Below are 57,186 nucleotides of genomic sequence, written 5' to 3'. Positions count from 1 at the left end.
GCCACGTTCTATGTGACCGGCATTGTCTGATACCCGATTGAAGGAGTAATAAAATGAATTTGCACGGTAAAACGGCGCTGGTCACCGGCTCCACCAGCGGGATCGGTTTAGGGATCGCCAAAGTGCTGGCTCAGGCGGGCGCGCAGGTGATCCTCAATGGCTTCGGCGACAGCAGCCACGCCCGCGCTGAAGTCGCCGCGCTGGGCAAGATCCCCGGCTATCACGACGCCGACCTGCGCGACGTCGGGCAGATCGAGGCGATGATGCACTATGCCGAAAGCACCTTCGGTAGCGTCGATATCGTGATCAATAACGCCGGCATCCAGCACGTCGCCCCGGTGGAGCAGTTCCCGGTGGACAAATGGAACGACATCATCGCGATCAATCTCTCCAGCGTCTTCCACACCACCCGCCTGGCGCTGCCGGGCATGCGCCAGCGCAACTGGGGGCGCATCATCAACATAGCCTCAGTGCATGGCCTGGTGGCGTCGAAAGAGAAATCGGCCTACGTCGCCGCCAAGCACGCGGTGGTCGGCCTGACCAAAACCGTGGCCCTGGAAACCGCGCGCAGCGGCATCACCTGCAACGCCATCTGCCCGGGCTGGGTGCTAACCCCGCTGGTGCAACAGCAGATCGATAAGCGCATCGCCGAGGGGGTCGACCCGGAGCAGGCCAGCGCCCAGCTGCTGGCGGAAAAACAGCCCTCCGGGGAGTTTGTCACCCCGCACCAGCTGGGCGAAATGGCGCTGTTTCTGTGCAGCGACGCCGCTGCCCAGGTGCGCGGCGCCGCATGGAATATGGATGGCGGCTGGGTGGCGCAGTAAGCCGCTGGCGCCGCGAAGATCAGAACATCGCCAGAAAGCGTTTCACTGTGCGTGAGCGCTCGAAGCGCCGCCAGGCGATGGCGATATCGGTCTTCAGCGGCGCCCCGCTGAGCGGGTGATAGCTGACGTTCGGCTGCTGAATGCAGGTCATCGACTGCGGGACCAGCGCGAAGCCGAACCCGGCATTGACCATGCTTAGCGACGACGAAATCTGCGACGACTGCCAGGCACGCTCCATGTCGATCCCGGCGCGCAGGCAGCTGTTGTACACCAGCTCATACAGCCCGGGGGCCACCTCCCGCGGGAAGAGGATCGGCGCCACGTCGCACAGCTGCTCCAGGGCCAGGGTCGGCTGCGTCGCCAGCGGGTTATCGCGCGGCAGCGCGATGACCATCGGCTCCTCATCAATAATCCGCAGATTAAAGGCTTTACTGCTCTCGCACGGCAGACGGACGAAGGCGATATCCAGCTCGGCCTCGCTCAGGGCGGTCATCAGATTGGCCATATTGTCTTCCATCTGGTGCAGGGTCACCCCGGGGTGGTCGAGCTGAAAGCGGTGCAGCAACGTGAAGATTTGCGGATGGAAAGCATCAGAACTGGTAATGCCTAGCGACAGGCTGCCGTTCATCCCGCGCGCAATGCCCTTGGCCTTCTCCAGCGCCGCATCGCTCATGGCGAGGATCTGGCGGGCATCCTCATAGAACGACTCTCCCGCTTCCGTCAGCTCCACCCCGCGGGTTAAACGCCGAAACAGCGGGGTCCCCACCTCGCGCTCAAGTCGCTGAATTTGCTGACTTAACGGAGGTTGTGAAATACCCAGTTCCTTGGCGGCCTGGGTGAAGTGCCGCGTCCTGGCGACGGCGACAAAATAACGAAGATAACGAAGTTCCATATCGAAAACGTCTCAAACCAGCATGGTTTCTATATTGGAACTGTGAGCTGAATCGGGTCAACATTTATTTAACCTTTCTTATATTTGTTGAACGAGGAAGTGGTATATGAATCACTCTGCTGAATGCACCTGCGAAGAGAGTCTGTGCGAAACCCTACGGGCGTTTTCCGCGCAGCATCCCGAAAGCGTGCTCTATCAGACATCGCTCATGAGCGCCCTGCTGAGCGGGGTTTACGAAGGCAGCACCACCATCGCGGACCTGCTGAAACATGGCGATTTCGGCCTCGGCACCTTTAATGAGCTGGACGGGGAGCTGATCGCCTTCAGCAGCCAGGTCTATCAGCTGCGCGCCGACGGCAGCGCGCGCAAAGCCCAGCCGGAGCAGAAAACGCCGTTCGCGGTGATGACCTGGTTCCAGCCGCAGTACCGGAAAACTTTCGACCATCCGGTGAGCCGCCAGCAACTGCACGACGTTATTGACCAGCAAATTCCCTCTGACAACCTGTTCTGCGCCCTGCGCATCGACGGCCATTTCCGCCATGCCCATACCCGCACCGTGCCGCGCCAGACGCCACCGTACCGGGCGATGACCGACGTCCTCGACGATCAGCCGGTGTTCCGCTTTAACCAGCGCGAAGGGGTGCTGGTCGGCTTCCGTACCCCGCAGCATATGCAGGGGATCAATGTCGCCGGGTATCACGAGCACTTTATTACCGATGACCGCAAAGGCGGCGGTCACCTGCTGGATTACCAGCTCGATCACGGGGTGCTGACCTTCGGCGAAATTCACAAGCTGATGATCGACCTGCCCGCCGACAGCGCGTTCCTGCAGGCCAATCTGCATCCCGATAATCTCGATGCCGCCATCCGTTCCGTAGAAAGTTAAGGGGTTCACATGGACAAACAGTATCCGGTACGCCAGTGGGCGCACGGCGCCGATCTCGTCGTCAGCCAGCTGGAAGCGCAAGGCGTACGTCAGATCTTCGGTATCCCCGGCGCCAAAATCGACAAGGTGTTCGACTCACTGCTGGATTCCTCGATTCGCATTATTCCGGTACGCCACGAAGCCAACGCCGCGTTTATGGCCGCCGCGGTCGGACGCATTACCGGCAAAGCGGGCGTGGCGCTGGTCACCTCCGGTCCGGGTTGTTCCAACCTGATCACCGGCATGGCCACCGCGAACAGCGAAGGCGACCCGGTGGTGGCCCTGGGCGGCGCGGTGAAACGCGCCGATAAGGCGAAGCAGGTCCATCAGAGTATGGATACGGTGGCGATGTTCAGCCCGGTCACCAAATACGCCGTCGAGGTGACGGCGCCGGATGCGCTGGCGGAAGTGGTCTCCAACGCCTTCCGTGCCGCCGAGCAGGGCCGCCCGGGCAGCGCGTTCGTCAGCCTGCCGCAGGATGTGGTCGATGGCCCGGTCAGCGGTAAAGTACTGCCGGCCAGCCGGGCTCCGCAGATGGGCGCCGCGCCGGATGACGCCATCGACAAGGTGGCGAAGCTTATCGCTCAGGCGAAGAACCCGATCTTCCTGCTCGGCCTGATGGCCAGCCAGCCGGAAAACAGCGCGGCGCTGCGCCGTTTGCTGGAGGCTAGCCATATTCCGGTCACCAGCACCTATCAGGCCGCCGGGGCGGTGAATCAGGATAACTTCTCTCGCTTCGCCGGTCGGGTCGGGCTGTTTAACAACCAGGCCGGGGACCGTCTGCTGCAGCTCGCCGACCTGGTGATCTGCATCGGCTACAGCCCGGTGGAATATGAACCGGCGATGTGGAACAGCGGCAACGCGACGCTGGTGCATATCGACGTGCTGCCCGCTTATGAAGAGCGCAACTACACCCCGGATGTCGAGCTGGTGGGCGATATCGCCGGCACCCTCAACAAGCTGGCGCAAAATATCGATCACCGGCTGGTGCTCTCCCCGCAGGCGGCGGAGATCCTCCGCGACCGCCAGCACCAGCGCGAGCTGCTGGACCGCCGCGGCGCGCAGCTGAATCAGTTTGCCCTGCATCCGCTGCGCATCGTTCGCGCCATGCAGGATATCGTCAACAGCGACGTCACGCTGACCGTGGACATGGGCAGCTTCCATATCTGGATCGCCCGCTACCTGTACAGCTTCCGCGCCCGCCAGGTGATGATCTCCAACGGCCAGCAGACCATGGGCGTCGCCCTGCCCTGGGCCATCGGCGCCTGGCTGGTCAATCCTGAGCGCAAAGTGGTCTCCGTCTCTGGCGACGGCGGCTTCCTGCAGTCGAGCATGGAGCTGGAGACCGCCGTCCGCCTGAAAGCCAACGTGCTGCATCTCATCTGGGTCGATAACGGCTACAACATGGTGGCTATTCAGGAAGAGAAAAAATATCAGCGCCTGTCCGGCGTCGAGTTCGGGCCGATGGATTTTAAAGCCTATGCCGAATCCTTCGGCGCCAAAGGGTTCGCCGTGGAAAGCGCCGAGGCGCTGGAACCGACGCTGCGCGCGGCGATGGACGTCGACGGCCCGGCGGTGGTGGCCATCCCGGTGGATTATCGCGATAACCCGCTGCTGATGGGTCAGCTGCATCTGAGTCAGATTCTGTAAGTCATCACAATAAGGAAAGGAAAATGAAAAAAGTCGCACTTGTTACCGGCGCCGGCCAGGGGATTGGTAAAGCTATCGCCCTTCGTCTGGTGAAGGATGGATTTGCCGTGGCCATTGCCGATTATAACGACGCCACCGCCAAAGCGGTCGCCTCGGAAATCAACCAGGCCGGCGGACACGCCGTGGCGGTGAAAGTGGATGTTTCTGACCGCGACCAGGTATTTGCCGCCGTTGAACAGGCACGCAAAACGCTGGGCGGCTTCGACGTCATCGTCAATAACGCCGGTGTGGCGCCGTCCACGCCGATCGAGTCCATTACCCCGGAGATTGTCGACAAAGTCTACAACATCAACGTCAAAGGGGTGATCTGGGGCATTCAGGCGGCGGTCGAGGCCTTTAAGAAAGAGGGGCACGGCGGGAAAATCATCAACGCCTGTTCCCAGGCCGGCCACGTCGGCAACCCGGAGCTGGCGGTGTATAGCTCCAGTAAATTCGCGGTACGCGGCTTAACCCAGACCGCCGCTCGCGACCTCGCGCCGCTGGGCATCACGGTCAACGGCTACTGCCCGGGGATTGTCAAAACGCCAATGTGGGCCGAAATTGACCGCCAGGTGTCCGAAGCCGCCGGTAAACCGCTGGGCTACGGTACCGCCGAGTTCGCCAAACGCATCACTCTCGGTCGTCTGTCCGAGCCGGAAGATGTCGCCGCCTGCGTCTCCTATCTTGCCAGCCCGGATTCTGATTACATGACCGGTCAGTCGTTGCTGATCGACGGCGGGATGGTATTTAACTAATAAAAAATAAGCTCTGACATGGCTTGCCCCTGCTTTCGCGCAGGGGCTTTTTTTTGGTTTGAGTGTAAGTGTAAGCATCCCGGGGAAACGAAGCATCAATACTTGAGGGCTTCTGGCACGACGTGGGCTATGGCAGGCTGAGATTGCTTTTCCAGCTCACGCACCCGAGGGATCACTTCCCTTCCGAAGAACTCGACTTCCTCCTGGAAATGCAGGAATGCCAGCAGCAGCAGATTGACGCCTGACTGTTTGAGCGCAATGATGCGCTCTGCAATCTGCTGCGGCGTGCCAATCAGGTTGGTTTTAAAGCCGTCGTTGTATTGCACCAAATCTTCAAAGCTGGATTTGGCCCAGTTGCCCTCGCCCTCCGGCGATGCGCTGCCGGCGTTTTTCACTTCGTGCTGGAACCCTTTCACCGCGTCCGGATTGGCGTTATCAATAATTTCCCGCAGCACCGCCTGCGCCTCTTTTTCGCTTTCACGCGCAATAACGAAGCCGTTAACCCCGATCTTCACCTGATGCTGGTTTTGTGCCGCCTTACGCTGGATGTCATCCACCTGTGCTTTGATGCCTTCAGGCGTGTTGCCGTTGGTGAAATACCAGTCGGAAACGCGCGCGGCCATGTCCCGCGCGGCACGCGAACTACCACCCTGGAAAATTTCCGGCAGCGGCGCCAGCGGCTTGGGCTTGAGGGAATAATCACGAAAGCGATAGAAATCGCCGGCAAAGGTAAAGCTGTCTTCGCGCCAGATGCCCTGCAGGCAACGGATAAATTCTTCTGAACGCAGGTAACGCTCTTCATGGTCCAGCCAGGGTTCGCCGATAGCTTTAAACTCACCACGGAACCAGCCGCTGACGATATTGACCGCGATGCGCGGGCCGTACAGATGACTGATAGTGGCGATTTGTTTTGCCGCCAGAGTGGGGTTCCAGGGGCCGGGAAGCAAGGCGGCGATCACTTTCAGATTTTCAGTTGATGCGAGTAGCGCCTGCGAAAAAGAGACCGACTCATGTTGGTTGTCAGCACCATAGCCGGCCGTAAAACGGATCTGCGTAAGCGCATAGTCAAAACCGGCACGTTCAGCAATTTGCGCCAGCTTACGGTTGTAGTCGATATCCCAACTGGTACGCTGCGGGATATTACTGATCACTAACCCGCCCGACACGTTCGGCACCCAATAGGCGAACTGCAGCGGATGATTACCTGGCTCTGAAATGGACATAGGGCACTCCCGTCATTGATGAATTTATCTGTCCGCCTTACAACACGTTGCAGGCGAGTTGCTGTAGCCGCGAATTACCATCTTTCTATATAACGTTTTTTGATTTTAAAAAATAAAAAGACAGCATTTGGTTATAAAGGTGTTTGCAGAATGCATGCCAAAACAGGAGGCGGAATAATTTCTTTAAAATCAGACGATTATAAAAAGGAAAGGAACTTATCTGCTGCATTTGCAACATGCCTGGTTACGCACATGTTGCAAATGCAACTTATACAACTTGCCGGAAGATAAATTTATCCTGACATTAATTTGGATAACAGCAGGTCTGATTACGGATGCTGTCGTTTCTGTCAAGCATGAAATAAGCAACTACGACGGCAGTTTCATTAACCCCGCAGTGGTTTCGTCGGCTGAGACCAGCTAAAGTCGAAAGGTCAAAAATACAGCCTTAACGTACAATATTTTTTGATATCCAAACTGCCCCCTTAACGGTACGTCTGTCTTCGACGGACTTCAGAACGGCAATGATCTGGTGTTCGATGAATCGGGCTTTACGCATGGTGATCTCCTCAGAGGACATAATCAGTATGTCGGAAGATCTCTAAACGTGAATGGTTCGTTTTACCGGGAAACCCTGCCAGTCATATAACATAAGTAATTAACAAGAAAAAATCAGATATCCTTGCCAGGTGGGCAGGACCGGCCAATGATTTCAGCCAGGAAATCCATCACCACGACAGCAGAGTGATCGCGCTTAATTTCAGGGTAGGCAACCAGCCAAATGTTCCTCACGGGCGAAGGCAGATTTTCCGGCAGCCTTACCAGTTCGCTGTCATTATCACCCATAAAGCAGGGTAAAGTAACGATGCCCAATCCTTTCCGGGCTGCCTGTTGCTGCGCCATCAGATCGCTTGCCCGAAAGATAACTCGTCGCCCGTTCAGCAGTGATTCCAGCCATTGCTGCTGCGTGACATGTGCAAGCGTGCTGTCATAAGCAATAAATACCCAATCTTCTTGCGGAATTTCTTGCCAGAACTGAGAAGCATAAAGACCAAAGCGCATGGTACCTATACGCCTTGTCATCAGGTCTGGATCGTCAGGCCTTTCCAGGCGAACCGCAATGTCAGCCTCACTTTTATTCAGAAGAACATGGTGCGAAACGCCGGATAATGACAACGTGATACCCGGATGTTTCCGGGTGAATCCTGCTATAGCAGGCGCAATGAGGTGTGCTGCAACGGCAGGTGACGCGCTGATATTTATAGGCACGGCCGGTTCGGCACACAATGACCTCGCCTGGATTCGAATACGGTCTGCAATACGGTACATTTCGTCAGCGCCGGAGGCGATAATCCGCCCATGCCCGGTAAGCGTGGTACGGCGTGGCAAACGCTCTGTGAGCCTCAGGCCCAGAGAACTTTCAAGGGCCGCAATCCGGCGGCCCACAGTGGCATGGTCTACGCCAAGTTCCCTGGCTGCGGCCGACAGGGAACCACACCGGGCAAGGGCGAAAAAAAAATGTAAATCCTGCCAGTCCATATCTCACCTCGTGTGCATTTTTACACATGTATGGTGCTTTTATACCTGTATTCTTCCTGTAATAAACTCATTTATAGTTTTCTCACTTTATAAGTGAGGAAAAAATAATGTCGTTAGCAATGATTATTAGCCAGCCGGGTGGACCTGAGGTTCTTAAAGCGGTGGAAAGAGAGCTAGTCAGTCCCGGTCCCGATGAAGTCAGTATCAGACACGAAATAATCGGCGTGAATTTTGTTGACATCTATTTTCGCTCAGGGCTCTACCCTCAGCCCTATCCCCAGGCGGTTCCTGGTTTTGAAGGGGCCGGAGTCGTCACAGCAACGGGCAGTAACGTCAGGTCCTTTGCAGCAGGAGACCGCGTTGCCTATACGGGAAATCCGATGGGCGCTTATGCTGAATGTCGCAATATACCTGCCAGCCGCCTTATCAGGATCCCGGATGGTGTGGACACTCGTACAGCCGGTAGTACGATGCTTCGGGGCCTTACCGCGCATATGTTACTCAACAAAGTAAGGGAAGTCAGGGCTGGCGACTGGATACTGGTTCATTCTGCTGCCGGAGGGCTGGGGCAGATAGTGACCCGCTGGGCAACGATGAAAGGTGCCAGGGTTATCGGTACAACGGGTTCACCGGAAAAAGTAGCAACGGCCCGCCTTGCTGGTGCGAGTGAAGTTTTGCTCCATACCGACGCTGCATGGCCGGACAAAGTCCGCGACATCACCGAAGGGTATGGCGTACATCTGGCCATCGACGGTATAGGAGGAACAATGCTCTCCAGAACGCTCGGCGTGGTCCGCCCTTTTGGCACTGTCGCCAGTCTTGGACAGCCTGCCGGCCCCATACCTCCCGTGCGGGTGGAAGAACTGGGATTTGCCCGATCTATAGCACTAATGCGACCAAGTTCACTCGCCTATTCAGATGATGCTGCGCTATACAGGAAAGGGGCTTCTGACCTTATGTCAGCGCTGTCGGCAGGACTTGAAAATCACATTGGCGCTGAATTTATCCTTACCGACGCAGCAGAAGCACACCGGGTTCTGGAGGCGGGTCATACAACAGGAAGCGTCATTCTCACGGTTCAGGCTTAAGACTCGGACGTGAATGAAACAAGAGACGCAGGCATCTTTAAAGAAATGCCGTATCAGTGACGTGACGACCAGGCTGGATTTATATCCCTTAAGGACAATCGTTCCCCGCTTGTCGTCTCCTTCAGGTACTGCCAGGGAGATATGCAAGAAATTAGATAAAAGGGGTGAGTCTGCTAAATTACTAACGTTCATACAATGTCCGCTCCCGGCACTTAGGCATTGCTTAATGCACGACGTAAACGATCGCCATGTTAAACGGCTATTTCTGACAAAGCGCGGCCCCTCTGAAGCGCCGTGAGGTCCGCTCTGAACGAAGAGCGGATCTTTAGTGCAAAAGAACAGCAAGGCCCGCCTTTGTGATTAATACTGCCTTATCTACAACTGCTGAGTTACCCAGCTACCATTTTCAGCGAAAAATACCGTCGCATCGGCTCCATTTACCAGGGATATTTGAGGAGGTATGTGGCCAATATCAACATCATAGAGTACGGGCACGGCAATATTCTCTAAAGCGGCTTTAAGGGCATCCAGATAATTATGTTTAGTCGGGTCGCTTACGTCGGGTGCAGCACTTCTGCCGATAAGAACACCATTTAAGTTATCAAACCAACCCTGTAATCGTAAGCTAAATAATGCGCGTGTTAATTCACAGGGAGCCATCTCCACATTTTCAAAATAGAGGATTATTCCTTGAGGGCTATTGCTCGCCTTGAACAAGGGCACATTCCCGAATGGTGTACCTGCTAACCTGGATATTATTTCGAGGCAGCCGCCGATCAGTTTCCCGCTAAATGTCAGAGAAGATGTAACACCATCAAGGCGTTTCCACTGTGTTTTTTGGGTCAGATTGAAACCTCCGTCTGACGCTGTTCCCCATTGATTTTCATCCGCTTGAAATGCTGTTGAAGAGTACTGTTTGATTACAGTTCCCCGATTCGATTCCAGAATTTCCCATACGGCCTGAGTGGTGGCATCTAACTTTTGAGCGCCAAGATCCATGAGGTTCGGCCCATGCAAAGTAGCCCAGCCCGATATCGTCGTCAGTGGGAAATGAAGTGTACTAAGATCTGAAAAGCCCACAAACCATTTTGGTTTAGACCGGGACAACAGATCAAAATCAATCAAATCAAGTAATTCCATCGCCAGATCACCGCCCCAAGGTGGCATAACAGCTTTTATATCTGGGTCAGTAAGATAAGACATTAATTCTTCAACGCGAGAAAATTTAGTGGCGCTTTTATTTTTGTGCTGCGAGCGTAAGCAGCGCCCTTCGCGGACCTGGTAACCTCTTTCCTTTAGGTTTTTTATGGCGAGTTCCAGTCTGGGATGCAGATGTTCAGGTACGCCAGAAGATGGAGCGGTTACACCAATAACATCTCCTGGAACCAGCCTGGGTGGAAAGAGGACACTCATGGATAAATCCTTTTCAGAACATATAGAATTCCATAATCCATAATTAAAGCCAGGATGTAAAATTAACAGGCGAACACTCCGCTTGTTTTTTCTATGAGCCTTTAAAAGGTCTGCTCATGGCACCCAAGGGACTTTACCGGCGTAGATGATGCGTCAGGCAACTAATCCTCAAAAGTGCTTACTGCTTATTCGCGGGACCGCCGGCTGATTTGGGTTGGATCATGACGACTACTCTTTTAGCTATTCCCGGTTTCCCCTTTTCAAAGCGCCATTTACTCATCATTTTCTCGATGATTTTATGTTCAAACTCCGGAGTCGTTGTCGATTCCAGTATCTTAACATTCTGAACTCTGCCATCTGAATCAACATCATACTGAATCCGCAGAGCATTCGGCAGGAGGTTTCCGTTCTTATCATGAGTGGTAATTGCTGCATTTGCAGAGGAAATGCTGCCTGAAGGTGTGCTGGCGCTGGCCGGTATACCGGCGCAGAGTGCCAGGAACAATGGCAGAATCAGGGTGAATAGTCTGATAGCTTGCATAAATCGTCCGAATTCCAAAATTAACCATGAATCTTCACGTTACCAACGGCGCGAGTGACAGGCTACCAGATGAAATGATCAGTGAATACCGCGTCTTCAGCGGCAATCCCTTTGACCTCCTTACCAGGCGCTTCGTACCACACCCATTCCCGGGGTCGTTTCGCTATCAGGACTAGTGGGAGCTGAGCGAGTGTATCAATGATTCCTTTGCCAGCTGTCAGCTACGCTGTCCGGCTCGTCAGGGAACATGACCGAGCTAACCCCCTTAAGTGATGAGAGACGACCATGGAGTTCGTCCGTAAAGGTAAAATGCGTCGTGCCCGGATTATCAGAGATACACACTGATACAGACAGGTGCCGGGTAACGGCCTCGAAGCGTGAGAAGACTTCGTCGTCACGGAGTGACTGGTAGCTGACCGCCGGGAGTAACAGGACATTCGCGCCAGCTGCCTGGGCATCATCAGCCAGATGTAGAATGGCGTCGATACGGACCGATCCCACACAGACCATAACCGGGATGTCCCCGGCATGCTGTTTTGCCAGAGTGGCTACGCGCTTGCGCTGCTCCCGGGTCAGATAGGCGTAGCGTGCGGTTGACCCCAGGATGCCCATAGAATCAACCCGAGCATCTGTACGGCGGGAAAGCATATGGCTGAACCCCTTTTCATCCACGCCGCTGGCGGCTATTGGGGTTAATGGAAACGCCGATAACCGCTAAACATACCTGTTTCTCCTGAAGGATATTACTGCTGTTGTTCTTCGATGAGAGCAACGTCAAACCACAGGCCGGGCATCATTTTTTCCAGGCCGTCGGTCAGCATCTTCCCGGCTTCGTGCAGTTTTTCCAGCGGCATCTGCGGCAGGCTTTCCAGAATGAACCACATTTGCTGAGCGTCCACGCCCAGACGGGTTCTGATCCCCTGTCGCCAGTTCCAGCGGCGGCAGGTCACGCCGGTGTCATCACACCAGATAACCTCTCCTTGTGAAGGATATTCAACGGCCGTTTCACCCTCTTTGACGGTATCAAAAGGCTCTGTTCCGTTTGCCACAGCCAGACGTGGTGAACCCTGATAGGCAGAGATATTCTCCCCACCAACCGGTACGGCGTAGCGGAGACTCACGGCGTTATAAAGATCAACGATGGGATCGAGCGCGGGCATCGTTCCGTCACGTAATACGCGCTTACGTAACGCATCAGCTGAGCAAGGGGTGCGTTTAGGTTTAGCACCAAACTTTTGAAAAACGTCGGCCCAGGCTGCCAGATGAGATCCCGCCCATTCCGGTTCGCCGGCCAGAACGGCTTCACAGGCTTCCCGCAGCGCGATTTCTCCAGCGTCGGGATGAAGCACTGGCGCAGCTTTTACGCAGATACTGAGTGCCCGAAAACCTGGGGCAATACGATAAATTTCAGGGGCAATTGACGGAGAGACGGTTAACACGTGATAATCCTTTAATGACTAATTTATTCTATGATAATGACCGATGACCAAAAAAGTCAATTTAATGACCGATGCAAATGCTATCGTCAACACGGTGAATGAAGCCGTATCTCAGCGAATTAAACAGTATCGTAAGCAAAAGAAAATCTCCCTCGATGAACTCTCCCGTCGAGCCGGCGTCAGCAAGGGAGCGCTGGTTGAGATAGAAGGATGCCGGGCCAATCCCAGCATTGCTCTGTTATGCCGCCTGGCTACCGCGATGGGGGTTTCGGTGGCTGATTTTGTGGATGTCAGTTCCAAACCGACTGTGCATCTCATTGCTGAAGATGAGATCCCAGAATTGTGGGAAGGTGAAAAAGGCGGGAGAGCAAGACTGCTCGCAGGGTCGGGTGGGCCTGATATGACCGAGCTCTGGATGTGGGAAATGCAGCCGGGGGAAAAGTTTGCTTCACCGGGCCATACGGAAGGAACGCTTGAACTGTTTTATGTTCAGTCGGGCACGCTCACATTGGGGGTAAAGGACCATTTGTATCGGGTAAAAACCGGCTGTTCGGCAACGGCCAGAACGGACGTTCCTCATTTCTACGAAAACCAGGGGGAGAGCCCGCTGGTATTTATCATGACAGTACATGAGAAAGCATCCTGAGTGGTTGCCCGGTATGCCTGTAGGGCTTGTCTCATCAAAGCAAGTTTGCAAGGAGTCGTTTAGTGGATAATCAGCATCTGCGTTTTACCCAAGGCCAGTTTACTGTCACAACCGATCCCGCCTTTTTTCAGCTGGAAGCCATTCACGATTACCTCTCGCAATCGTCCTGGGCGCCTGGCATTGATGCTGAAACGGTCAGAATATCAATCCAGAACAGCCTTTGTTTTGCGCTTCTGGATGGAACAAGACAAATCGGCTTCGCCCGTCTGGTCACCGACTATGCCACTTTTGGTTATTTGTGCGACGTCTACGTGCTGAACGAGTATCAGAAAAGTGGTCTTGGTCGTTGGCTGATTGAATGCTGTCACGCCCATCCCGTGATGTCACGCCTGCGACGGATAATGCTGGTAACCTCTAGCGCGCCCTGGCTCTACCAGAAGCTGGGGTATAACCCATTGAACCAACCAGATTTTGTCTGGCAAATCAATCGACCCGATATTTATCGTCAACCCGGGCAAAAGTAAGACTATTTTTTGAGAGTAATGATAAATGTTAATCCGTAGGGCCCGTCCCTCTGATGCAGAAGAGCTTGCCATTTTAGCCGAACGCACCTTTAGAAAAACGTTTGAGGCGGGTAATACTCAGAAGGATATGGAGCTTCACTGCCAGGCAAGTTATTCAACAGATACTCAGTTGCAAGAAATCCTCAGAGAAGACTGGATTACATTAGTCTGCGAATACGAAAGCAAACTGATAGGGTATGCCCAACTGAGGTGGGAAGCATTTCCTCCCTGTGTAAATAGCATTCACGCCGGGGAAATCCTGTGTCTGTATATCGATGAACCTTATCATGGCAAAGGTTTTGCACAAGCGCTGATACACAAGTGCTTTGCTGAATTTGCGGCACAGGGATCGGATATTGTCTGGTTAGGTGTCTGGGAACATAACCCAAGGGCAATCTCTTTTTACCGTAAGCTTGGGTTTACCGAGGTGGGTGAACATATCTTCCAGGTTGGGACAGATCCCCAGAGAGATATCATTATGAAACGCTCAACGGGTGTTAGCTGAACAAACATTACGACGTCCGCTCTGGCACACAGCAGGCGTGATCGACACCAGGAGACGTAACGCGCTAGCGGCTAAGCGTAGCGCCGACTCGGAAAATCCCGGATGGCGGCGCGTGGCGCCTTATCCGGGCTACGCGGTTGTGCCACTCTTGTGCCGTTATTTTGCCGGGTGGCGGCTGCGCCTGACCCGGCCTACAAAAACAGGGCCGCCCGTACTCTTCTGGTGGCATGCCCCTGGCCCGCGCCTGCGCAGCGCCGCCGGGCTGTTACTGCGCCTGCTGCTGCGCTTGCGCCAGCTGGCGGACGATCGCCTCGCGCCGCGCATCCCCTTCCGGCAGCCGGGCCAGTAACGCCTGCAGGGCTGCCACGGCTTCGGGGTAATCTTCATTACGCACCGCGCTCAGGGCCAGCATCTCCAGCACCGGCAGGCTGTTCGGCTGCCGCTGATGCAGGTCACGCAGCAGCAACTCGCCCATCCGAACCTGACCGCTATCTCCCGCCCGCACCAGCGCGCTGGCGTAATCGAAAACCGCCGCCGGGTCATCCGCCGCCAGATCATGCGCCCGGCCAAAGGCGCCGATCGCCGTCTCGCCATCGTTCAACAACAGGCCAAGACGCCCAAGCAGCTGCCAGCCGGCGAGGTCGTTCGGGGTATCCTGCAGATGGCTGCGCAGCCCGAGCCGCAGCTCCGCCAGCTCATCCATACGCAGCGGTGCCGCCGTCGGGTCCTTAACCTGCTGCAACAACGCAGGATAATGCCGTTCAGCCTGCTGCCAGAGCAGCACCTGGCCAATATCGCTGGTTTTCAGATACAGGCCCAGACTCAGGACCACCAGCAGCAGCGCGCCCGGAAGCAGCGCCCAGCGGCTTAGTGGCCGTTCGTCAGGCTTTGCCTGGGGCGGAATATCCGTCAGCAGCGTGCGCTGCAGCTCGACGACCAGCGCCGGGTTGTCCTCGCCACGCTCCTGCGCCAGCTCCTGCAGACGCGACTGGTACAGAGCGCGGTTGAGGGTATCGCGGTCCACCGCCCCTTTGCCCGGCCACGGGTAATAAAGCAGCCCCAGCGCGCCAGCCAGCAGCAGCGCGACGATAACCACCAACAGGCTCATCGTTCTTTTCCTTCTTTCAATAATGCCGCCAGACGCTGGCGCTCTTCGGCGCTGAGCGCCGCGTCAGGAATGTCGCGACGACGCGCGCGGGCGATAATCACCCCCGCGCCCGCCAGCACGAACAGCCCCGGCCCCAGCCACAGCAGCACCGTGCCCGCGGTCAGGGGCGGCTCGTAGCTGACAAAATGACCGTAGCGGGCCACCATATAGTCAACGATCTGCCCTTTCGTTTTCCCCTGCTGCATCAGCTCGTACACCTTCTGCCGCATATCAGCGGCAATCATCGCGTTTGAGTCGGCGATGCTGTTGTTCTGGCATTTCGGGCAGCGCAGCTGGGAGGTGATCTCGCGGAAGGCCTGCTCCTGGGCCTCATCCTTAAACTGCCAGGTGTCGATGGCGGCCCACGCCTGGCCGGTCAGCATCAGCGCCAGCAGGATGACCATTGCACATCTCATCAGCCCGCCCTCCGGTTGTATTGATCCCACAGCGGCTGGAGCTCCTCGCGCCACACCCGTTCGTTCAGGTCGCCGGCGTGCCGCCAGCGGATGATGCCCTGACCGTCGATGAGAAACGTCTCCGGCGCGCCATAGACCCCGAGATCCAGGCCAAGCATGCCGTTGCCATCGTACAGGCTCAGCATGTACGGGTTCCCCAGGCGCTGCAGCCAGCTCATCGCCTTCTGCCGATCGTCTTTGTAGTTCATCCCCACCACCCGCACGCCCTGCTGCGCCAGGCCGTTGAGAAACTGATGCTCGGCGCGACAGGTTGGACACCAGGTGGCCCAGACGTTAAGCAGCAGCGGCTTGCCGTCAATCAGCGTGCGCCGGTCCAGCGTCTGGCCGGGGGTATTCAGCGCTTCAAGGCGAAATTCCGGCAGCGGTTTGCCAATCAGCGCCGACTCGAGGGTCGTCGGGTCATCGCCATCGGCGTTGCGCATCAGTTGCCAGAACAGCGCAGCGGCCAGTGCCAGAAACAGCACCAGCGGGATAAACAGTAGCTTCCGGTTCATGAGGCCTCCTGCAGCTTCTTACGCATCCGGTAGCGCGGGTCGAGCATGCAGCACAGACCGCCGAGGGCCATCAGTACCCCGCCGTACCAGATCCAGCGAACGAACGGTTTATAGTACAGACGCACCGCCCAGCTGCCGTCGCTCAACTCTTCCCCCAGCGCGGCGTACAGATCGCGGGTCAGCCCGCCGCTGATCGCCGCCTCGGTCATCATCATCCGGCTGGCGGTGTAAAAGCGCTTCTCGGCATACAGCGTCGCTTCCGGGCGGCCGTTGCGGGTCACGGCAATAATGCCTTCGCCGCCGGTCCAGTTGGGGCCGACGATATTGCGCACGCCATTAAACACAAAGTGATAGCGGTGGATATCGATACTGTCGCCGGGGCGCATCCGTACATCGCGTTCCACGCTGTAGTTCTGGCTGAAGGTGATGCCGATAACGGTCACCGCCACGCCGACGTGACCGAGCACCATCCCCCACTGGCTGCGGGTCAGGGTGCGCAGGCCGCGCCAGAAGCCGTGGCGATGGGTGGCCCGTTCGTGAACCTCCATCAGGGCGAAGATCAGCACCCACAGGGCCATCATCAGGCCGATGACCGCCATGGCGGTGATACGGTCCTGCAGCAGCCACGGCAGCGCCAGAGAAAGTGACAACGTCACCACCAGGGCAATAATCAGGCGTTTAATCTGCCTGGCGACGTCATCGCGCCGCCAGCGGATCAGCGGTCCCAGCCCCAGCAGCAGCGCAAAAGGCGCCATCAGGGCGGTGAACATGGTATTGAAGAACGGCTCGCCAATGGAGATGCTGCCGAGGCCCAGCTCTTTATGCACCAGCGGCAGCAGCGTTCCGAGGAGCACCACCAGCATCGCGGCCATCAGCAAGATATTGTTGCCAAGCAGGAACGACTCGCGCGACCACAGCGTATGTTCCACCCGCGCCCGCACCCGGCCGCCCTTCAGGGCGTACAGCAGCAGCGATCCGCCGATGGCGACAATCAGCAGTACCAGAATAAACAGCCCGCGCGACGGATCCGAGGCGAAGGCATGCACTGAGACCAGCACCCCGGAGCGCACCAGGAAGGTGCCCAGAAGACACAGGGAGAAGGCGGCGATGGCCAGCAGCACCGTCCAGGCGCGGAAGCTGCCGCGCTTCTCGGTTACCGCCAGGGAGTGCAGCAGCGCGGTTCCCACCAGCCACGGCATAAACGAGGCGTTTTCCACCGGATCCCAGAACCACCAGCCGCCCCAGCCCAGTTCGTAGTAGGCCCACGCCGAGCCCAGCACGATGCCGAGGGTGAGGAACATCCATGCCGCCTGGGTCCAGGGACGCGACCAGCGCGCCCAGGCAGTATCCAGCCGCCCCGCCAGCAGCGAGGCGATGGCGAAGGCGAAAGCCACCGAGAAGCCGACGTAACCCATATAGAGGATCGGCGGATGGAAAATCATGCCGATATCCTGCAGCAGCGGATTGAGGTCGCGGCCATCAATGGGGTACTGCGGCAGGCCGCGGCTGAACGGGTTGGAGGTAAAGAGGATAAACAGCAGGAACCCAAAGGCGATCATCCCCATCACCGCCAGCACCCGGGCGACGGCGTCGAGCGGCATTCGGCGGCTGAAGATGGCGACGGCGAAGGTCCAGACGCTGAGCAGCAGGACCCACAGCAGCAGCGAGCCCTCGTGCGCCCCCCAGGTCGCCGCCACCCGATACCACACCGGCAGCGCGCTGTTGGAGTTTTCCGCCACGTAGCGGACGGTAAAGTCATTGACCACAAAGGCGTGCACCAGCAGCAGGAAGGCGACGCCGATACAGGCGAACAGCCCGCAGGCCAGCGGCCGGGCCAGGGCCATCAGCCGCCGATCCTGCCGCGCCGCGCCCCACAGGGGATAGATGCTCAGGAGCAGCGCCAACCCCGCCGCCAGACACAGTAAAAAGTTGCCCAGCTCCGGCATCATGGCTGCGCCCTCGTTTTCTCCGGCGTCATGGCGTTTTTCACCTCCGGCGGCGTGTAATTTTCATCATGTTTGGCCAGCACCTGCTGGGCGGTAATATGCCGCTCGCCGTCCAGTACGCCCTGGGCCACCACGCCCTGACCCTCACGGAACAGGTCCGGCAGAATGCCCTTATAGCTGACGTCCACGACCCCGCGGGCGTCATACAGCTTAAAGCGCACGTCGAGGGTTTGCGGGTCGCGCTGCAGGGAGCCCGGCTGAACGTAGCCCCCCACCCGCAGCCGCTGCCCGGTATGGGGCAGCGCCCGGGTTTCCGTTTTGCCGTAGATAATTTCCCCCGGGGTGTAGAACAGATCGATATTGCTGCTAAGGGCGTACAGCGTCAGGCTGACGGTCAGCCCGAGGCCGGCGAGCACCGCCAGCACGATATACAGCCGGGTTTTACGACGCGCTTGCATCAGCGGCCTCCTTGTCGTGTTCGCGGGCGGCAGCGATCCGCCGCTCGCGCGCCTGCTGGCGTCGTACCTCATGGAACAGCGCCCGCCGCGCCCACAGGGTATGCACCGTCAGCAGGCCAAAGGCGGCGACCGCCACGGCCACCGCCAGCCAGACGTACACGGCATAGCCGCCCATATTCAGGAAGGCGGCGAAAGACGAAAAGGCGGGGCTCATCGGGCAGCTCCTTTATTCACCAGCGCCACCACCCACGGTCGACGGCGCTCCAGCTGCAGGATCAGGTTACGCAGGCGCATCAGGGTCAGCGTGACCGACAGCATGAGGAAGGCAAAGATGCAGATCCGCAGCGGCAGACGCATGCTTGGGTCGATGGTTTGCTGCAGGTTGGTCGAGCCCTGGTGCAGGGTGTTCCACCAGTAGACCGAGTAATGAATGATGGGCAGATTGACCACCCCGACCAGGACGAGGATCCCGGCCGCGCGCCCGGCCAGCCGCCGGTCGTCAAAGGCGTGCCACAGGGCGATGACTCCGGCGTAAAGAAACAGCAGCACCAGCTCTGAGGTCAGGCGGGCGTCCCAGATCCACCAGGTTCCCCACATCGGCTTACCCCATGCCGCGCCGCTGACCAGTGCCACCAGGGTGCAGACCGCCCCCACCGGCGCCAGGGCGGCGATCGCCAGGTCGGCCATTTTGATCTGCCAGACCACCCCGACGAAGGCCGCGACGGCCATCGCCAGGTACAGCCCCATCGACCACATCGCCGCCGGGACGTGAAGGTACATGATCCGATAGCTTTCCCCCTGCTGATAGTCCGCGGGGGCGAAGCCAAAGCCCCACCCCAGGCCGATGACCAGCAACAGCGCGCTCAACGCCGCCAGCCAGGGGATCCAGCATCCGCACAGACGGTACAGCCGCTCGGGGATCGCCAGTTGATGTAACGCTTTCCACATAGACGCTTACTCACACGGTTATGATGGCCGCGCCCGCAGGCGCAGCGAATTATTGCACGGTCAGCCGCAGCGCGGCGGCGGTGGCGAACGGGCACAGGGTGGCGCTGGCGGTTAAGAACGCCGCCAGCATCGCCAGATAGCCGCTGACCGGGAGCCCGGCCGCTGCCGCCTGGCAGGCCGCGGTGGCGAAAATCAGCAGCGGCACCGCCAGCGGCAGCACCAGCAGGCTCAGCAGGACGCCGCCGCGCTTCAGGCCGACCGTCAGGCCAACCCCCACCGCGCCGAGAAAACTGAGCGTCGGGGTGCCGAGCAGCAAGGTCAGCGCCAGCACGCCGGCATCGTGCAGACTCATCCCCAGCAGCAGCGCCGCCAGCGGCGAGACGATCAGCAGCGGCAGGCCGCTCATCATCCAGTGGGCAACCACCTTCACCAGCACAACCGCCACCAGCGGCGTCGGCAGGAGCATCAGTTGCTCCAGGGAACCGTCCTGCCAGTCGTCGCGAAACAACCGATCCATCACCAGCAGCGCCGCCAGCAGCGCGGCGACCCACACCACGCCCGGCGCAATCTGCGCCAGCAGCTGTGGCGCGGCGCCGACGCCGAACGGAAACAGGGTGATGACGATCAGAAAGAACCAGAGCGGATTGAGGATCTCCGCCCCGCTGCGCCACGCCAGGCGCAGTTCCCGGGCCAACAGCGCTCGCATCATTGCCCGCCTCCCGCGTCGCCGCCGAGGCGCAGGGTGCGCAACGGACAGCGCAGCGGCCGCAGCGGCTGATGAGTCGTGAGGATCGCACTTCCCCCCTGCCGGGCGTGCTGCTCCAGGCGGCGGGTCAGGGTTTCCATCGCCGTGGCGTCGAGCGCGGTGAACGGCTCATCGAGGATCCACAGCGGCGCGTCGGTTAACCACAGGCGGGTCAGCGCCACCCGCCGCTGCTGCCCGGCGGAGAGCTGGCTCAAGGGGAGGTCTTCATAGCCCGCCAGGCCGACGGCGGCGAGGGCGCTTTCCCGCTGCTGAAGGCGGCTGGATGGAAAGAAGAAACGCAGGTTTTCATCGGCGGTCAGCGCCGCGTTGACGCCGGGTTTATGGCCCAGCCACAGCAACTGACGATGAAATGACTCCCGGACCTTCGCCAGCGGCTGCCCCTGCCAGCTCACCACCCCGCTTTCCGGGCGCGCCAGGCCGCAAAGGATCCGCAGCAGCGAGGTTTTCCCCGCGCCGTTATCACCGGCGACCTGCAGCAGCTCGCCGGCAGCGAGGGACAGCGTCAGCGCCGCAAATAGCGGTCGATCGTCAACGATGCAGGTCAGTCGCTCTGCATGCAGCATGAAGGCAAACTCCTTGATTCAGACAGTATTTTACGTCGTGGCTAAGTATGGGTTGCGCCGCGCGGGCGACGCAACCCTGACGATTACTGTCCGGCCCCCGGCAGCTTCGAGATATCGGCGTTGCCTAACGCCTTCTCATCTTGCGCTGCGGTCTCCTTACGCACCTTCGCCACATCGCTGGCGCTGACCGCCGGCGCATTGTTGCCCCAACTGGTGCGGATGAAGTTGACCACATCCGCCACCTGCTGGTCGTCCAGACGCCAGCCGAACGACGGCATGGTCAGGTTGGAGACCGCATCTTTCACCGCCGGCGTGGTGCTCCCGGTCAGAACGATATGGATAAGCGAAGTGGCATCTTCGGTCTGTACCACCGGGTTGCCCTTCAGCGACGGGAAGGCGCGTTTATAGCCCGCGCCGTCGGTGCGGTGGCAGGCGGCGCAGTTATCAACGTACAGCGCGGCGCCGATTTTACTGTCGTTACCCTTCCACAGATCTTTCGCCACGCTGTCTTCCACCGGGGCTGGGGTCTGTTTGCCGCCGCGCGGCGGGAGCGACTTCAGATAGCGGGCGATGGCGGTGATGTCGTCATCAGAAAGATACTGCAGACTGTGCTCCACCACATCGCTCATGCCGCCGAAGACCACCGATTTATCGTTGCGTCCGGTTTTCAGGAACTCGGCCAGCTCAGCCTCGCTCCAGGTCCCCAGACCGTCGCGGTTTTCGCCGCGCAGGCTGGAGGCGACCCAGCCGTCAATCGGCGCATTGCTGCCCGCCAGGTAATCATCGCCTTCGCTTTCGCTGAGCGCTTTTTCCTGCATCGTCAGACTGCGCGGGGTATGGCAGGCACCGCAGTGGCCCAGGCCTTCCACCAGATAGCGGCCGCGCTCCAGCACCGGGTCAACCTGCGGGTTGGCGACAAAGTCGCTCGGCGTCGGGGCGAAGATGCCGCGCCAGAACGCCAGCGGCCAGCGCATCGACAGCGGCCACGGGATGTCGGTGTCCTTGTTGGCGGCATTCACCGGTTCCACGCCATGCATAAAGTAGGCGTACATGGCGCGCATGTCCGCTTCACTGATCCGCGCGAACGAGGGATACGGCATCGCCGGATAGAGCGTGGAACCGTCTTTCCGCACGCCCTTGCGCACCGCGTCGTCGAACTCTTCGAAGGTGTACCCGCCGATGCCGTGTTCTTTATCCGGCGTGATATTGGTGGAGTAGATGGTGCCGATCGGCGTCTCCATCGGCAAACCGCCGGCGAAAGGTTTCCCCGCTTTGCCGTTGGTGTGGCAGGCGACACAGTCCCCCGCCCGCGCCAGATACTCCCCCTGCTTAATCAGATTGCTGTCCGCAGGCGCCTCTTCGGCAAAAGCCGCGCAGCTCAATGCCCCAAGCACCAGGGCCGATAACCATTGCATTTTCATCATCTGCCTTCCTTTATGCCTGCACCAGGGGTCCCGGATTTTTCAGATACTGCTCGCGGATCGCCTTCGCTGACCAGTAGGCCAGCGCGGCCACCGTGCCGGTTGGGTTGTAGCCCAGCCCCTGCGGGAACGCGGAGGCGCCGATGACGAAGACGTTATGCACGTCCCAGCTTTGCAGATAACGGTTCACGGCGCTGGTTTTCGGATCTTCCCCCATTACCGCCCCGCCGTTCATATGGGTGGTCTGGTAGGTGGTGGTATCAAAGTGGCTGTTGGCGTTTTTCGGGCTGCCGAGGATATATTTCGGCTTCATCGCTTTGGCGATCGGCGCCATCTTATCGAACATAAACTGCGCCATCTTGATGTCGTTTTCCTGCCAGTCGAAGGTCATGCGCAGCAGCGGCTGGCCGAAGACGTTTTTGTAGTTCGGATCAAGATCGAGGTAGTTCTGCCGATAGGACTGGTGCGCGCCGTGGGCATCCATCGACAGGTGATGGGTGTAGGTATCGGCAACCGCCGCTTTCCACTTGCTGCCCCACGCCGGGGTGCCCGGCGGTACCGGGAAACCGGAGATGGGCTTGGTCCCGGCCTGGTTGACCCAGAATGGCGAACCGCCCACAAAGCCCGCCGCGCCGTGGTCGAAGTTGTCGGCGTTGAAGTCGTCGACCCCGACGCCGTTGCCGCCCGCGCCGATAAACGGGTTGGTATAGGTGTCTTTGTCGAAAATGGCCTTGATGGTGGTCATGTTCTGGTAGGCGAAGTTACGCCCCACCACCCCTTCGCCGGTCTCCGGATTGTACGGTTTGCCGATCCCGGAGAGCAGCATCAGGTGCACGTTGTGGAACTGGAAGGCGCCGATAATCACCAGGTCCGCCGGCTGTTCCATTTCGCGCCCCTGGCCGTCGACGTAGGTCACGCCGGTGGCGCGGGATTTGTCGTCGGTCAGGTTGACCTTCAGCACGTTGGCGTTGGTCCGCAGCTCAAAGCGTTTTTCCTGGCGCAGCGCCGGCAGGATGTTCACGTTCGGCGAGGCTTTGGAGTACATGTAGCAGGCGTAGCCGCTGCAGAAACCGCAGAAGTTGCACGGGCCCATCTGCGCGCCGTAGGGGTTGGTATAGGAGTCGGAAGTGTTGGCCGACGGCAGGTTATAGGGGTGATACCCCACTTCCAGCGCCGCTTTTTCAAACAGCTGCGCCGACCAGGTGTTTTTCTGCGCCGGCAGCGGGAAGTCGTCTGAGCGGTCCGGGGCGAAGGCGTTGCCGCCGCGGCCTTTGCCGACCACCTTGCCTTTGATCGACCAGGCGGTCCCGGAGGTGCCGAACACTTTTTCCGCTTTATCGAAGAACGGTTCCAGCTCGTCGTAGGTGACACCGAAATCCTGGATGATCATATCCTGGGGAATGAAGTTTTTGCCGTAGCGTTCTTCATAGTGGCTGCGCATCCGCAGTTCGATGGGATCGACGCGGAAATGGACGCCGGACCAGTGCAGCCCTGCACCGCCCACGCCGGTACCCGGCAGGAAGGCCGCCAGCTGGCGATACGGCACCGCCTGCTGGCTGGTGTTATGCCGGATGGTGACAGTGCTTTTCGACAGATCCTGGAACAGCTTGCGGCGGATGTTGTAGGTCAGCTCATCAATCACCTGCGGATAGGCGCCATCCGGCCAGGTGTCGCGCATCGGGCCGCGCTCCAGCGCGACGACGTTGAGCCCGGCTTCGGTCAGCTCTTTGGCCATGATTGCCCCAACCCAGCCGAAGCCGACGATCGCGACATCGGTTTTTTTCAATACGGTGGCCATAATTACGCCCTCTCCCCATTAATTGATACCGGCGGGAAGGGGTAGCGTTCGCCCCGTTCAACCCAGTCCATAAAGTCGGCGCGCGCGCCGGGAAAATTAATCAGCGTCCAGCCGACCATGCCTTTATTGCCGCCATGGATCGGGTCGCTGAAGAACCCTTCGCGGGTGTTCTGTAGCAGATAGGTGAAGAACAGCGAGGCCGGCAGCTGTTTGAACTCGGCTTTGCCGGATTCCCACAGGCCGAGCGCCTCGTCCTGCTGCTCGCTGCTCAGTTCAGCGAAGGTTTTATGATATTTGTCCTGGCACCACGCCTCGGCATCAGCGATCCCGAGGTTATAGATCTGTTTAGGCACCAGCGGCAGCTGATAACCCATCTCTTTCGGCACGTCGGGGTTAAAGGGCCCCTGCATATACCAGATGGAGCCGGTGGCGTAGGGGGTATTGAGCTGGCGGTCGATAAACTCCGGGACGCCGGCCTCTTTGGCGCCGGGACCGAGTTCATCCGCCGGGATTAAGCGAGCGACGGCGGCGTTGATAAACGCCCACTCACGATCGTTGAAGAACTGCGGCTTCCAGTCGCTGGCCGCCGCCGTGTTCCCGGAAGCAGGCTCAGACGCGGGGGCCGCCTGCGCGGTCGCGCTGGTGGCCACGCCAATGGCCCCTGCTCCCGCGCCGCCGATCACCACCGTCGGGATCAGCGCCATCGATTTCACCAGGAAATCACGCCTGGAATTGTTGGTTTTCTCGCTCGACATCATCACATTCCTGTCATTGAAAATTACTGTTTTTGTCGCAGACAAACCCAGTGAATGTCGTGCTGGAACCGATACCATTGCGCTTTCAAACCGCTTAGCGTCTGGCCCGGCCCGGCAAGTCGGATAAAACATCGCCAGAGGCGATATCATTTATAGGGTTATCGTTTGGATAGTAGACGATTCTCAACGAAACGCGGGAAATCGGAGAGAAATTCACCGGAATGTCATCGTGAGAAGGGTGCTGCCATAACCTTGAGGCGGTAAACCAGCGGCATTCACACCGCGCTGAGCTTACCCATGCGCCATAAAAGAGTGACTTGTATCACAAATGTTATTTTTTGTTTATGGTACATGGCAGATTAAACGTCTGTAAATACTCGTATTAGGAATAATTAAACATTTTGAGCTGTTAAAAAAGTTAATAACCGTTGTTAACTATTTTGCATCTATTTCCCGGCTAACGCGTTCAGCTGGCGATCCCCATCCACAGGAGAAGAGAAGATATGTTCGATCATGTGAAATTCGGCGCTAGCGACTATGCCGCCAGCAAAACGTTCTTTTTACAGGCCCTGGCCCCGCTTGGCGTAACGCTGGTTGGCGAAGGCGAGCCGACCTACGGCGCAGAGCTGGCCGGCAGCGGCGATGTTTCTCTATGCCTCTATCAAAGTGCGGAAAAACCAGCGCCGCTGCACATTGCCTTTCGCGCCGACAGCCGCGAGCAGGTCGATGCCTTCTGGCAGGCGGCGCTGGCCGCCGGAGGAAAGGACAACGGCGCGCCGGGGGTACGGCCAAACTACCACGCCAGTTACTACGCCGCCTTTGTGATTGCGCCAGACGGGCACAATATTGAAGCCGTGTGCCATCTGGCGGGGTAAGCCGAGCGGAAAAAAATTCCCACGTCCGTGGGAAACGCTGAAGGTATGGATGTCTCGGATTCAGCTGACCGACTCAATGAGGGCGGACAACAGTCCGGTGAAGTGGGTATGTGACTCAATGACATAATCCGAGGAGACTTTATCGCGGATTTCGAAACGGTCATCTGTGAAGCTGTAGACAATCACGGACATGCCCTCTTCACCAATCACTACTTTGTCATTGAGGTTCGGATCGACATAGATTTCGTTAATACGCGTATCAAAGTTTCGAACAAAGATATTCGACCATGCAGGTTCACCGTTCTCTGCCTGCACCAGGCTGTACAATGTCATGCCATTGTACTCACCCCCATCCATAATATTGAACATATCCGCGTAGTCCGGCCGACTAATCAACAGTCGTTGAATATCCTCATAGACCCTTCTTTTCTTGTCCTCCCATTCAGCAGGCGCGACTTTGTGCATTAAATCTGCCATGACGTCTGAGTCTACAGGGTCGGCTACGGGATAATTACCTTCAACCATCAGAGACTTCAGGTTAACAATCGTGAAATAGCGCTTTAGCTGGGCGGGGAATAAAACTGGCATTGCGATTGTTTTTCCTTTCTCGTCGCAAAACTCGACCAGATAGCCAGTTGTTGGCGCATTAAAAACCATAACAATCGTACCAAGCGTTCCTTTTACCAGCCCTTCATTCGGTAAATCCTCACCTAAAACCACAACGTCTAATTCGGCTCTTTTCATGTTTATTTCCCTATTTAACGTAAATAGTTGTCAGGCGAGGAACGAGCGCATCTGTTTCATACATCCAGCCTGTACGGATGACCGCCGTTTCACCATTGACGCCTAAAATTGGCATATCTACAGCCATTGTTTGACCGTAGTTGTTTGTCTGCAATATCTTTGCTGGGGCCGATAATACGCCCTTCTGAATTCGTGCTGCTAAGACATCCGCATTCGTTGGGTTGTACCCCAGGGCAGACTCAAACACCCGAGCCTTATGACCGCCTGTAGGATGTGTTGAATCTAAAGCGTACGTCGCGAGTTTTTTCGGATCGATAACGGCGTGTTCAGCATTCACTAACGTACCGTTCTCAGAGATGAAGCCCTTTACATACGGGCTTTCAAAGGCTGGTATTTTACTGAGACTCGATAACTCATCTAACTCACTTAAAGGATTCAATCTACCCATTGTTAATCCTGCCGCGAAAGAGGCTCCAGCAACGAGTAATCCTTTATTGTCCATAATCTGGTCGTAACCTGCAGGCGCATCACCACCTAGTTGCAACGCTGTTTCATGGAATCCTTCAATGTTGCCATTATATACACCGCCAGCGGCTAGCAGTCGGCCAATGGTCTTGCTGTTTAGTGTCTTTGACGCTGGTGCGATTCTTGAGCCATTATAATTGTGTTGTATACGCTGAGTGGGAGCTGGCCTCCTTCCTTGGCGATCGGCAATCGTGTGCCTGTAGGCGTTCATAATTTCGTCCTTAAACCACGCATGGTATAACGAAGTAGTAGGGGTAAAAATTAAATCGCCATTGTCGTCGATGTAAAATGGATTTCTGTCACTGCTCCAACACCTGGAGATATCCACACCAACAAGCCAGCCAATTTGTAGCCTGTGCTCTACCTCATCGTAGATAGGATCTGCATAGCTACGTTGCCTTCGTTCATATGGCCTTTTATGTGGAGATGAATTGTATATTTCCTTCGGTAGGCCAAAAGCGAGGCTGTGACCATTCGCCTCACAGGAGAGGTCGTAATGTATACACGCTTCTCTTAGCGAACCTGCTGGTGTCAAAATATATTGAAAGTCTTCAGGATTTAATTGGCGTATTAAATCATGTGGCTGGTAAAGTCGAAACATATGAATTCCCTATCCTTCATTTTATAATAATCATTCGCCATTATTGTTTTAAACAGTTCCCTTCTCTATCGCAATAAAATATTCCTACCTCTCCCAAACGACAGTTTCATTAGCTAAAAATTATTTTAGTTGCGCTGGCTATAAAATATTTATTCTAATACGAGTATTCCGCTTAGTGCTAAACCCCACATGCGTGGGGAAGACAGATAGCGGCCGCTCTGATACGAGGTAATCATGGAAACACCCCACATGCGCGGGGAAGACGCTGACGGCCAACAACTACGCAGGTGAGCCCCGGAAACACCCCCACATGCGTGGGGAAGACCGCGTCCGCTACTATCGAGAGCAGAGCATCCAGGAAACACCCCCACATGCGTGGGGAAGACCCTGTGGATGAGGTATAGCCGCCCGTATCGATGGAAACACCCCCACATGCGTGGGGAAGACAGGTCAGGAAAGACGCGGCACTGGCCGTAAATGGAAACACCCCCACATGCGTGGGGAAGACCCGCACGCGCCAGCCGTTTACGCAATGACGCTAGAAACACCCCCACGTGCGTGGGGAAGACGGAATGCACAGGGCCATAGATCGCTTCAACCTGGAAACACCCCCACGTGCGTGGGGAAGACACCAACATATTGTGAAAGAGCGAGAATTTAACCACTATATCCACGTATTACGACAGTTTTAGGGTTTCAATAATCAGCTGTAACCCACTAATATCAATAATCGGCTTCCTGACCTCACCCTTGTAGCGAATTTCATAGCCAGGCGGTTGAGGAATACTGCGAAACAGCATCAGGCCTGATTCCACAGGCGTGTACTGAATCAAATAATCAACAACGGTTTGCGCGACCGAATCTTTGACGCCTGAGACGAAAACATTTGGCCGGGGTTCGACAAACCACAGCTTCATTCGTCCACGGACCGCTGGCGGCAGATCATTTGCCAGTACGACGAGCACCTTTTCCTCCCATCAGCTCATTAATATCGGCCGCAATCAGGTTGAGCAAATCCAGGGCTATCACTCGCTTTCTGAATGCCTCAGAGACTTTGTGTTTATCGTAGCGGCCCGCCATTTCCCTCGAGAGTGAAAATGCCAAATCAATACAGAGCCGTTCTTTGTAAAGGTCGGCCAGATCATAGACAAACGGTAAAGGGCTACCTGAATGGATAAAGCCGATATGCGGCGAGTAGCCCATCGCATGCACAACCGAGCATAAAATGCCATACAGGGCGGCGTTGGTGGATGTCAGTACCTGGTTTGTCAGGTCACTCAGTTCAAACTTGCCTGGTGTAAACTGACGCCCTTTCCAGCCGACGCCATACTCCTGCGCTTTTTGCTGATACAATGCGCGAACCCGACTCCCCTCCATGCCCATCATGCTGTTTAAACTTTTACCCTCCAGATCGGCATCCGGAAAGCGTTTAGCAAACATCCCTCGGGCAACCTTGAGGGCAGACGACGCATCGCAGGCCAGCGCCATCTGAGCTTTAAGATTGCGGGTATCTGCAGTAGGCAAAAAACCGGCGGCATAAAACAGCAGACTATCCTCGCCCACCCAGCACACCGCGCAGTTAGCCGCGGTTGCGGTTTTGATCGCCTCATGAGTCACAGTTGTCCCGGGGCCAAGCAGCAGCGTGTTGATGGTCGCCACCGGGAGAGGCACCACGTTGCCATCCGCATCAACCCATTTAACACTGCTGTCATCGATCTCCAGCCGCCCGCGCTCAAGGTAGAGAAAAGGATACTTATCTTTTACCTGAGGCAGGAGTTCGCGGGTAACTTTGACAAACAGCCTCTCCCCCTGGGCCATTAGCCTAACTCCAGCACAGTCACCTGGCGATCCCGGTAACGCTTATGTCGACCAAACTGCAGCGGGACATCATTTAGCGTGATGACATCGCCATCCCCTTCCCCTTCAATGACCGTATAGCTCAATGCTCGCTGCTTGCTATCGGCTAACTTCTGTGCCTGCTGCCAGGCCGATTCTGCGCTGTCAAAGATACCCTGGTAGATAAGCTCAGTAGGTACACAGCTCTTGCGCCCCAGATACAAATCCCATACCGGATTTTGCAAAGCCTCCGGCAATAACTCAGCCTGCTTACTGCCAAGCGTCATCACCACGGCGAAAACGGCATCCTGGAGGTAGTAGCGGTAGGTCATTTTAGTTCCACCACCTACGGCTTTCTTTCCATCGGTTGTTTTAGGGATCAGCAGGCTTTGCCACGGATCGCTGTCGTCGTAACCGCTGCCCACCATCTGGAAGTCGCACAATGTCGGCTCGCGCAGGAGCGGCTGGCCCTGCTTGTCGGTTCGGGCGTAGGCGCGAACCTCCATCGGCAGGTTATTCATCTCCGCCAGCCACTCGACCTCTGGCCCCGCGGCGCCTCGTGCACAGCAAATCAGCCCCAGAATGCCCGAGCGGGTCGGGAAATTCAGCGTATCGCGTACTCCGAACTTTGAATCGAATCCCCAGGACTGCAGCGGCCCTTCAAGCCACAGCAGCATATAGTGCGTAGTTTGGCTCATCTTCACCGTCCATTACAGATGTGACTGCAAGTCAGCGATCAGGCGGTCAATGCTGTAGTCAAGATCCTCGCCCCACTCGTAATCGCCTTGTTTGCCGAACAAGGAGCCAGAGAGTTTTTCTTTTGTATGCAACCAGTCTTTGAGCGCCGATTTACTGGGGGATAAGAAGCCTTCCCCCTGACTCTTAACGGGCTGCTCGAATGAAGCCTGCAGACCCTGACCTTTACGCAGTAACACGCGAGCATATTCCCACGGGCAGGCTCCGGACTGCGTTGTCTGTCGGGCTGAGGGGACGGCGACATAGAGTGCCTTAACAAAAGCAGCGACGGCGGTTTTTATATCGGCGTCCTCACCCAACGTCTGCGCCAGTTGCCCGAGATCCAGGCTGACATAGCGATAGTAGGTCGCCGAATTAAACTCCAGGCTGCCCATATGTGCCGAACCGCTTTCATCCTCCGTTTTACAGTCATCCACGGCGGTAAAAAACTCGACCTCATTACTCACTTTATGGGTGGAAATGGCATGCGCGAACGATGCCGCCGCCTCAACGTTCATATCCGCCGCTTTGGCCACCATACGGCCGAAAAGCGCAATATCCAGGGCATCCAGGGTATTGTTAACCACCTTTTTGGCGACTTTGACCAGTTCTTTGTCTTTCAGGCTCTCGGCGTCAAAATCTTTTTCCTGCGCATAAGCGGCAAATGCGGCAGCCTCAGCCTCGCTGAGAAACAACAGGGTATCGTCGGAGAAAAAAGCGGCCATCGCCTCACCGCAGTGAGTGGCCTGTTCTTCGCTCGCCCCTACTGTGCGACAGGCATTGGCCAGCAATGAAGCAATTTTTTTACTACGCACCCCGAGACGAATACCAAAATCTGGCAGCGCCAGACGAACCTGGCGCTTCCAGCACTGCGATGACACTCTGGCGCGCGACACACCACCGACGATAGCGGACTTGGGAGCCCCCACGTCATCGCGGTTAAGGCAGGTCACCGGGAAAGACTGCAAAATATGAAACTCAATACGGGTGTTTCTGAACGGGGTAGTCATAAGATTATCCTTAATAAATTGTTTAACCATCAGGAAAAAAGCGCATCAACAACGGGCACAATCTGCAGCAGGCCGCAGCCAAAGGCTCGCCCTTTGCCAATGCCATGATGAAAACTATGCTGGAACTTCTGTCGGTCGGTGACGGTGAGCAGCCCCTGCACCGTCGCCTTGCCAAGCGTTACCTGGCGGCCGGCTTTATCTTTAAATTGCAGCACTTCCACCGCGTCAACCTGCAGGCTCCGCGCATCCACTTCAAAGCCCCAGCGGCTGGCGGCGCGCTGAATGAACCACTGCGCAATATCAGCCCGACCTTTCACCGCGACGCGTTTACCCGTTTGCTTATCTTTCCGTACCGGATTCACCTGTACCTGAAAGCGATAACGCGAGTGGGAGAGAAAGGCAGCCGGAATCGATTTACTGATAACCTCACCATACAGCCCATCGACCTTTACAGCCGGAGGCCTGTCAGAGACGATCAATACTTTGCGGCCATGAAAATCCCCGCCCTGGTCGGCATAGGCAATCCCGCTCGACATATGACTGCACTTCTCCTGGTCTGTGCGCGCATCAGCAAACAGGCTGTACACCACCCGGTGCAGGGAGTAGGCATCGCTGATTTTCAGGGCTTTCACCGCGGCGCGATCAAGATGTAAAGCACTCGCAAAGAGTTCAGTCATGTGGATTCCTCACCTCATTCCCGGCTGTCTCATCGGCACGACGATAGAATTCTTGCGCCCAGCGGGCGCGGATCCGTTCGCGACTGCTGCCAGAGAACCACTGCAGTTCATTGAGTAGCCCGGCGAAATCCGGTGTCACACTACGGCTGGCCATTAATGCCAACAGCGGGCGCAAAATACGGCACGCTTCGCTCGTCGATGTACAGGCCAACAACCGCCGCAGGCGAGCTTTCGCCTGTTCAGACTGATTGCCATCAGGATAACAACCCGCAATGGCGGCCCCCAGAGTGGTTGTACCATTGCTGGCCGGTTTCGCCTTGGCCAGCGCGGCGCCAATGACGCAGTACGGCAGGCGTTGCCACTCTTTTTCCAGGTCAATGCCAAACCCCGCCAGGATTTCCCAGCTCTGATACTCGGTCGCCGGGTTATCCGCTCGTTTAAGGCGGGCGGCAAAGCCATTGTCTTTCGCGATACGCTCAATCACGTAAGCGACAAATCGTTTGGCTGGCGATTCGTTAGCCGCGCTTTCGGCGGTAACGTCTGCAGGAAACTGATCCATGAAGATCCTCCTTAATCGAGGGTGAGGTATTTGGAGAAATTAGGCCGGGCCTGCGCCCAGGCGTCTAATTGACGTGCACTGTCGGCGGGACAAAGCTGATCAAAAACCTGCCCGGCGTACCTGGCAAAAATTTTTCGTAGTTGATGACGTGCGGAATGGTCTTCCCCGAAATTCAAGCAAACATTAATTAAGGTCTGAGCCTGACGTTCACAAAGTTGCCAGAATAGCGCCGTCGCTTTTTCGGCCTGCTTTGCCACAAAGGGTTGAGCCTTTCCTGTCGCTGATTTATCAATATCTGATAGCTGACGGAAATAACGCACAACGGCGCCCCAAAGCTGTTTTTGCACAGCCTCAAGCTGCGTCATTTCATATTTTAAATATTCTAAAAATGAGTGATTGATTAAATCTGATGACAACCATATTTCTGACTGCACATAATCATCGGTGCCTGAAGCGTACTGTTCCCCCGCATTGCTACTCACCCGTAAGCCGCCCGACCATAGCGCAAACTGTTCCGTATTACGGGATATCCGCTGCAGAGGAAGACTAAGCTGGCGGGTTTCAAATACCCGGGGGCAATCCTGCTCAATGAACTGCAATAGCGATGTCAGCTCGCGCCAGGGGCGTTTACCCGGATTAACCCATAACGCCTTCGGTTTCTTTCCTGAAAAATCGACGGACACCGAGGGATCGATTTTGCCTTCCAGATAGCCGGCATGGCTTATTCCATCGCTATAGTGAATGCCGTTCTCAGCTAACAGACAAAATTTACCCATCGGGATCAGGCGGCCCAGCAACGACGCTTTCAACGAGCGTGCAATGTCATCATCTTCCCCTGTCGGCATTCGCTCCCATGGGGCGGTCCCCAGCGTGGGATACATCACCAGCTGCGTAATATCCTCAGCGGTAAACAAATTGAGCCAAACGCTCTGTACGATGGAATCGCCCAGCCAGAACGAATGTAACAATCCCATATGCCCGACAGAAACCCCGGCCTTTCCACTGCCCGGCTTTCCCTTGTCGTTTTGTTTACCCCGATAGCCCGGCGTTAATACCACAGAGTTATCGGTTTTCTTGCCTCCGAGCCCAAAGCCCATTTGCATAACAATAGCTAGCGCTTTGTCTGCATCAGTTAATTGCTGCTGTTGCTGACTTTCGGTCAAAACGGTGGTATTGCCGGTACTCACCTCCGGTGATAATACGCCCAATGACTTACATTCCGCGGCCTGAATAGCGGGCATCTGTAAGAACGGCTTTTCGCCATACAGATAAAAACGGTCATGCCATTTAGCAAGGTACTGCAGGCAGCAATGGGCCATTCCCTGCCAGCCCATCTGCTGCCAGTCGCTATCATCTGTCGGCGTCGCTGCTGCCTGGGCGATGGCGAGTAGCAATTTAGTGAGCGCGATTTTTTCTACCGGATTCCCCCCTAAAGCGCGTAATTCCGGCTGGCTGAAAATATCGGTTAAACTGACCAACCCCACATCCACGACCGCAATCCAGGGTTCATCAATCAAATTGAAGCGGTTCTCCATAGTTTATTCCTTTTTGGAAATGGCCCGGAAGCCAAGATATTCACTATATTCGAGAGTGTATTTATCGCCTGCGGGCCGGCCATCCAGTGTCTTCAACTCATCCGCTGGGCTGACAATCGCAACCCGCAGTAACGCCTCGTCATCTTCGGGGCGACCAAGATAGAACACCTCCTGCAGGCGTAATTTTTCCAGCTCACTTTTAGCTATTGTGGGCGGACAAAAAGCCGGGCTAACTCGCACCAGCTGCTGATTAAGCACCACCGCCAGCTGTCGCCACTGCGCCCGGCTTAAACGATGGCGCCCATGCGGAAGGGTTAATTCAGCACCATCTAGCAGGCGCATATACGTGATGCTGTCTTGCGTACGCAGACCACGCAGCAGCAACAGGTCATGGGTGTCACGATCGCTATAGCGAGTCTCCGCTTTATGCTCAGGCAGCGTTTTCCCGCCGGTAGATAACGTGAGCTTCGCCAGCGACTGCAGGGCCTCTTCACCTGAACGAAAGCGGCTGCCATTCTTCAGCTCATGCAATAGGCTGGCCCATGTCCCCTCTTCAGCGCGCTCGGTATAGGTTTGATCGATCAGGGGGCGAATATCCCCAGGCAATGAGAGGGACGGGATCGCTTGCCAGACCTCCAGACTGCGGCATAACACATAGGGCGAATAGACCATCGCGCTCATGCCGAATGCAGAACCCGGGTTGGCTAAAGCACTCTCCAGCGAGGGGGACAATAGCCAGCATTCCGCCTTCGCGCTGGCATGGCGGGGGGTATCGGTATGCCGCCACAGCCGACCAAGACGTTGCAGCAACATATCGGTTGGCGCAAAACGGCTGACGAGGAAATCAGCATCTATATCGAGGGATTGTTCCAGAACCTGGGTCCCGACTAAAATGCGTCCGCACTGTTTACGTTGGGGCCAACCCGCCCGGCCGTAAAGCGCGACCCAGCGTTGCTCATGCCGGTTGCGTTGCTGGGGCGTAAATCGGGAATGTAAGAGTCCTGTTTCACATCCCGCCTCGACTGCCCGGCTGGCCAAGTCCAGATACGTTTGTTGCGCTTCGGCAACGGTGTTCTCAATCCATAACACCTGCTGCCCGAGCTCTGCGCGCCGCAGCGCCTCTTCCCGCGCGGACTCATCTTTACGACAAGAATGGAGGATGACGCTGGTATTCTCGGTGACGGGAACGCCAATCTCGACCAGACCGCGCTCCCGTTCCGCTGATGGCGCCGCGGTAATCAGCGGGTATGCCTCACTGGTTGTGCTTTGCTGCAGTAATGCGTCGCGACGCGTCTGACTCAGCGTGGCGCTAAGAATAATCACTGTACAGTCGATTTGACGGAGGAATTCGACTAACGCATTGAGAATCGTGCCAGTGTATAAATCGTAAGTATGAACTTCATCAAGGATCACAACCTTGCCTGCGAGCCCATACGCTCTGACAAAACCATGCTGAACATTCATCACCGCCATCAACGCCTGATCGATGGTACCGACGGCAAACGGCGCTAATAAGCCGCGTTTACGGTGGTTAAACCACGCACCACCAGGGCTTCCTTCCTCCCCCATCTCGGTATCCATCAACCAGGCGCCGGAATGCAAAAGTAAGGCATGTCGCGGGGTTTCAGTACTGACAATCTGTTGCAAAAACGCATTAAAGCGATCGTATATTTTGTTCGAGGTTAGCTGGGTGGGTAGCGCAAAATAAATGCCGGTTGCTTTTTCCTGGACCAACATTTGATAAGCCGCATAGAGCGCGGCTTCGGTTTTACCCATTCCCATTTGCGCTTCGAGAATATAGAGACCAGGCCCCACAACCTGGTCAATAAAGTGCGATTGCGCTTCGCGTGGTTTCTTCGACGGATCGTCAGGAAAAAAGACGTCAGCAAAGGATAGTCCCTGACGGATAACGGGTTTAATAAAGCCGGCGTTATTAAGGGCTGCTGTTATGACAGGCTGCCACGCTTGCTCAGGATTTTCAAAAAACTCACCGGAGCCAATCCAGTCAGCTACCGAGGTCAACCCGGCGACCACGCGAGCCTGAGCGGCTGAATCAAATGTCGGCCAATCTGCGGAGAATTCCGCTTTCAGCTTATCCACGAGTTTTTTACGCTCATCAAACCAGAGCGGCCCGCCGAATACTTCAGCGTCGCCACGCCTGCCGTTGAGCCCTGGATTAAAACCATGATGCTGACCGAGGATCTCAGGAACATAGCGCGGAGCATGTAAACTTTCCGCTGTCGCCTGACTGACGCCTGCATGTCCTCCCCAGAGTGTTTCGAGTCCGGGGTTCACCGCCGATAACCCAGCAAGACGGTGATCATTAACGTCACATGCTGCAAAAATTTTGGCGGCAAAAGTTGGGCTGACCTTTCCGATATCGTGACCGGCAGCCGCCATTTCACTTCCCGCTGGAAAGAGTCGACTTCGCATCGACTCGGGATACAGCGCTATAAGCGCCCGAGCAATCTCCCCGACAATCTGACAATGGCTCAATACCGAGCGTCCCTGCACCACGCGACCATCACTCAACATCCGGGTTTTCGCTGGGCAGTTCTCAAAACTTATCGCCGCTATGGCATGTTGATTTTGTAGCGAAACCCTGGTCAAGCGCCTCATGGAATTTTTCCTTAAAAAACATGTGCCCTTTATTAATACTAAAAACCGGGAAATTTATAAATAACTTTTTATAAAATCAAAAATATCCACAACACACTGAATTAAAGATAAAAGCCAAAAATAATAATATAAAAAGTTATAAATAATTAATATGAAGAACAATATCTCCAGACGAGTAAGAAACTCGAACGATTTAGATGTCCCTAAAGAAAGTATAGAACAAACATAGTTCACGAATATTTATAAGTAAAATCATATAAAAAATATATGAGACTGTGCTGGCCAAACGAAATTTCGAAGACATTAATCTACATTAAGGATAACTATGTCACGGCATTGATGCTTTTACGTCAGGAATCCCCTTCCATCTGAGAAATGCGCACAGACGTGACTTGTCGTCACTTGAAAGGCGAAAACACCTCCACGCATGTGGGGAAGACAGGATAGAGCCAAATCCGCTCACACGTGATGAAGAAACACCCCCACACATGTGGGGAAGACCCGGCATCCGTCAGCTCGACGGCCAGCTGCAGGGAAACACCCCCACGCATGTGGGGAAGACGGTATCTCCGTTGCCGCTGCAGCCTATTCGCTGGAAACACCCCCACACATGTGGGGAAGACCCAGGGTAAAAGCTGCCTGCTTTTCTACGCTTCAGAAACACCCCCACACATGTGGGGAAGACAGAAATGGAGATCGCCTTACTGGCGGCGTTTGAGAAACACCCCCACGCATGTGGGGAAGGCAAATGTACGATGGGCAACTAACCTCATCGAGCGGAAACACCCCCACGCATATGGGGAAGACTCGCCAAGCTTCGCTGTGTTAGCTTTAGCCGGAGAAACACCCCCACGCATGTGGGGAAGACGGTGTTATCACACCATTGATGGTGACCACGACGGAAACACCCCCACGCATGTGGGGAAGACTTTATCATCCGCCAGGGCTAATAATTGTTGCCAGAAACACCCCCACGCATGTGGGGAAGACACCCCGAATCTGGATGAAATGAGCGTCCATGAAGAAACACCCCCACGCATGTGGGGAAGACGCTTTGAAGACCTGGCGAAAGACTTGGGCTTAGGAAACACCCCCACGCATGTGGGGAAGACGCAAGCGCCCGTATAACCCTGTCGCCGCTCTCGGAAACACCCCCACGCATGTGGGGAAGACGCATTCCCGGCATCAATTGCCGTAGGTGATCTGGAAACACCCCCACGCATGTGGGGAAGACACCAGCATATTGTGTTTAGCGGCGTATTAAAACACCAGATTTACGATAATTGCACTCCGCAGGGTTTCCGCATCAGCATCAACATTTATCAAACGAAAAAGTATGTCCCCATATCACCACCGTCGACTTGCTGCTGACCAGGACCGATATACCCTACTGGCCTGCCCGCCCCGCAGCCAGGCGCAAAACGCTTTTGTCGTACCCAGAACGTAGCGCGACGTACTGATGCTTGCCTTCCGTGGCTTCGCGTAGTTACTTCTGCGGAAAAATCCACACATCCTCCGCCGGGAGCGTCAGATGGCAGTGTTCGGCATCGCGCAGCGCCGTTCCGTAGGCGCGCAGCGGAAAGTCGTCGCCTTCGGTACGGAACAGGTACTCCCAGCGGTCGCCGAGGTACATGCTGGTCAGCAGTGGGAGCTGGAGGCTATTATCCTGCGCTGCGCCGTCGAGACGCAGGCGCTCGACGCGGATCACCGCCGTCGCCGGCTGGCCGACGCTGACCCCCTCGCCCGCTCGACCCCACAGCGTCCAGCTGGCGCCTTCAACCCTCGCACGACCGTTTTCCAGCGCCGTCACCTTACCGTGCAGACGGTTATTGCTGCCCATAAACTCGGCGGCGAACAGCGTCGCCGGGCTGCCGTACATCTCCTGCGGTGTCCCCTGCTGCTCAATGACGCCATTGTTCAGCAGCAGAATACGATCGGAGATGGCCATTGCTTCATTCTGATCGTGGGTGACCATCAGCGCCGACAGGCCCAGCTTGATGATCAGCTCGCGCAGAAACACCCGCGCCTCTTCGCGCAGTTTGGCGTCAAGGTTGGAGAGCGGTTCATCCAGCAGGATCACCGGCGGGTTGTAGACCAGCGCCCGGCCGATGGCCACCCGCTGCTGCTGGCCACCGGAGAGCTGGTGCGGATGGCGGTTGCCGAGGTGCCCCAGCCCCAGCTGATCCAGTACGCGCTGCACCCGCTCTTTTATCTCCCCGGCGGCGACTTTACGCAGCTTCAGCGGATAGGCCACGTTGTCGAACACCGTTTTGTGCGGCCACAGGGCATAGGACTGGAAGACCAGACCCAGGTTACGCTCTTCGGCCGGGATCTCGCTGCGCGGCGTGCCGTCGTACACCGTACGGTTGCCGATGGCGATCCGTCCGCTCGTCGGTTTTTCCAGCCCGGCCACCGCCCGCAGCAGCGTGGTTTTGCCGCTTCCCGACGGCCCCAGCAGCGACACCACCTCTCCCCGGCCAAGCGTCATGGACACCCCCTTCAGCACCGGGTTGTCGCCATAGGTGAGATGCAGATTTTCTACCGATAACTCAATCATGTAATTTCACTCCAAAGCGCAGGGCGATACCAAGGCCAATCACCACCAGCAGAATATTGATAAAGGAGAGCGCCGCGACGATATCGATGGCCCCCGCCGCCCACAGCGACACCAGCATCGAGCCGATGGTTTCGGTACCCGGCGACAGCAGATAGACGCCAGTGGAATACTCACGCTCAAAGATAAGGAACATCAGCAGCCAGGAGCCAATCAGCCCATAGCGCGACAGCGGGACGGTGACGTGGCGGGTGATCTGCCCCCGCGAGGCGCCGGTGCTGCGCGCCGCCTCCTCCAGCTCCGGGCCCACCTGCAGCAGCGTCGAAGAGATGAGCCGCAGGCCGTAGGCCATCCATACCACGGTGTAGGCCAGCCAGACGCTGAAGATGGTGTTGCGCAGCGCGCGCAACTGCACGATAAGGTGCTCCCGCAGCCAGTCGGCCACCGGCAGCGCCGAGAGCCAGCCGTGCTTCAGCGACTGATCGAGCCACATCGGCACAAACAGGAACACCCACAGAAAGGCCAGACCGGCCAGCAGCCCCGGGACCGCGCGCGGGACCAGCACGCTGTAGTCAAGAAAGCGGGTGACGTTGTCCGCTTTGCGGTGCATGGCGATACCGACAAACAGATAGCAGATCACCGCCAGCGCGCCGCCGACGATGCCGATAGCCATCGAGTTGACGATCGCCCGCAGCAGGTTGGGCTGCTGCCAGATATTGTGGAACGTCGCCAGCGACAGCTCATCCCAAAGCGACACCCCGACGCCCCAGTTGGAGATAAAGGCGCGCAGCGCCACGCCGAGCAGCGGCACGCCGATGGTCACCGTCAGCCAGGCCACCACCACCGCCCCGGCCACCCAGCGCCATTTGCCCAGCGGCAGCGCCCGCGCCTGCGACGCCTTGCCCTTCATGGTGACAAAGCGGTTGGCAGTGCGCATCAGTCGCCGCTGGAGCATTACCAGCGGGATGGTGATGCAGATCAGCACCACCGCCACCGCCGCCATCAGATGGTAGGAGGGGGTGCCGAGCTTGTTGGTCAGCTTATAGAGATAGGTCGCCAGCACCATGTTGCCTTCGGGGTCGCCCAGCACCAGCATCAGACCGAAAACCTCCAGACCGAGGAAGAAGAGCAGCACGCAGGCGTAAAGAATAGATGGCCGCACCATCGGCAGACTCACCGAGGTCATCACCTGCAGCGGCGTGGCGCCGACGGTGCGCGCCGCCTCTTCCACGTCGGAACCGACGCTGCGCAGCGCCGAAGAGATATAGAGATAGGCGTGCGGAACGTGGGTTAAGCCGGCGATGACCACAATGCTGAACATCGAGTAGATATTCCACGGCACAAAGCCGATCAGCTGCTGCGCCCACTGGGAAAAGAAGCCTACCGGCCCGGCGGCCACCACGTAGCCAAAGCCCAGCACCATCGGCGAGACGAAGATCGGCACCAGGATCAGCGGCTCAATGATCCGCCGGCCGGGTAAATCGGTGCGCACCATCAGAAAGGCCAAAATACCGCCCAGCGGAATGGCAATAATCACCAGGCCAAAGGCCAGAATAAAACCTGACCTTAATGCCAGATAAAAATCCGGGTCGGTAAAAATAAAGGCGAACGCTTCCAGGCTCCAGGATTTGGAGCGGGAAAAGAATGGCGCGGAGAGAAAACTCTGCACCACAATAAATAACAGCGGGACATAAATCACCAGCGCAGTGATGCACACCACCACGCCGCGCGGCAGCCCCTGCCACTTTCTGCGTAATACATTCATGGTTCATCCCTTTGGTCAGGAGAAAAAACCCGCCGGGTGTGAATAAGGGGCATCGGCGATGCCCCGAAGGAGGATTATTTCGCGGCGGCGCTGCGCCATTGTTTAATAAACTGCAGACGTTTTTGCGGCTGTAAATAATCGAGCAGCGTTTCGTTGACCGGGATCGGTTTTAACGCTTTGCCCAACAGCGCGGTCATACCATCGATATCATTTTTACCTTCAATATCGCGACGAATAGAGGGAATATCCGCCTGGCTGGCGAGGATCTGCTGGCCTTTTTCCGACAAGACATAGTCGAGCCACAATTTTGCCGCATTGGGATGTTCGCTCTCCTGGCTAATAAACGAGACGCGGGAGAGCACCAGCACGTAATCTTTCGGATAGGCAATGCCTAAAGAGGGATCGTTTTTCGCCCGCGCTTCGGCATAGGAGCCAAGGATGTTATAGCCGATCAGGTTTTCGCCAGAGGAGACGCGCTCCATCATCGTGCCGGTGGAAGACTGCACCGTCAGGCCGCCTTTAGCGATATTCGCCAGGTCGGTAAAATAGTTCGCGTCGGCCTGGCTGTCCTGCACCGCCAGCATAAAGCCGAGGCCCGATTTTTCGATGTCGTAGGTGGTGACTTTGCCTTTAAATTTATCGGCCTGGCTGGCGATCAGTTTTGCCAGCGCGGTATGCGAATCCGGAACCTCATTCTGCGGGATCAGCCGTTTGTTATAAATAAACACCACCGGCTCGTAGGTGGTGCCATAGGCTTTCTGCTGCCAGACCGCCCAGTCGGGTAATTGCTTCACCTCCGGCGAGGCATATTGTTCCGCGTATTCGGTAGCTAATTTCAGCGCGGTATCCATCGACGAGCTCCACACCACGTCCCCGCTGCCGCCCCCGGCGGCCTGCTCGCTGATATAACGGTTATACAGCTCGGTGCTGTTCATGTCGTTATATTCGACTTTTACGCCCGGATATTGCGCTTCAAATCCTTTAATTAACGGCCCGGCCGCTTTGGTATCGGTGGTGGAATAAATAACCACCTTGCCCTCTTTTACGGCGGCATCCACCGTTTTTTGATAATCCGCGGGATAGCCCGCAGGCACCTCCGCCCAGGCGGCACAGGCGAAAACGGCCGTCAGTGAAACCACTAAACCACTTATTTTCTTATACATGATACCAACCTTTAATCATCAATTAATAAACACAAATTTAACATATAGTGGTATCAGCTCCCCTTGCAACGCCGGGGCTGGCTTTTTTCTGGCTTTTGTGACACTGGCAGAATTTAAAAATGTGGTGTTTATGGCGTTAATTAAAACGCGATCCCGGCCCCGTTTTTTATCGCCTGTCGCCTGACGCAGACACAGACGCAGTGACATTCCGCCGGGAGATGCCGCCCTTGACCTTCTGTGCCTGGCGGCGCAGCATAAAACGGCAAACATAACAAAATAACAACAGACTACAGGAGAGAATCAGTGCCTACAGGACACCGCTTTCTGGCGACGGATCTGCATCAGTTTGTCGTCTCACTGTTTACCCATCTCGGCAGTACCTCAGGGGAAGCCACCCTCGTCGCAGACCATCTGATCGCCGCCAATCTTGCCGGGCATGACTCCCACGGCGTCGGGATGATCCCAAGTTACGTGAAATCCCACGCCGGTGGTTTTCTGCAGCTCAACCGCCACGCCACGGTGACCAAAGACGCCGGCGCCGTGGTCACCCTCGACGGCAACGCCGGCTTCGGCCAGGTGGTCGCCCACGAAGCGATGCAGTTAGGCATTGAAAAGGCGAAGCAGCATGGTATGGCGGCAATCGCCCTGCGCAATGCGCATCACGTCGGGCGCATCGGCTACTGGGCCGAGCAGTGCGCCGCCGCCGGGCTGATCTCCATCCACTTCGTCAGCGTGATTGGCGACCCGATGGTCGCCCCGTTCCGCGGGAAGGACAGCCGCTTCGGCACTAACCCGCTGTGCGTGGTGTTTCCCCGCGCGGGCCATCCGCCGCTGCTGCTGGACTACGCCACCAGCGCCATCGCCTTTGGTAAAACCCGCGTCGCCTGGCATAAAGGCGAAGCCGTGGCCCCCGGCTGCCTGATCGACGCCGCGGGCCGACCCACCACCGACCCGGCGGTGATGCAGACCTCGCCGCTGGGCGCCCTGCTCACCTTCGCCCAGCACAAAGGCTATGCCCTGGCGACGCTGTGCGAAGTGCTCGGCGGCGCGCTCTCCGGGGGGCAAACCACCCATCAGGAGAGCCTGCAGACCAGCGTCGACGCCATCTTTAACTGCATGACCACGGTGATCCTGCGCCCGGACGCGTTCGATGCCCCGGACAGCCAGGCGCAGACGGAGGCCTTTATCGCATGGTGCAAGCAGTCGCCGCACGATGCCGATGCCCCGGTGCTGGCGCCCGGCGAATGGGAGGCCGCCAACCGCGAAGCGCGGCTGGCGCAGGGGATCCCGCTGGATGCCGGCAGCTGGCAGGCTATCTGCGCCGCCGCGCGCGACGTCGGCCTGAGCGAATCGCACTTCGACCGGTGCCGCCCTCTCGCCTAGCCACGTTTACCCCCGCAGAGCGTCTGACGTCGGCGCTCTGCGTCATCGTCATTAGTGACGAGGTCACGTTCCCGTCATCGCACCATTTTAATTTTCACATGTAAATCAATAAATTAAATTCTGGCACAAGACCTGCATAGCGCAGCAGGCCTGCGTCTGCATCACGACCAGGCGTTACCGCGATCGTTGCCCGTCGGGCCCGGCGCGACAGCGATCCTCTGTTCACTGTTAACAGGTCTGTTACTGATGAAAAAAATCACGAGCGTGTGCCCCTACTGCGGGGCGGGTTGCAAACTTAAACTGGTTGTCGACAACAATAAAATCATTCGCGCGGAAGCCGCCGACGGCGTCACCAACCAGAACCAGCTGTGCCTGAAAGGCTACTACGGCTGGGATTTTCTTAACGACACGCAGCTCCTGACGCCCCGTCTCAAACAACCGATGATCCGCTACCAGAAAGGCGGCGCCTTCACGCCGGTCAGCTGGCAGGAGGCGATTCGCTATACCGCCAGCAAGCTCAGGGAGATCAAAGAGAAGCATGGCCCGCGCGCCATCATGACCACCGGCTCCTCGCGCGGCACCGGCAACGAAACCAACTATGTGATGCAAAAGTTCGCCCGTGCGGTGCTGAACACCAATAACGTCGACTGCTGCGCCCGCGTCTGCCACGGCCCCTCTGTCGCCGGGCTGCAGCAGGCGCTGGGCAACGGGGCGATGAGCAACTCGATCAGCGACATCGAAAACTCGAAATGCCTGCTGGTCTTTGGCTACAACTGCGCCGACTCCCATCCGATCGTCGCCCGCCGGGTGATCAAAGCCCGGGAAAATGGCGCCAAAATTATCGTCTGCGATCCGCGGCGCATTGAAACCGCGCGCATTGCCGACCGTCATCTGCAGCTCAACAACGGCAGCAACATGGCGCTGGTGAATGCCTTCGGCTATGTACTGCTGGAGGAGGAGCTGTACAACAAAGCCTATGTCGAACGCTATACCGAAGGGCTGGATGCTTACCGTGAAGCGGTGAAGGATTATGCCCCGGAAGCGGTGGAAGCGATTGTCGGGGTCAGCGCGCAGGCGATCCGTGAGGCGATGCGCATCTTCGCCGCCGCCCCTTCCGCCACTATTATGTGGGGCATGGGCGTCACCCAGTTTGGCCAGGCGGTGGACGTGGTGCGCGGTCTGGCAAGCCTGGCGCTGCTCACCGGCAACCTGGGGCGGGCGAACGTCGGCGTGGGCCCGGTCCGCGGGCAAAACAACGTGCAGGGCGCCTGCGATATGGGCGTGCTGCCGAACCTGTTCCCCGGCTATCAGGAGGTCACCGACCCCGCCGTGCGGGCCAAATTCGCCGCCGCCTGGGGTGTCGACCCGGCGCTGATGGATGACCAGGTCGGCACCCGCATCACCGAGGTGCCGCATAAAGCGCTGACTGGCGAGATCAAAGCCTACTACATCATGGGTGAAGATCCGCTGCAGACCGAAGCCGACCTCGGCCTGGTGCGCAAAGGCATCGAGGCGCTGGACTTTGTGGTGGTGCAGGACATCTTCATGACCAAAACGGCGGAAATTGCCGATGTCCTGCTGCCGGCCACCTCCTGGGGCGAGCACGGCGGCGTATTCACCTGCGCCGACCGTGGGTTCCAGCGGTTTGAACAGGCGATCCCTCCGGCGGGGAATGTGAAGCGCGACTGGGAGATCATTAGCCTGCTGGCCAGCGAAATGGGTTATCCGATGCACTATGAGAACAACCAGCAGATCTGGGACGAGATGCGCGAACTCTGCCCGCTGTTCTACGGCGTGACCTGGGAGAAAATGGGCGATATGGGCCATGTCCAGTGGCCGTGCCCGACCCTCGACCACCCCGGCACGCCGTGGCTGTATAAAGACAACCGCTTCGATACCCCATCGGGTAAAGGGCAACTGTTCGCCACCGCCTGGCGCGCGCCGGCGGAGCGCCCGGATGACGAGTGGCCGCTGGTGCTCTGCACCGTGCGGGAAGTCGGGCATTACTCCTGCCGCTCAATGACCGGCAACTGTGCCGCGCTGCAGTCGCTGGCCGACGAGCCGGGACGGGTGCAGATGAATCCGTTGGATGCGCAACGACTGGGGATCGCTGACAAACAGCTGGTGTGGGTCAGCTCCCGACGCGGGAAGGTGATCACCCGCGCCGACCTCAGCGATCGCATCAATCCGGGGGCGGTCTATATGACCTATCAGTGGTGGGTGGGCGCCTGCAATGAGCTGACCCAGGATAACCTCGATCCGATCTCCAAAACACCGGAAACCAAATACTGTGCGGTGAAAGTGGAAGCGATAGCCGACCAGCAATGGGCGGAGCGCTACGCCTGGACAGCCTACAGCGACATGAAGGCGCGACTGAAAGCCGCCGCCGACGTCTGACCTCAGGGAGCGCGCCGCGCTCCCTCTGCCGCTGCCGGTGGTTACGCCGCCGGCAGCTGTTTCTCCACCAGCGCCACCCACATGGCCACCCCGGGACTAATCAGCGCATCATTAAAGTCATAGCTGGCGTTATGCAGCGGCTTCGACGGGGTTTCGCCGTCGGTGCCTATCCAGAAATAGGCTCCCGGACAGGCCTCCAGCATGCAGGCAAAATCTTCGGAGGCCATCGACGGCGCCTGGTTCCAGCGCACCGCTTCCGCGCCGAGGGTGGCGACGGCCACCTCGCGCACCTGCTGCGCCTGCAGCGCATGGTTTTTGGTCACCGGATAGCCCGGGAACCAGCTAATCTCACCCTGCACATCGGACACCTGCGGCTGGGTCGCCACATAGCTTTCGATTAGCTCGCGCACGCGGGCGCGAACGCGATTGCTCAGACAGCGGAAGGTACCGCGCAGCACCACGGTGTCCGGCAGGACGTTGATCGCCTCGCCGCCGTTTATCTGGGTGATACTGACCACCGCGGAATCCTGCGGCGACAGGCGGCGGGAAGGAATGGTCTGCAGCGCCATAATCAGCTGCGCCGCCGCGACGATCGGATCGGCCCCGCTCTCCGGCATCGCCGCATGACAGCTCTTTCCGCGCAGGGTGATCTCGAAGGCGTCCAGCGAGGCCATCATCGCGCCATCGCTGAGCGCCACTTCGCCAAGGGGGATCCCCGGCCAGTTATGCAGCGCGTAGATGGCGTCCATCGGGAAGCGCTCGAACAACCCCTCTTCCACCATTTTGCGCGCGCCGCCGAGGTTCTCTTCCGCCGGCTGGAAGACAAAGTGGACGGTGCCGCTGAACTGGCGGGTCTGCGCCAGATGGGCGGCCGCCGCCAGCAGCATCGCGGTGTGTCCATCGTGGCCGCAGGCGTGCATCACCCCGGGACGGCGCGAGCGATAGCTGACGCTCCCCAGCTCGGTGATCGGCAGGGCGTCCATATCGGCGCGCAGGCCGATGACCGGCCCGGGACCGTTTTCCAGCGTCGCCACGACGCCGGTGCCGGCCAGCCCGCGGTGTACCTGCAGCCCAAACGAGGCCAGCAGCTCCGCAACGCGGCGCGAGGTCTCCTGCTCCTGATATCCGAGCTCAGGCGCGGCGTGAAATTCACGTCGCCAGCCAACGGCTTCGGCGATCAGTGACGGCGATACGGCCATGTATTACTCCTTTCCTGCATAGCGTAATGCTGAATAATCGGTCATGCGTCGCGTTTTTTCCCCGTCGCTCACTGGCGTCGGGTCGCTGCCGCTCCCTCCGTTATATCCTGTCGTTAACACGCTGACAACGTCACGAAATGCGGCGGCGGCGCGGCGTACAGCCCTGTCGCCGCCCGGCGGTCCTTTTTTGGTAGTGATTTCAACGGTGACAACGGCCAGGCGATTAATTATTATGCAACTCAGGACGGCAATTTGCCGAAGGATCCACTACTGACCTCTCCTTCATCGGAAATAAAATGTTTAACCCAGACCAGAATCGTCTTGCCCCCACGCTGGCGATGATCATGGCCGCGTCGCTCGTGGGATTTATCACCGGCTATACGGTGCCGTTAATCAGTCTTGAGCTGGCGCAGCAGCAGATCGCGCCGCTGTACGTCGGCCTGCTGGCCGCCCTGCCGCCCGCCGGCATGATGATCTCCTCTTTCCTCTCTCCTGCGCTGTGCCGGCGCGTTGAAATGGGCGTGCTGCTGAGCGGCAGTCTGATCCTGCTGGCGCTGGCGACCATCGCCTCATGCATGACCACCGATATGACGCTGCTTTTGCTGCCGCGCCTGCTGACCGGCCTGGCCTCCGGGGTCATTATCGTGCTGGGCGAAAGCTGGATCACCGGCGGCGCGGCGGGCAGCCAGCGCGCCACCCTCACCGGCATCTACGCCTCGGCCTTTACCGGCTGCCAGCTGGCCGGGCCGTTACTGATCTCCGTCGGCCCCGCCTGGCAGGCCTCGGCGCTGATGGCGATCGTCGCGGTCACCGCCGTCTGCCTGCTGATGCTGCGCCATCTGCCCACTGGCACCCGCGAAAGCCTTGGGGAGCGCGCCAGCTGGCGCAGCCTCGGCGCTTTCCTGCCGGTACTTGCCTCCGGGGTCTTCTGCTTCGCCTTCTTTGACGCCAGCATCCTTGCCCTGCTGCCGCTGTACGGCATGGACAAAGGGCTGAATGAAGGGATGGCGGTGCTGCTGGTCACCGTGGTGCTCACCGGGGATGCGATGTTCCAGACCCCGCTCGGCTGGCTGGCTGACCGGGTCGGCATTCGCCGCGTGCATCTGTCCTGCGCGGTAGTCTTCAGCCTGTCGCTGCTGGCCCTGCCGCTGATGCTCGGCTCGCGCATTCAGCTGATGGCCATTTGCCTGCTGCTGGGCGCCGCCGCGGGCGCGCTTTATACCCTGTCGCTGGTGCGGGCGGGGAAAACCTTCAATGGGCAGAAGCTGATTATGATTAACGCCCTGTTCGGCTTTTTCTGGTCCGCCGGTAGCGTCGCCGGGCCGGTAGTCAGCGGCATGCTGATCGGCATCACCGGTTACGATGGCCTGATCGTCACCCTGGTGGCCAGCGGCGTGCTGTTCCTGTTGATTCAGTGTCTGTGCAAAAATGAGAAAACCCTACTTGCCAGTGAGCAGGAAGAGGAGATGGATGAGGCGACGGAGTCCGCACGGTAGTTTTGAGGGTGGGTGCGATGGAACGATGGTGTCAATCGAACATGCTGTAGAGCTGCATGCCCTCACCCTGCGCCAGGGAGAAGGTGCTCTGGTCACCGACCGCAGTATGCCGACGGGGTTGCCAGAGTCTGCGAAAGAGAGCGGAATTCGCCGTGAATACGGTAACAAGCTTGTCAGTAAAAAGATCCCCAACGAGCCTTTGAGTACAGCCGTTTTTGATACCCTCACTTACCTCTTAGACAAGAGGTAAGATTTTTCTGACCTTCTCAACGTCGTCCACGTATGGAGTAGTCAACGGTACCTTGCAAATTATGTCAGGTCGGTCACTTCCTGCTTTACCGTCGCAACTCTAGCATGGTATATCAATCGTTTACTGCTGTTGGGGCGGTGTGCAGAGCCACTGCACACTAAAATACCTCATGCATCGATAACAATATCACTCGCCGGTACAGACTGGCAGGCAAGGCACAGGCCGTCGTCGGAAACTGTTTGTTCGGTGAATGAACCAATAGCGCCTTCTATCACTCTCACAGCGCAGCATTCGCACTGTCCGGCCCGGCACCCACCGGCCATAGGGATCTGGTGTTTTTCCCCCAGCTCCAGCAATGTCCCTGCTGCCGGCGTCCACAGCACCGTCACTCCTGAACGTGCAAAAACTACCTTGTAGCTGTCTTTAAGCGAGGTAATACGTGGCACAGGAGGGGCAAACATTTCTTTAAAGATATCAAAGGCAAATACGCCCCGCTCCCGTAGCCCCCCCTCAAGCGCAGAGACCATCGGACCCGGGCCGCAGAGATAAAAACGCGCACGATTGCTAACCAATTTTTCATCAATAAGCGCAGCGGTGATCATTCCAGTATGCTGATAACTCTTCCCCTGTTCGTCACCAGGTCTCGGATTATCGTAGACATTAACGATGTTAAGCCTCGGAAGTCGTTGTGACAATATCTCAAGTTGTTTCCGGAAAGCGTGGCTCTGGCTGTTGCGGTTACCATAGTATAACCACAGCTCTGGTCCTTCGTGAGTCATGTCCAGCGAGCTTAGATAACTGATGAACGGTGTGATACCTATCCCTCCGGCGATCATTACTACCGGAGCAACGCTGTTGGTTGGGATCACAAAACTGCCATCAGGGGCTGTCAAAGCGACTTCATCACCAACCTGCAGATTTTGATGAATAAAAGACGACATCTCTCCCTGTTGCTGGTGCTTCACTGAGACGGTAAAACATGCTTTGCGCCCAGGCGCGTTACTTAGGGTGTATGCACGGCACATGCTCTCGGGTTTGCCCTTCGGAAAGACCCGCAGGATAACTGCCTGACCAGCCTGCCAGTCCGGCAATTGCGCCCCGTCCACCGGGATAAAACTGACGCTGCGTACATCCGGCGTTTCCTGAACGATATCGCTGACTATAAACCGGCGCTCCCCTTTCCAGGCCAGTGCATCAGCCACCTTACGTACCGAGCAACGCATTGCTCTGAGGGGAACGGAGCCACTTATCCTGTCCACAGCCATATAGTTAATCAGCAGATTATAATTGCTGCTTTCTTCACCTTTTATCGGAAGCTCAGGTTTATTCAAATCAGGACACCCTTGCCACCAACCATATTCAGCGATCACCACGTCGTCATGAATGGCGTTGTCAATTTTGGCTCTGAAACGACCCCGACCAGCAGGGGTAATGATTTCAATCCAGTCTCTATTATCGATATCTGCATTGTCAGCTACTGCCCTGCTGACAATGGCCGTTGGATCCGGTGATTTTCGACGCAGGCTGACCAGGCTACGATGCTGGCTGTGACAAAATAGAGCGTTCTTCATGGTAGTCAGGCGCAGCGGGAAGGCATCCTGATTTGGTGATTCCTCAATATACTGCGGTACCGGCGAATACCCGTGCCGCAGCAAGCGCTCGCTGTAAATTTCTACCTTACCGGTCTCGGTGGCAAAGCCGCGTGGTTTATTGTCCGGACCATCACGCAGGGCATATTTTTTCTCATGATTGACGATATGCGTGGTGATCCCGCCGGGATGTGCACGGAGCATTTCCAATGTGAGGCCGGAGGGCTTAAGGATATGATTAAATCCCGCATCCGTATCGCCGCAAAAGAAATCGTCCCCCATTCCCATTTTACACGCCAGACGAAACACTATCTCGTAATCGGCCAGGGAACCCCCTCGAGGCGTTACCAGTTGCGGACGTAGCTGAATATGAGCATCGGCACGTTCTGAGATTTCAAAACCGATTTTCAGCGCTTCGTGCTCCCAGAGAGTGCTGGCGGGCAACAGGATATCGGCGAAGCTTGATGTAGGGGTAATAAAATGGTCACAGTGAACATGAAACTCAAGCTGCTTCAGTGCGGCGATAGCGGTATCCACATTACCATGGGTAGACAGCATATTTGAACCAAAGCAGACCAGCCCCCTTACTTTGTAAGGTTTATGTTCCAGGATGGCACGATGTAAATCGGCTGTCGTGACATAACCACTTGCCGGCGGACCCAGTGGACGTTCGCTGAGTCCAAGCGCTTTTTGTCGCTGTGATTCAGGCAATAACGATAACGGATTAACGGCATTGAACGGAGGTTTCGCATAAATTCGGTTGCTGCCGCGGGTATCGAACGCCCCGGTCAGTGCGTACAGGATGGCAATAGCTCGCTCTGTTTGCGTGGCGTTCTGGCTCTGAGCAATCCCTACCCAGGCATGGTACGCAATGCGTGATGAACGCCGAATTAACGCCATGGCAGCCTGTTGTTTTTTTATAGAAACACCGGTCACTGTCGCCACATGTTCAAGGGTGTATCCGGCAACCGCCTGACGCAAAACCTCCAGTGCCGGGGTACATACCGCCGTTTCACCGTTAGCAAGAGGCAGCGAATAGCGCCCTACCAACGAGGCTCGCTGATAAAAAACCTCATCACCCGCCACTGCATCTGTACAACAACGCGCTATGTTATCCACGCTGTCCCAAAGTAAATAATGGTTGGTTACAGCATCTGAAGTAATGTCCCGCTCACGTAGCAGCCGTCCCGAGTCTTCATTAACCAGCAGAGGTGCATCGGTCCAGGTCCTGACAAACGCCTCGTTATACCCCTCTTCCAGCAACTGACGTATAAACCCCATGGCAAGCACTGCGTCAGTACCTGGGTTGATGTTAAGCCAGACATCAGCGTCGCGAGCAAATTCTGTGTGCCGAGGGTCAATAACCAGCATTCTGGCACCTTTCTTACGCCCTTCACCAATGGCGCTGGCCTGTGCCAGCCATGTGGCGGCCGGATTGTTACCCCACAACATAATCAGTTCCGCATTACTGTAATCGGCAGCCGGCGTTATGCAGCCAAAAGTGAAAGTGTGGGCGGTATCTTTATGCCAGTTACATACTTCAGTGCTGTAGCAGGTATTAGGGCTGCCGTAGTGGCGCACAAAACGTTCAATCCACTCCACACTGTCGATAATTGGGGTCCCACTAGGCGTGGTTACCCCAAACGCTACCGATTCTGCACCACTTTCCGTTTTAAACTGCGTTAGCTTTTCAGCAATCTCTGTCAGAGCCTTATCCCAGGAAATACGTTTCCAGCCGGGATCCGCAGCCCCTTTCTCCCGCGTCCGGCGCAATGGCCATAGAACCCGGGCTTCGCTATAAATCAGTTCCGGGGCCGCTTTACCTTTCAGACAAACCGCGCCTCCAGTAGGGTGATCTTCATCAGGGCAAACAGATACCAGCCGTCCGTCAGTGATTTCATTTAAGGTTCCACAACGCGAACGACAGAGCGCACAATACCCTGGGACAAAATGTTCAGACATGCCAATTACCTTTGTATTTGAGTCAACAGCCGGGTAGCCAGGTACAGACATTTGAAATCGTTCTCTGGCAAGGTAGAGCTGTTTCTCCGGAAGTTAAAGTTAATTAATAAATGAATAAATAACGTGCCCATAATGAGCAAAAAAAAGTCGTTATCAGAAGTTACAATGAACAGATGAATTAATGCCCCCACGACCGGAGAGAAAGCGCCGTCCAGCTTCATGTATTTTCTGTAGTTCTTTCTCTTGTTATCAATCCATTTTTATTGCTTACTACGCAGTTATTCTCTTCTCCTTACCATCGCTATCTTTCCCGGGCACATAGTCCTTGTATTCTCCAACTCTGTCGGAGGAGATTTACCGACAAATAAGACATTCACTCTTAATAAGGTCCAGAATAGAAGTCATCTCTACCAATGATAGCTAATCCCGGTATCCAGCTTGTCCGCGCAATCCACCCCCGCCGCCCTGTCTCGCGCATTGTTAAATTTATAATCGACGAAAACCTGCATATTCTTATTAAAATAGTAGCTGAACCCTAGCTCTTCATAATCGAGAATTTGAGTTCGTCTGCCAGCAACTGTTTGAGTCAGTCGGGTATAACTGATATCCGGCTGGAATTTGTTGGTCAACATATATTTTGCCAGTGCTTCATAACTTATGGATGATGTATTGTTATCCCGAACCTGAGGATTGATGGCGTTGTTACTTTGAGTCATCACTGTTGCCAGATACAGTTTTCTGCTGTTGTAGTTTAGCCCTTCCGCGAAGGTGCGGATGTTCTTCTGATAACCTGCATTCTGTTGCTGGTAAAAGGTCGTTGCGGAAGAGGAAGCTGAAAATAGCGCACTTAATTCTGGTGTGAAGTACCAGATCAGAGAAGCGCCATAACCATTGCCATTTTGCTGCTTTATAGTTCGATAGTCATTATTACCCTTAAACTGATACTGCAACGCCATCTTTAATGGATGCTGGAAAAGTGTTATTTCTTTACGCCATGTCATCAGATTAAGAGCACGGCCACGCATAAAGTTGTCGATGTAGTTATAGGACATCTCCCGAAAGAAAGGTGAGCGATCAGTCAACGAAGTCACATCGTACAATACGCCCCAATTGCGGCCAATATCCAGACTTCCCCAGTCGGGATTATCAATACCTATAAATGCCAGTCGAGTGGCGTTTCTGCTGGCATCTGATGCACTCACCGTATATTCCCATTGGGCGTAAGCTTGCCAGCGTCTGGCGAGATCTTTTTTTCCGGTTAACCCAAAGTAGAGATAGCTCCGATCACCATCGTCTTTTACAGTATTGCTGGTAAAACGTCTGGCGATAATTGTGCCGTAAAAATCGAGTTTTTTTCCATCCTGGTTCATAAGGTTAACCGCCAGTACACCTGGTGAGAAAAGTAGTGACAACGCGACAAGACAGTAGCGTGAAAATTGCAATGTCATGATAAATGCCCCAAAAGATGCCTCGGCATCTGAATAGTTGTAGGGAGAAAAATTTACCGGGACATATGCTCAGTGCTTCCTTCCAGTAAAATGTGAGGATATTGTTATGCTGAAACTGTTTGTTTATGACTAAAGTAGCTGACAACGCCGTTAGTAATGGCGGAAGCAATTTTGTGGCGAAATGCAGTAGTGCCCAATAATCTCTCCTCTTCCGGGTTAGTAATAAATGATGTCTCTACCAGGACAGAAGGAATGTAAGGAGATTTAAGAACAACAAAAGCAGCTTGTTCTGTCTGGTTTGAATGCATATGGTGAACTGGTGAGATGTGACGAACAATATGTGAGCCCAGCAGCAGGCTCTCTTTAATTGTCTCTGTCTGTTCAAGATCGAAAATTATCTTGTCCAGATATCTATCTTTATGGATGACGCTCTTACCGGCAACATCATCTGCAGCGTTCTCACTTTTAGACAAGTATTTGGCCATTGCACTACTAGCGCCCCGAGTTGAAAGAGCAAATACAGAGGCGCCGTGAGCCGCTGGGCTAGTGAACCCATCGGCATGGATGGACATAAACAGCGAGGCGTTATGCGCATGAGCAATCTGTACACGCTCATAAAGCGGAATGAACGTATCGTCTGATCGGGTCAGCACCCCCTCAATACCGTATCCTTTTAACAGATTTTTGACATTATTGGCTATTTCCAGCACAACATGTTTTTCCAGTGCCCCCTGATGACCCACGGCACCAGAATCAATACCGCCGTGCCCAGGATCGATCATTACCGTATATTTGCCACGGCCATGCGTTAGGGCTCCCGAATGAGGACTAATAATTGATGAGCGAGATTGTGCATAAGTAAACGGGCTAATGAGCGTATTTGCTGCGAGGGTGGCTAAGCTCGCAAGAAGTAGTTTACGCCGGGTAATTTCGTAATCCAATTTAATAACCTCATACTGTAAATTTAAGTTATGTTATAACGTAACATTAAGCTCTAAATCGAGGTTTTGTATGTTATATACTGTTGCAGTAGGTTACTTTGTGTTTCCTGTACTCCAGTGAGCGACAGGCAGACAAAAGCTGCAATAAAACCTCAGAAAACAATATGCTGCTTGCGGAAACATCCTGATACACACCCTTTCAAAAGATAATCATTCTCATTTAATGAAGTTATGTTATAACATAATAAATCATTATAAACCCGCTCAGCAGGTCATGATGACCCCATTATTCAATGACGCTTCCTGGGGAGGAATTATGTCTACCGAACTCATTAAAGAAGAAAAACTAAATATTGGTGCCGTGTTAGCAGTTTCACTCAGTACTGTTATAGCAATGTTGGATAGTACGATAGCTAATGTTGCATTACCGGTTATTGCTAAAGATTTTGCCGTTTCCGAATCGTCGTCCATCTTGATCATTAATGCTTATCAGTTTGCTGTGATCGCCTCTCTGCTGGTATTTGCAGCTCTGGGGAGAAAAGTGGGTAACAAGCGCATTTTCATTATGGGGACCATCCTTTTTGCTTTCTCATCGCTGGGCTGTGCTCTCTCTGAGACGCTGAATATGTTGACTGTTTTTCGTGTCGTTCAGGGTTTTGGCGCAGCTGCAATTTTGAGCGTAAACGCGGCACTGATAAAAGATATCTATCCGGCCAGGTTATTAGGCCGCGGATTGGGGATAAATGTCATGGTCGTATCCGTTTCCGCAGCTGCCGGGCCTTCAATAGCCTCTGCAATCCTGTCCATCGCGAACTGGAATTGGTTATTTACAATTAACGTACCCATTGCCTGTATTGCCCTTGTACTTTGCATAGTATCACTGAAATCCAGGCAACGAATGGAAGCTCGGTTTGATAAAGCAGGAGGTGTTCTGGTCTTCCTGACGTTTATTTCGTTCTCGACGATGATGTTAGGCTTAACCAAAAATAATCTGATTGAAGTTGTCTTGAGTGCGATAATACTTATCATTCTGGCATTCATTCTGTATAGGGATCAGCGAAAAAAACAGGATTCGGCTTTGATTCCGGTGGCTATGTTCCGCAGTAAAACCTTTTCCTTGTCATTGTTGATGTCAATGCTGTCATACAGCACGCAACTGCTGGCATTTGTCTCTTTGCCTTTCTATTTCCACAATGTGTTACACCGCAGCGTGATTGAAATAGGTATGCTCTTAACAGCATGGCCACTGGCAACGATGTTGACGTCACTGATATCGGGTGATCTTATAAAAAAACATGATCCCAACCTGGTGGCGCTCTCAGGGTTATCATTATTGCTGGCAGGAACACTACTAATGACATGGCTGCCTGCGGCACCTACAAATTTACAGATCCTTTGGCGAGTAGCAATTTGCGGTTTTGGTTTTGGTCTGTTTCAGGCTCCTAATAATTATCTCATTATGACTTCAGTTTCCCATGAGAATAGCAGTATTGCCAGTGGGCTGTTAGGCAGTTCGCGTCTGGTAGGGCAAATCATTGGTTCGGCATTGGTAGCCATATTCATCAATATTTATGCGAGCCACGGTACTTCGATTAGTTTGTTCGCTGGGGCATTATTCTCGTTACTGTCTCTGACTGTCAGTTACTTTCGTTATAAATCTGAAAATCAAACTCAAAATTTCAATAAAAAAATTGTATGAGGTTCCCTTTGAAAATCAAATCAATTATGACAGTGTTGTTACTCATGATTTTTTCGGTACTCTCTGGCTGTTCAACCTATAATCCAGTCAGTCTACAAAAGAAAAGCATTGCGCCGGAAACAAATTACTATGAAGTTCACCCTGCGATATATGTCGGCGATCAGCTTAAATATGGTTTACTGAACGGAGAGCATGGCGAACTGACCGTAGCGAAAATTGAACCAACCCGCATAACGGGCGTTAACGGAAAAGTTCTCCCTTTTTCAGAATTAGCATTTCTGGAACGGAAGGAAATTTCAACAGGTAAAACTGCTGCATTAGTCGGGGGTGGAGTAGCAGCGACAACGGTAGTTTTATTTTTAGCCGGTGTCACCATCATTGGTATAGGTACTGCGGCCGCTCTAACCTCATAAACGGAAATTTTAATCTACCGAGGCATTAAATATGGGAAACAATAGAGTTCTATTTGTATCATTTTTATCCATCATGCTTATTTTCCCTGTAGCGGGTTATGCTAAGAGTACATTGCAGGATCAAACAGGAACACGTGCAGAGAACGTCGCGAAGGCACCTGCGTTGAAATTTAACCGTATTGTCATTACCGGTAACTGTCCTTTTGGCGTCATCATGGCAAATAACCTGGCTTATAAGCATGTTGTGGGCGTAGGTCCATGGGCATTTTTGCACTCTAATATGAAAATCCTTAAAGATATGAAGCCGGATATCGCTCGTATCACAACAAACTTTATTAATAAAGACTATGTGGTTAATATGGAATCTTTACTGAATCTGAAGCCAGATATCATTTAT

The 57,186-nt window shown here is 55.9% G+C and carries 52 protein-coding genes, 1 pseudogene and 2 CRISPR repeat arrays (2 of these 55 cut by a window edge); of the genes and pseudogenes, 17 read left to right on the top strand and 36 right to left on the bottom strand.

The annotated features are described in order from the left end of the window. On the top strand, positions 1-30 hold the final stretch of the coding sequence (locus AC3EMD_RS11055) for a GntP family permease (RefSeq protein ID WP_008804551.1). 1,365 nt of this gene lie to the left of the window's left edge; only the last 30 of its 1,395 coding nucleotides appear in the window; the start codon falls outside the window, past its left edge; it ends in the stop codon at positions 28-30. Between the two features lie 23 nt (positions 31-53). Continuing rightward, entirely contained in the window at positions 54-824 is a 771-nt protein-coding gene (locus tag AC3EMD_RS11050) for a 3-hydroxybutyrate dehydrogenase (protein ID WP_302074086.1), read from the top strand. 19 nt (positions 825-843) lie between these two features. Here the strand turns inward: AC3EMD_RS11050 and AC3EMD_RS11045 are convergent, their stop codons facing one another. Beyond that, positions 844-1,716, bottom strand: a complete 873-nt coding sequence (locus AC3EMD_RS11045) for a LysR family transcriptional regulator (RefSeq protein WP_008804549.1) — start codon at positions 1,714-1,716, stop codon at positions 844-846. A gap of 106 nt (positions 1,717-1,822) precedes the next feature. On the opposite strand from AC3EMD_RS11045, the gene budA reads away from it, so the two are divergent. The 3 genes from budA to AC3EMD_RS11030 are packed head-to-tail and all read left to right on the top strand — an operon-like array spanning position 1,823 to position 5,085. Then, complete coding sequence (gene budA, locus AC3EMD_RS11040) at positions 1,823-2,602, top strand: acetolactate decarboxylase (protein ID WP_008804548.1); 780 nt, start codon at positions 1,823-1,825, stop codon at positions 2,600-2,602. Positions 2,603-2,611: 9 nt separating this feature from the next. Beyond that, complete coding sequence (gene alsS / locus AC3EMD_RS11035) at positions 2,612-4,291, top strand: acetolactate synthase AlsS (RefSeq protein WP_302074085.1); 1,680 nt, start codon at positions 2,612-2,614, stop codon at positions 4,289-4,291. Positions 4,292-4,314: 23 nt separating this feature from the next. After that, on the top strand, positions 4,315-5,085 hold the full coding sequence (locus AC3EMD_RS11030; RefSeq protein ID WP_008804546.1) for a (S)-acetoin forming diacetyl reductase: 771 nt from the start codon (positions 4,315-4,317) through the stop codon (positions 5,083-5,085). Positions 5,086-5,180: 95 nt separating this feature from the next. Here the strand turns inward: AC3EMD_RS11030 and sfnG are convergent, their stop codons facing one another. Together sfnG and AC3EMD_RS11020 are read right to left on the bottom strand one after the other, a co-directional pair. After that, entirely contained in the window at positions 5,181-6,308 is a 1,128-nt protein-coding gene (sfnG, locus tag AC3EMD_RS11025) for a dimethylsulfone monooxygenase SfnG (protein ID WP_022066442.1), read from the bottom strand. A 672-nt stretch (positions 6,309-6,980) separates the two neighbouring features. After that, complete coding sequence (locus tag AC3EMD_RS11020) at positions 6,981-7,847, bottom strand: LysR family transcriptional regulator (protein WP_016161245.1); 867 nt, start codon at positions 7,845-7,847, stop codon at positions 6,981-6,983. A gap of 107 nt (positions 7,848-7,954) precedes the next feature. Here AC3EMD_RS11020 and AC3EMD_RS11015 point away from each other — a divergent pair, with 107 nt between their 5' ends. After that, positions 7,955-8,935, top strand: a complete 981-nt coding sequence (locus tag AC3EMD_RS11015; RefSeq protein WP_016161246.1) for a quinone oxidoreductase family protein — start codon at positions 7,955-7,957, stop codon at positions 8,933-8,935. Positions 8,936-9,310: 375 nt separating this feature from the next. On the opposite strand, the gene AC3EMD_RS11010 is transcribed toward AC3EMD_RS11015, so the two are convergent. The 4 genes and pseudogenes from AC3EMD_RS11010 to AC3EMD_RS10995 form a co-directional block, all read right to left on the bottom strand. After that, on the bottom strand, positions 9,311-10,348 hold the full coding sequence (locus tag AC3EMD_RS11010) for a S66 family peptidase (RefSeq protein WP_060619636.1): 1,038 nt from the start codon (positions 10,346-10,348) through the stop codon (positions 9,311-9,313). A gap of 178 nt (positions 10,349-10,526) precedes the next feature. Next, positions 10,527-10,889 carry a TonB family protein gene (locus tag AC3EMD_RS11005; protein ID WP_038422683.1) on the bottom strand — a complete coding sequence of 121 codons (363 nt, stop codon included), beginning with the start codon at positions 10,887-10,889 and terminating at the stop codon, positions 10,527-10,529. A gap of 204 nt (positions 10,890-11,093) precedes the next feature. Continuing rightward, positions 11,094-11,600 (bottom strand): annotated as a pseudogene (locus AC3EMD_RS11000) (dihydrodipicolinate synthase family protein); the annotation flags it as partial. Between the two features lie 32 nt (positions 11,601-11,632). Further along, entirely contained in the window at positions 11,633-12,328 is a 696-nt protein-coding gene (locus AC3EMD_RS10995; RefSeq protein WP_012967971.1) for a B3/B4 domain-containing protein, read from the bottom strand. Between the two features lie 43 nt (positions 12,329-12,371). On the opposite strand from AC3EMD_RS10995, the gene AC3EMD_RS10990 reads away from it, so the two are divergent. The 3 genes from AC3EMD_RS10990 (at position 12,372) to AC3EMD_RS10980 (ending at position 14,042) form a co-directional block, all read left to right on the top strand. Beyond that, positions 12,372-12,974, top strand: coding sequence for a helix-turn-helix domain-containing protein (locus tag AC3EMD_RS10990; RefSeq protein WP_038422685.1), 603 nt, complete (start codon positions 12,372-12,374; stop codon positions 12,972-12,974). A gap of 62 nt (positions 12,975-13,036) precedes the next feature. Then, positions 13,037-13,498 carry a GNAT family N-acetyltransferase gene (locus AC3EMD_RS10985; RefSeq protein WP_038422686.1) on the top strand — a complete coding sequence of 154 codons (462 nt, stop codon included), beginning with the start codon at positions 13,037-13,039 and terminating at the stop codon, positions 13,496-13,498. A 25-nt stretch (positions 13,499-13,523) separates the two neighbouring features. Continuing rightward, positions 13,524-14,042 carry a GNAT family N-acetyltransferase gene (locus AC3EMD_RS10980; RefSeq protein WP_023297784.1) on the top strand — a complete coding sequence of 173 codons (519 nt, stop codon included), beginning with the start codon at positions 13,524-13,526 and terminating at the stop codon, positions 14,040-14,042. A 265-nt stretch (positions 14,043-14,307) separates the two neighbouring features. On the opposite strand, the gene ccmI is transcribed toward AC3EMD_RS10980, so the two are convergent. The 12 genes from ccmI to AC3EMD_RS10920 form a co-directional block, all read right to left on the bottom strand. Beyond that, a complete protein-coding gene (ccmI, locus tag AC3EMD_RS10975) occupies positions 14,308-15,150 on the bottom strand; it encodes a c-type cytochrome biogenesis protein CcmI (RefSeq protein WP_302074084.1) in 843 nt (280 codons plus the stop codon). After that, entirely contained in the window at positions 15,147-15,593 is a 447-nt protein-coding gene (locus AC3EMD_RS10970; RefSeq protein WP_014599186.1) for a cytochrome c-type biogenesis protein, read from the bottom strand. Before AC3EMD_RS10970 ends, ccmI begins: the two co-directional genes overlap by 4 nt. Before the next feature lie 11 nt (positions 15,594-15,604). Next, complete coding sequence (locus AC3EMD_RS10965) at positions 15,605-16,159, bottom strand: DsbE family thiol:disulfide interchange protein (protein WP_008804532.1); 555 nt, start codon at positions 16,157-16,159, stop codon at positions 15,605-15,607. Further along, complete coding sequence (locus tag AC3EMD_RS10960) at positions 16,156-18,108, bottom strand: heme lyase CcmF/NrfE family subunit (RefSeq protein ID WP_048330385.1); 1,953 nt, start codon at positions 18,106-18,108, stop codon at positions 16,156-16,158. Before AC3EMD_RS10960 ends, AC3EMD_RS10965 begins: the two co-directional genes overlap by 4 nt. Beyond that, entirely contained in the window at positions 18,105-18,563 is a 459-nt protein-coding gene (gene ccmE, locus AC3EMD_RS10955) for a cytochrome c maturation protein CcmE (protein ID WP_046882375.1), read from the bottom strand. The genes AC3EMD_RS10960 and ccmE overlap by 4 nt, the downstream gene beginning before the upstream one ends. Beyond that, a complete protein-coding gene (gene ccmD / locus AC3EMD_RS10950; protein ID WP_002908220.1) occupies positions 18,547-18,777 on the bottom strand; it encodes a heme exporter protein CcmD in 231 nt (76 codons plus the stop codon). The genes ccmE and ccmD overlap by 17 nt, the downstream gene beginning before the upstream one ends. Continuing rightward, positions 18,774-19,511, bottom strand: a complete 738-nt coding sequence (locus AC3EMD_RS10945; protein ID WP_008804529.1) for a heme ABC transporter permease — start codon at positions 19,509-19,511, stop codon at positions 18,774-18,776. Before AC3EMD_RS10945 ends, ccmD begins: the two co-directional genes overlap by 4 nt. A gap of 49 nt (positions 19,512-19,560) precedes the next feature. Beyond that, positions 19,561-20,220, bottom strand: a complete 660-nt coding sequence (ccmB, locus tag AC3EMD_RS10940) for a heme exporter protein CcmB (protein WP_012967964.1) — start codon at positions 20,218-20,220, stop codon at positions 19,561-19,563. Next, positions 20,217-20,840, bottom strand: coding sequence for a cytochrome c biogenesis heme-transporting ATPase CcmA (gene ccmA / locus AC3EMD_RS10935; protein ID WP_012541448.1), 624 nt, complete (start codon positions 20,838-20,840; stop codon positions 20,217-20,219). The genes ccmB and ccmA overlap by 4 nt, the downstream gene beginning before the upstream one ends. Before the next feature lie 83 nt (positions 20,841-20,923). Beyond that, positions 20,924-22,264: a c-type cytochrome gene (locus tag AC3EMD_RS10930; protein WP_302074083.1), complete on the bottom strand. Its 1,341-nt coding sequence runs from the start codon at positions 22,262-22,264 to the stop codon at positions 20,924-20,926. A 10-nt stretch (positions 22,265-22,274) separates the two neighbouring features. After that, entirely contained in the window at positions 22,275-24,059 is a 1,785-nt protein-coding gene (locus AC3EMD_RS10925) for a GMC family oxidoreductase (RefSeq protein WP_002908285.1), read from the bottom strand. 2 nt (positions 24,060-24,061) lie between these two features. Beyond that, positions 24,062-24,817, bottom strand: coding sequence for a gluconate 2-dehydrogenase subunit 3 family protein (locus AC3EMD_RS10920; protein WP_004175724.1), 756 nt, complete (start codon positions 24,815-24,817; stop codon positions 24,062-24,064). A 500-nt stretch (positions 24,818-25,317) separates the two neighbouring features. Between AC3EMD_RS10920 and AC3EMD_RS10915 the strand changes: the two genes are divergently transcribed. Beyond that, positions 25,318-25,689: a VOC family protein gene (locus AC3EMD_RS10915; protein WP_064165832.1), complete on the top strand. Its 372-nt coding sequence runs from the start codon at positions 25,318-25,320 to the stop codon at positions 25,687-25,689. A 60-nt stretch (positions 25,690-25,749) separates the two neighbouring features. On the opposite strand, the gene AC3EMD_RS10910 is transcribed toward AC3EMD_RS10915, so the two are convergent. The 13 genes from AC3EMD_RS10910 to AC3EMD_RS10850 all read right to left on the bottom strand — a co-directional run bounded on the left by AC3EMD_RS10910 (position 25,750) and on the right by AC3EMD_RS10850 (position 42,012). Then, the gene (locus AC3EMD_RS10910; protein WP_302074082.1) at positions 25,750-26,433 is read right to left on the bottom strand and encodes a YrhA family protein; all 684 of its coding nucleotides are present in this window, start codon (positions 26,431-26,433) and stop codon (positions 25,750-25,752) included. A gap of 10 nt (positions 26,434-26,443) precedes the next feature. Continuing rightward, positions 26,444-27,559 (bottom strand): DUF8093 domain-containing protein, encoded by a 1,116-nt coding sequence (locus AC3EMD_RS10905; RefSeq protein ID WP_302074081.1) that lies wholly within the window; start codon positions 27,557-27,559, stop codon positions 26,444-26,446. A 296-nt stretch (positions 27,560-27,855) separates the two neighbouring features. After that, a CRISPR array of direct repeats spans positions 27,856-28,189; the repeat unit is 29 nt; unit sequence GGAAACACCCCCACATGCGTGGGGAAGAC. A gap of 47 nt (positions 28,190-28,236) precedes the next feature. Then, positions 28,237-28,524, bottom strand: a complete 288-nt coding sequence (gene cas2e, locus AC3EMD_RS10900; protein ID WP_074188896.1) for a type I-E CRISPR-associated endoribonuclease Cas2e — start codon at positions 28,522-28,524, stop codon at positions 28,237-28,239. Next, positions 28,502-29,377, bottom strand: a complete 876-nt coding sequence (gene cas1e / locus AC3EMD_RS10895; RefSeq protein WP_064165836.1) for a type I-E CRISPR-associated endonuclease Cas1e — start codon at positions 29,375-29,377, stop codon at positions 28,502-28,504. The genes cas2e and cas1e overlap by 23 nt, the downstream gene beginning before the upstream one ends. Further along, entirely contained in the window at positions 29,377-30,093 is a 717-nt protein-coding gene (cas5e, locus tag AC3EMD_RS10890) for a type I-E CRISPR-associated protein Cas5/CasD (protein ID WP_302074080.1), read from the bottom strand. Before cas5e ends, cas1e begins: the two co-directional genes overlap by 1 nt. 12 nt (positions 30,094-30,105) lie before the next feature. Further along, complete coding sequence (cas7e, locus tag AC3EMD_RS10885; protein WP_232756859.1) at positions 30,106-31,140, bottom strand: type I-E CRISPR-associated protein Cas7/Cse4/CasC; 1,035 nt, start codon at positions 31,138-31,140, stop codon at positions 30,106-30,108. Between the two features lie 29 nt (positions 31,141-31,169). Next, a complete protein-coding gene (gene cas6e, locus AC3EMD_RS10880; protein ID WP_232756860.1) occupies positions 31,170-31,817 on the bottom strand; it encodes a type I-E CRISPR-associated protein Cas6/Cse3/CasE in 648 nt (215 codons plus the stop codon). Next, positions 31,810-32,376, bottom strand: coding sequence for a type I-E CRISPR-associated protein Cse2/CasB (casB, locus tag AC3EMD_RS10875; protein ID WP_180233923.1), 567 nt, complete (start codon positions 32,374-32,376; stop codon positions 31,810-31,812). Before casB ends, cas6e begins: the two co-directional genes overlap by 8 nt. Positions 32,377-32,387: 11 nt before the next feature. Beyond that, positions 32,388-33,911, bottom strand: coding sequence for a type I-E CRISPR-associated protein Cse1/CasA (gene casA, locus AC3EMD_RS10870; RefSeq protein ID WP_302074079.1), 1,524 nt, complete (start codon positions 33,909-33,911; stop codon positions 32,388-32,390). Between the two features lie 3 nt (positions 33,912-33,914). Continuing rightward, on the bottom strand, positions 33,915-36,530 hold the full coding sequence (gene cas3 / locus AC3EMD_RS10865; protein ID WP_302074078.1) for a CRISPR-associated helicase Cas3': 2,616 nt from the start codon (positions 36,528-36,530) through the stop codon (positions 33,915-33,917). Positions 36,531-36,942: 412 nt separating this feature from the next. Continuing rightward, positions 36,943-37,764: direct repeats of the CRISPR family, unit length 28 nt; unit sequence GAAACACCCCCACGCATGTGGGGAAGAC. A gap of 252 nt (positions 37,765-38,016) precedes the next feature. Beyond that, positions 38,017-39,087 (bottom strand): ABC transporter ATP-binding protein, encoded by a 1,071-nt coding sequence (locus AC3EMD_RS10860; RefSeq protein ID WP_032733183.1) that lies wholly within the window; start codon positions 39,085-39,087, stop codon positions 38,017-38,019. Then, positions 39,080-40,849: an ABC transporter permease gene (locus AC3EMD_RS10855; RefSeq protein ID WP_008804520.1), complete on the bottom strand. Its 1,770-nt coding sequence runs from the start codon at positions 40,847-40,849 to the stop codon at positions 39,080-39,082. Before AC3EMD_RS10855 ends, AC3EMD_RS10860 begins: the two co-directional genes overlap by 8 nt. Before the next feature lie 74 nt (positions 40,850-40,923). Beyond that, a complete protein-coding gene (locus AC3EMD_RS10850; RefSeq protein ID WP_004203017.1) occupies positions 40,924-42,012 on the bottom strand; it encodes an ABC transporter substrate-binding protein in 1,089 nt (362 codons plus the stop codon). 303 nt (positions 42,013-42,315) lie between these two features. On the opposite strand from AC3EMD_RS10850, the gene AC3EMD_RS10845 reads away from it, so the two are divergent. Beyond that, positions 42,316-43,395, top strand: a complete 1,080-nt coding sequence (locus tag AC3EMD_RS10845) for a malate/lactate/ureidoglycolate dehydrogenase (RefSeq protein ID WP_012967958.1) — start codon at positions 42,316-42,318, stop codon at positions 43,393-43,395. A gap of 246 nt (positions 43,396-43,641) precedes the next feature. Further along, positions 43,642-45,792, top strand: a complete 2,151-nt coding sequence (fdhF, locus tag AC3EMD_RS10840; protein ID WP_022066114.1) for a formate dehydrogenase subunit alpha — start codon at positions 43,642-43,644, stop codon at positions 45,790-45,792. Between the two features lie 41 nt (positions 45,793-45,833). On the opposite strand, the gene AC3EMD_RS10835 is transcribed toward fdhF, so the two are convergent. Next, positions 45,834-46,991, bottom strand: coding sequence for a M20 aminoacylase family protein (locus AC3EMD_RS10835; protein WP_008804517.1), 1,158 nt, complete (start codon positions 46,989-46,991; stop codon positions 45,834-45,836). A gap of 296 nt (positions 46,992-47,287) precedes the next feature. Between AC3EMD_RS10835 and AC3EMD_RS10830 the strand changes: the two genes are divergently transcribed. Beyond that, positions 47,288-48,487, top strand: coding sequence for an MFS transporter (locus AC3EMD_RS10830; protein ID WP_012541437.1), 1,200 nt, complete (start codon positions 47,288-47,290; stop codon positions 48,485-48,487). Positions 48,488-48,512: 25 nt separating this feature from the next. Continuing rightward, on the top strand, positions 48,513-48,737 hold the full coding sequence (locus AC3EMD_RS10825; RefSeq protein WP_302074077.1) for a hypothetical protein: 225 nt from the start codon (positions 48,513-48,515) through the stop codon (positions 48,735-48,737). A gap of 167 nt (positions 48,738-48,904) precedes the next feature. Here AC3EMD_RS10825 and AC3EMD_RS10820 read toward each other — a convergent pair whose 3' ends face one another. From AC3EMD_RS10820 to amiA, 3 genes are all read right to left on the bottom strand, one after another. Beyond that, complete coding sequence (locus tag AC3EMD_RS10820; RefSeq protein WP_302074076.1) at positions 48,905-52,288, bottom strand: molybdopterin-dependent oxidoreductase; 3,384 nt, start codon at positions 52,286-52,288, stop codon at positions 48,905-48,907. 407 nt (positions 52,289-52,695) lie between these two features. Continuing rightward, complete coding sequence (locus AC3EMD_RS10815) at positions 52,696-53,736, bottom strand: porin (protein WP_032735841.1); 1,041 nt, start codon at positions 53,734-53,736, stop codon at positions 52,696-52,698. Positions 53,737-53,840: 104 nt separating this feature from the next. After that, on the bottom strand, positions 53,841-54,677 hold the full coding sequence (amiA, locus tag AC3EMD_RS10810) for an N-acetylmuramoyl-L-alanine amidase AmiA (protein ID WP_176600875.1): 837 nt from the start codon (positions 54,675-54,677) through the stop codon (positions 53,841-53,843). Between the two features lie 316 nt (positions 54,678-54,993). Between amiA and AC3EMD_RS10805 the strand changes: the two genes are divergently transcribed. The 3 genes in view from AC3EMD_RS10805 to AC3EMD_RS10795 are tightly spaced (at most 31 nt apart) and all read left to right on the top strand, a layout consistent with a single transcriptional unit that may run on beyond the window. Then, positions 54,994-56,376, top strand: coding sequence for an MFS transporter (locus tag AC3EMD_RS10805; protein WP_023322800.1), 1,383 nt, complete (start codon positions 54,994-54,996; stop codon positions 56,374-56,376). Positions 56,377-56,384: 8 nt separating this feature from the next. Further along, on the top strand, positions 56,385-56,789 hold the full coding sequence (locus tag AC3EMD_RS10800) for a hypothetical protein (protein WP_032736176.1): 405 nt from the start codon (positions 56,385-56,387) through the stop codon (positions 56,787-56,789). Positions 56,790-56,820: 31 nt separating this feature from the next. Continuing rightward, positions 56,821-57,186 carry the 5' end (the start) of an ABC transporter substrate-binding protein gene (locus tag AC3EMD_RS10795; RefSeq protein ID WP_023322801.1) on the top strand. Its footprint extends 711 nt past the window's final position, so 366 of the gene's 1,077 nt are visible here — the first part of the coding sequence; it begins with the start codon at positions 56,821-56,823; its stop codon lies off the right edge, out of view.

This window comes from Klebsiella sp. PK18 (genome assembly GCF_057784655.1).
Note: the sequence above shows the minus strand (reverse complement) of the source record. Positions and strands in the feature narration are given on the sequence as shown.

What these genes read in the sequence shown, in the direction of transcription:
- AC3EMD_RS10920 (WP_004175724.1), bottom strand. Translation starts at nt 24,817, where the DNA reads ATGATGTCGAGCGAGAAAACCAACAATTCCAGGCGTGATTTCCTGGTG.
- AC3EMD_RS10850 (WP_004203017.1), bottom strand. Translation starts at nt 42,012, where the DNA reads ATGTATAAGAAAATAAGTGGTTTAGTGGTTTCACTGACGGCCGTTTTC.
- AC3EMD_RS11005 (WP_038422683.1), bottom strand. Translation starts at nt 10,889, where the DNA reads ATGCAAGCTATCAGACTATTCACCCTGATTCTGCCATTGTTCCTGGCA.
- AC3EMD_RS10855 (WP_008804520.1), bottom strand. Translation starts at nt 40,849, where the DNA reads ATGAATGTATTACGCAGAAAGTGGCAGGGGCTGCCGCGCGGCGTGGTG.
- sfnG (WP_022066442.1), bottom strand. Translation starts at nt 6,308, where the DNA reads ATGTCCATTTCAGAGCCAGGTAATCATCCGCTGCAGTTCGCCTATTGG.
- AC3EMD_RS10815 (WP_032735841.1), bottom strand. Translation starts at nt 53,736, where the DNA reads ATGACATTGCAATTTTCACGCTACTGTCTTGTCGCGTTGTCACTACTT.
- cas6e (WP_232756860.1), bottom strand. Translation starts at nt 31,817, where the DNA reads ATGACTGAACTCTTTGCGAGTGCTTTACATCTTGATCGCGCCGCGGTG.
- fdhF (WP_022066114.1), top strand. Translation starts at nt 43,642, where the DNA reads ATGAAAAAAATCACGAGCGTGTGCCCCTACTGCGGGGCGGGTTGCAAA.
- AC3EMD_RS11045 (WP_008804549.1), bottom strand. Translation starts at nt 1,716, where the DNA reads ATGGAACTTCGTTATCTTCGTTATTTTGTCGCCGTCGCCAGGACGCGG.
- alsS (WP_302074085.1), top strand. Translation starts at nt 2,612, where the DNA reads ATGGACAAACAGTATCCGGTACGCCAGTGGGCGCACGGCGCCGATCTC.
- cas3 (WP_302074078.1), bottom strand. Translation starts at nt 36,530, where the DNA reads ATGAGGCGCTTGACCAGGGTTTCGCTACAAAATCAACATGCCATAGCG.
- AC3EMD_RS10970 (WP_014599186.1), bottom strand. Translation starts at nt 15,593, where the DNA reads ATGGTCATCCTGCTGGCGCTGATGCTGACCGGCCAGGCGTGGGCCGCC.
- AC3EMD_RS10805 (WP_023322800.1), top strand. Translation starts at nt 54,994, where the DNA reads ATGTCTACCGAACTCATTAAAGAAGAAAAACTAAATATTGGTGCCGTG.
- AC3EMD_RS10860 (WP_032733183.1), bottom strand. Translation starts at nt 39,087, where the DNA reads ATGATTGAGTTATCGGTAGAAAATCTGCATCTCACCTATGGCGACAAC.
- AC3EMD_RS11015 (WP_016161246.1), top strand. Translation starts at nt 7,955, where the DNA reads ATGTCGTTAGCAATGATTATTAGCCAGCCGGGTGGACCTGAGGTTCTT.
- AC3EMD_RS10990 (WP_038422685.1), top strand. Translation starts at nt 12,372, where the DNA reads ATGACCAAAAAAGTCAATTTAATGACCGATGCAAATGCTATCGTCAAC.
- ccmE (WP_046882375.1), bottom strand. Translation starts at nt 18,563, where the DNA reads ATGCAAGCGCGTCGTAAAACCCGGCTGTATATCGTGCTGGCGGTGCTC.
- AC3EMD_RS10980 (WP_023297784.1), top strand. Translation starts at nt 13,524, where the DNA reads ATGTTAATCCGTAGGGCCCGTCCCTCTGATGCAGAAGAGCTTGCCATT.
- AC3EMD_RS11010 (WP_060619636.1), bottom strand. Translation starts at nt 10,348, where the DNA reads ATGAGTGTCCTCTTTCCACCCAGGCTGGTTCCAGGAGATGTTATTGGT.
- AC3EMD_RS10960 (WP_048330385.1), bottom strand. Translation starts at nt 18,108, where the DNA reads ATGATGCCGGAGCTGGGCAACTTTTTACTGTGTCTGGCGGCGGGGTTG.
- cas7e (WP_232756859.1), bottom strand. Translation starts at nt 31,140, where the DNA reads ATGACTACCCCGTTCAGAAACACCCGTATTGAGTTTCATATTTTGCAG.
- AC3EMD_RS10835 (WP_008804517.1), bottom strand. Translation starts at nt 46,991, where the DNA reads ATGGCCGTATCGCCGTCACTGATCGCCGAAGCCGTTGGCTGGCGACGT.
- AC3EMD_RS10905 (WP_302074081.1), bottom strand. Translation starts at nt 27,559, where the DNA reads ATGTTTCGACTTTACCAGCCACATGATTTAATACGCCAATTAAATCCT.
- AC3EMD_RS11030 (WP_008804546.1), top strand. Translation starts at nt 4,315, where the DNA reads ATGAAAAAAGTCGCACTTGTTACCGGCGCCGGCCAGGGGATTGGTAAA.
- casA (WP_302074079.1), bottom strand. Translation starts at nt 33,911, where the DNA reads ATGGAGAACCGCTTCAATTTGATTGATGAACCCTGGATTGCGGTCGTG.
- AC3EMD_RS10945 (WP_008804529.1), bottom strand. Translation starts at nt 19,511, where the DNA reads ATGTGGAAAGCGTTACATCAACTGGCGATCCCCGAGCGGCTGTACCGT.
- ccmA (WP_012541448.1), bottom strand. Translation starts at nt 20,840, where the DNA reads ATGCTGCATGCAGAGCGACTGACCTGCATCGTTGACGATCGACCGCTA.
- casB (WP_180233923.1), bottom strand. Translation starts at nt 32,376, where the DNA reads ATGGATCAGTTTCCTGCAGACGTTACCGCCGAAAGCGCGGCTAACGAA.
- AC3EMD_RS10820 (WP_302074076.1), bottom strand. Translation starts at nt 52,288, where the DNA reads ATGTCTGAACATTTTGTCCCAGGGTATTGTGCGCTCTGTCGTTCGCGT.
- cas1e (WP_064165836.1), bottom strand. Translation starts at nt 29,377, where the DNA reads ATGGCCCAGGGGGAGAGGCTGTTTGTCAAAGTTACCCGCGAACTCCTG.
- AC3EMD_RS11050 (WP_302074086.1), top strand. Translation starts at nt 54, where the DNA reads ATGAATTTGCACGGTAAAACGGCGCTGGTCACCGGCTCCACCAGCGGG.
- AC3EMD_RS11020 (WP_016161245.1), bottom strand. Translation starts at nt 7,847, where the DNA reads ATGGACTGGCAGGATTTACATTTTTTTTTCGCCCTTGCCCGGTGTGGT.
- budA (WP_008804548.1), top strand. Translation starts at nt 1,823, where the DNA reads ATGAATCACTCTGCTGAATGCACCTGCGAAGAGAGTCTGTGCGAAACC.
- AC3EMD_RS10930 (WP_302074083.1), bottom strand. Translation starts at nt 22,264, where the DNA reads ATGATGAAAATGCAATGGTTATCGGCCCTGGTGCTTGGGGCATTGAGC.
- AC3EMD_RS10965 (WP_008804532.1), bottom strand. Translation starts at nt 16,159, where the DNA reads ATGAACCGGAAGCTACTGTTTATCCCGCTGGTGCTGTTTCTGGCACTG.
- AC3EMD_RS10910 (WP_302074082.1), bottom strand. Translation starts at nt 26,433, where the DNA reads ATGAAAAGAGCCGAATTAGACGTTGTGGTTTTAGGTGAGGATTTACCG.
- cas5e (WP_302074080.1), bottom strand. Translation starts at nt 30,093, where the DNA reads ATGAGCCAAACTACGCACTATATGCTGCTGTGGCTTGAAGGGCCGCTG.
- ccmI (WP_302074084.1), bottom strand. Translation starts at nt 15,150, where the DNA reads ATGAGCCTGTTGGTGGTTATCGTCGCGCTGCTGCTGGCTGGCGCGCTG.
- ccmB (WP_012967964.1), bottom strand. Translation starts at nt 20,220, where the DNA reads ATGATGCGAGCGCTGTTGGCCCGGGAACTGCGCCTGGCGTGGCGCAGC.
- AC3EMD_RS10825 (WP_302074077.1), top strand. Translation starts at nt 48,513, where the DNA reads ATGGTGTCAATCGAACATGCTGTAGAGCTGCATGCCCTCACCCTGCGC.
- ccmD (WP_002908220.1), bottom strand. Translation starts at nt 18,777, where the DNA reads ATGAGCCCCGCCTTTTCGTCTTTCGCCGCCTTCCTGAATATGGGCGGC.
- AC3EMD_RS10925 (WP_002908285.1), bottom strand. Translation starts at nt 24,059, where the DNA reads ATGGCCACCGTATTGAAAAAAACCGATGTCGCGATCGTCGGCTTCGGC.
- AC3EMD_RS10915 (WP_064165832.1), top strand. Translation starts at nt 25,318, where the DNA reads ATGTTCGATCATGTGAAATTCGGCGCTAGCGACTATGCCGCCAGCAAA.
- AC3EMD_RS10830 (WP_012541437.1), top strand. Translation starts at nt 47,288, where the DNA reads ATGTTTAACCCAGACCAGAATCGTCTTGCCCCCACGCTGGCGATGATC.